The sequence below is a fragment of the Nitrospira sp. CR1.1 genome (assembly GCA_014055465.1).
Taxonomy (GTDB): domain Bacteria; phylum Nitrospirota; class Nitrospiria; order Nitrospirales; family Nitrospiraceae; genus Nitrospira_A.
In genome coordinates this window covers 454,729-510,994 of record WIAF01000001.1, presented here as the reverse complement: position 1 = coordinate 510,994, position 56,266 = coordinate 454,729, and the positions used below count along the sequence as shown (strand labels likewise).

58 protein-coding genes (1 of these 58 cut by a window edge) are annotated in these 56,266 nt (G+C 58.3%); 41 read left to right on the top strand and 17 right to left on the bottom strand.

What is annotated here, in order from left to right; translation table 11 throughout:
• The 4 genes from GDA65_02475 to GDA65_02460 form a co-directional block, all read left to right on the top strand.
• Positions 1-487, top strand: partial view of a VOC family protein gene (locus GDA65_02475; GenBank protein ID MBA5861564.1) — the 3' portion only. The gene continues 2 nt to the left of window position 1, outside the view; only the last 487 of its 489 coding nucleotides appear in the window; the start codon is cut by the window's left edge — 1 of its three bases falls inside, at position 1; its stop codon occupies positions 485-487.
• A gap of 5 nt (positions 488-492) precedes the next feature.
• The gene (locus GDA65_02470; protein MBA5861563.1) at positions 493-2,112 is read left to right on the top strand and encodes a hypothetical protein; all 1,620 of its coding nucleotides are present in this window, start codon (positions 493-495) and stop codon (positions 2,110-2,112) included.
• A 24-nt stretch (positions 2,113-2,136) separates the two neighbouring features.
• Complete coding sequence (locus GDA65_02465) at positions 2,137-3,159, top strand: SDR family NAD(P)-dependent oxidoreductase (protein MBA5861562.1); 1,023 nt, start codon at positions 2,137-2,139, stop codon at positions 3,157-3,159.
• Positions 3,160-3,354: 195 nt separating this feature from the next.
• The gene (locus tag GDA65_02460; GenBank protein MBA5861561.1) at positions 3,355-3,765 is read left to right on the top strand and encodes a hypothetical protein; all 411 of its coding nucleotides are present in this window, start codon (positions 3,355-3,357) and stop codon (positions 3,763-3,765) included.
• A 49-nt stretch (positions 3,766-3,814) separates the two neighbouring features.
• Here GDA65_02460 and GDA65_02455 read toward each other — a convergent pair whose 3' ends face one another.
• Complete coding sequence (locus tag GDA65_02455) at positions 3,815-4,330, bottom strand: HAD hydrolase-like protein (GenBank protein ID MBA5861560.1); 516 nt, start codon at positions 4,328-4,330, stop codon at positions 3,815-3,817.
• A gap of 211 nt (positions 4,331-4,541) precedes the next feature.
• Between GDA65_02455 and GDA65_02450 the strand changes: the two genes are divergently transcribed.
• Complete coding sequence (locus GDA65_02450; GenBank protein ID MBA5861559.1) at positions 4,542-6,566, top strand: sodium:proton exchanger; 2,025 nt, start codon at positions 4,542-4,544, stop codon at positions 6,564-6,566.
• A gap of 132 nt (positions 6,567-6,698) precedes the next feature.
• On the opposite strand, the gene GDA65_02445 is transcribed toward GDA65_02450, so the two are convergent.
• Positions 6,699-7,787: a Rieske 2Fe-2S domain-containing protein gene (locus GDA65_02445; protein MBA5861558.1), complete on the bottom strand. Its 1,089-nt coding sequence runs from the start codon at positions 7,785-7,787 to the stop codon at positions 6,699-6,701.
• Positions 7,788-8,011: 224 nt separating this feature from the next.
• On the opposite strand from GDA65_02445, the gene GDA65_02440 reads away from it, so the two are divergent.
• From GDA65_02440 to GDA65_02420, 5 genes are all read left to right on the top strand, one after another.
• Positions 8,012-8,542 (top strand): hypothetical protein, encoded by a 531-nt coding sequence (locus GDA65_02440; GenBank protein MBA5861557.1) that lies wholly within the window; start codon positions 8,012-8,014, stop codon positions 8,540-8,542.
• A gap of 19 nt (positions 8,543-8,561) precedes the next feature.
• Positions 8,562-8,807: a sulfurtransferase TusA family protein gene (locus GDA65_02435; GenBank protein MBA5861556.1), complete on the top strand. Its 246-nt coding sequence runs from the start codon at positions 8,562-8,564 to the stop codon at positions 8,805-8,807.
• Between the two features lie 139 nt (positions 8,808-8,946).
• Positions 8,947-10,509 (top strand): glutamate formimidoyltransferase, encoded by a 1,563-nt coding sequence (gene ftcD, locus GDA65_02430; GenBank protein ID MBA5861555.1) that lies wholly within the window; start codon positions 8,947-8,949, stop codon positions 10,507-10,509.
• Between the two features lie 23 nt (positions 10,510-10,532).
• On the top strand, positions 10,533-10,727 hold the full coding sequence (gene rpsU / locus GDA65_02425; GenBank protein ID MBA5861554.1) for a 30S ribosomal protein S21: 195 nt from the start codon (positions 10,533-10,535) through the stop codon (positions 10,725-10,727).
• 69 nt (positions 10,728-10,796) lie between these two features.
• The gene (locus tag GDA65_02420; protein ID MBA5861553.1) at positions 10,797-11,456 is read left to right on the top strand and encodes an endonuclease III; all 660 of its coding nucleotides are present in this window, start codon (positions 10,797-10,799) and stop codon (positions 11,454-11,456) included.
• A gap of 73 nt (positions 11,457-11,529) precedes the next feature.
• Here the strand turns inward: GDA65_02420 and GDA65_02415 are convergent, their stop codons facing one another.
• Together GDA65_02415 and GDA65_02410 are read right to left on the bottom strand one after the other, a co-directional pair.
• Positions 11,530-11,949 (bottom strand): hypothetical protein, encoded by a 420-nt coding sequence (locus tag GDA65_02415; GenBank protein MBA5861552.1) that lies wholly within the window; start codon positions 11,947-11,949, stop codon positions 11,530-11,532.
• Between the two features lie 5 nt (positions 11,950-11,954).
• On the bottom strand, positions 11,955-12,350 hold the full coding sequence (locus GDA65_02410; GenBank protein MBA5861551.1) for a hypothetical protein: 396 nt from the start codon (positions 12,348-12,350) through the stop codon (positions 11,955-11,957).
• Between the two features lie 92 nt (positions 12,351-12,442).
• Here GDA65_02410 and GDA65_02405 point away from each other — a divergent pair, with 92 nt between their 5' ends.
• The 4 genes from GDA65_02405 (at position 12,443) to GDA65_02390 (ending at position 16,939) form a co-directional block, all read left to right on the top strand.
• Entirely contained in the window at positions 12,443-12,874 is a 432-nt protein-coding gene (locus GDA65_02405; protein ID MBA5861550.1) for a hypothetical protein, read from the top strand.
• A gap of 62 nt (positions 12,875-12,936) precedes the next feature.
• Entirely contained in the window at positions 12,937-15,582 is a 2,646-nt protein-coding gene (gene polA / locus GDA65_02400; protein ID MBA5861549.1) for a DNA polymerase I, read from the top strand.
• A gap of 37 nt (positions 15,583-15,619) precedes the next feature.
• Complete coding sequence (locus tag GDA65_02395; GenBank protein ID MBA5861548.1) at positions 15,620-16,006, top strand: hypothetical protein; 387 nt, start codon at positions 15,620-15,622, stop codon at positions 16,004-16,006.
• 114 nt (positions 16,007-16,120) lie between these two features.
• Complete coding sequence (locus GDA65_02390) at positions 16,121-16,939, top strand: hypothetical protein (GenBank protein ID MBA5861547.1); 819 nt, start codon at positions 16,121-16,123, stop codon at positions 16,937-16,939.
• 129 nt (positions 16,940-17,068) lie between these two features.
• Here the strand turns inward: GDA65_02390 and GDA65_02385 are convergent, their stop codons facing one another.
• From GDA65_02385 to GDA65_02365, 5 genes are all read right to left on the bottom strand, one after another.
• Positions 17,069-17,605 carry a hypothetical protein gene (locus GDA65_02385; GenBank protein ID MBA5861546.1) on the bottom strand — a complete coding sequence of 179 codons (537 nt, stop codon included), beginning with the start codon at positions 17,603-17,605 and terminating at the stop codon, positions 17,069-17,071.
• Positions 17,584-17,787 carry a hypothetical protein gene (locus tag GDA65_02380; protein MBA5861545.1) on the bottom strand — a complete coding sequence of 68 codons (204 nt, stop codon included), beginning with the start codon at positions 17,785-17,787 and terminating at the stop codon, positions 17,584-17,586. The genes GDA65_02385 and GDA65_02380 overlap by 22 nt, the downstream gene beginning before the upstream one ends.
• A gap of 162 nt (positions 17,788-17,949) precedes the next feature.
• Positions 17,950-19,203 (bottom strand): hypothetical protein, encoded by a 1,254-nt coding sequence (locus tag GDA65_02375; GenBank protein ID MBA5861544.1) that lies wholly within the window; start codon positions 19,201-19,203, stop codon positions 17,950-17,952.
• A 69-nt stretch (positions 19,204-19,272) separates the two neighbouring features.
• Positions 19,273-19,800, bottom strand: a complete 528-nt coding sequence (locus GDA65_02370; protein ID MBA5861543.1) for a hypothetical protein — start codon at positions 19,798-19,800, stop codon at positions 19,273-19,275.
• Positions 19,801-19,802: 2 nt separating this feature from the next.
• A complete protein-coding gene (locus tag GDA65_02365) occupies positions 19,803-21,122 on the bottom strand; it encodes a hypothetical protein (GenBank protein MBA5861542.1) in 1,320 nt (439 codons plus the stop codon).
• Positions 21,123-21,267: 145 nt separating this feature from the next.
• Here GDA65_02365 and GDA65_02360 point away from each other — a divergent pair, with 145 nt between their 5' ends.
• From GDA65_02360 to GDA65_02330, 7 genes are all read left to right on the top strand, one after another.
• A complete protein-coding gene (locus tag GDA65_02360) occupies positions 21,268-22,320 on the top strand; it encodes a hypothetical protein (protein MBA5861541.1) in 1,053 nt (350 codons plus the stop codon).
• Positions 22,321-22,402: 82 nt separating this feature from the next.
• Entirely contained in the window at positions 22,403-22,822 is a 420-nt protein-coding gene (locus GDA65_02355) for a hypothetical protein (protein ID MBA5861540.1), read from the top strand.
• Positions 22,803-24,173 (top strand): hypothetical protein, encoded by a 1,371-nt coding sequence (locus GDA65_02350; protein MBA5861539.1) that lies wholly within the window; start codon positions 22,803-22,805, stop codon positions 24,171-24,173. Before GDA65_02355 ends, GDA65_02350 begins: the two co-directional genes overlap by 20 nt.
• Positions 24,174-24,355: 182 nt before the next feature.
• On the top strand, positions 24,356-25,438 hold the full coding sequence (locus GDA65_02345; protein MBA5861538.1) for a hypothetical protein: 1,083 nt from the start codon (positions 24,356-24,358) through the stop codon (positions 25,436-25,438).
• 95 nt (positions 25,439-25,533) lie between these two features.
• Complete coding sequence (locus GDA65_02340; GenBank protein ID MBA5861537.1) at positions 25,534-26,634, top strand: hypothetical protein; 1,101 nt, start codon at positions 25,534-25,536, stop codon at positions 26,632-26,634.
• The gene (locus GDA65_02335) at positions 26,477-27,388 is read left to right on the top strand and encodes a hypothetical protein (GenBank protein ID MBA5861536.1); all 912 of its coding nucleotides are present in this window, start codon (positions 26,477-26,479) and stop codon (positions 27,386-27,388) included. The genes GDA65_02340 and GDA65_02335 overlap by 158 nt, the downstream gene beginning before the upstream one ends.
• Before the next feature lie 20 nt (positions 27,389-27,408).
• Positions 27,409-28,119: a hypothetical protein gene (locus GDA65_02330; protein ID MBA5861535.1), complete on the top strand. Its 711-nt coding sequence runs from the start codon at positions 27,409-27,411 to the stop codon at positions 28,117-28,119.
• A gap of 21 nt (positions 28,120-28,140) precedes the next feature.
• On the opposite strand, the gene GDA65_02325 is transcribed toward GDA65_02330, so the two are convergent.
• Positions 28,141-29,460, bottom strand: coding sequence for a nucleotide sugar dehydrogenase (locus GDA65_02325; GenBank protein MBA5861534.1), 1,320 nt, complete (start codon positions 29,458-29,460; stop codon positions 28,141-28,143).
• 196 nt (positions 29,461-29,656) lie between these two features.
• Here GDA65_02325 and GDA65_02320 point away from each other — a divergent pair, with 196 nt between their 5' ends.
• The 3 genes from GDA65_02320 to GDA65_02310 all read left to right on the top strand — a co-directional run bounded on the left by GDA65_02320 (position 29,657) and on the right by GDA65_02310 (position 32,457).
• On the top strand, positions 29,657-30,067 hold the full coding sequence (locus tag GDA65_02320; GenBank protein ID MBA5861533.1) for a CBS domain-containing protein: 411 nt from the start codon (positions 29,657-29,659) through the stop codon (positions 30,065-30,067).
• 6 nt (positions 30,068-30,073) lie between these two features.
• Positions 30,074-31,705 carry a hypothetical protein gene (locus GDA65_02315; protein ID MBA5861532.1) on the top strand — a complete coding sequence of 544 codons (1,632 nt, stop codon included), beginning with the start codon at positions 30,074-30,076 and terminating at the stop codon, positions 31,703-31,705.
• A gap of 272 nt (positions 31,706-31,977) precedes the next feature.
• The gene (locus tag GDA65_02310) at positions 31,978-32,457 is read left to right on the top strand and encodes a hypothetical protein (protein ID MBA5861531.1); all 480 of its coding nucleotides are present in this window, start codon (positions 31,978-31,980) and stop codon (positions 32,455-32,457) included.
• Positions 32,458-32,555: 98 nt separating this feature from the next.
• Here the strand turns inward: GDA65_02310 and GDA65_02305 are convergent, their stop codons facing one another.
• Complete coding sequence (locus GDA65_02305; protein MBA5861530.1) at positions 32,556-32,891, bottom strand: hypothetical protein; 336 nt, start codon at positions 32,889-32,891, stop codon at positions 32,556-32,558.
• A gap of 217 nt (positions 32,892-33,108) precedes the next feature.
• A complete protein-coding gene (locus GDA65_02300; GenBank protein ID MBA5861529.1) occupies positions 33,109-33,456 on the bottom strand; it encodes a 4Fe-4S dicluster domain-containing protein in 348 nt (115 codons plus the stop codon).
• A 247-nt stretch (positions 33,457-33,703) separates the two neighbouring features.
• Here GDA65_02300 and GDA65_02295 point away from each other — a divergent pair, with 247 nt between their 5' ends.
• From GDA65_02295 to GDA65_02225, 15 genes are all read left to right on the top strand, one after another.
• The gene (locus tag GDA65_02295) at positions 33,704-34,201 is read left to right on the top strand and encodes a hypothetical protein (GenBank protein ID MBA5861528.1); all 498 of its coding nucleotides are present in this window, start codon (positions 33,704-33,706) and stop codon (positions 34,199-34,201) included.
• Positions 34,202-34,228: 27 nt separating this feature from the next.
• Entirely contained in the window at positions 34,229-34,546 is a 318-nt protein-coding gene (locus GDA65_02290) for a Rieske 2Fe-2S domain-containing protein (protein ID MBA5861527.1), read from the top strand.
• Positions 34,547-34,581: 35 nt separating this feature from the next.
• Positions 34,582-34,914, top strand: coding sequence for a hypothetical protein (locus GDA65_02285; GenBank protein MBA5861526.1), 333 nt, complete (start codon positions 34,582-34,584; stop codon positions 34,912-34,914).
• A gap of 26 nt (positions 34,915-34,940) precedes the next feature.
• Entirely contained in the window at positions 34,941-35,780 is an 840-nt protein-coding gene (gene dat / locus GDA65_02280) for a D-amino-acid transaminase (GenBank protein ID MBA5861525.1), read from the top strand.
• A gap of 89 nt (positions 35,781-35,869) precedes the next feature.
• Entirely contained in the window at positions 35,870-36,391 is a 522-nt protein-coding gene (locus GDA65_02275) for a ribosome maturation factor RimP (protein ID MBA5861524.1), read from the top strand.
• Positions 36,392-36,432: 41 nt separating this feature from the next.
• The gene (gene nusA, locus GDA65_02270) at positions 36,433-37,602 is read left to right on the top strand and encodes a transcription termination/antitermination protein NusA (protein ID MBA5861523.1); all 1,170 of its coding nucleotides are present in this window, start codon (positions 36,433-36,435) and stop codon (positions 37,600-37,602) included.
• A 63-nt stretch (positions 37,603-37,665) separates the two neighbouring features.
• A complete protein-coding gene (infB, locus tag GDA65_02265) occupies positions 37,666-40,251 on the top strand; it encodes a translation initiation factor IF-2 (GenBank protein MBA5861522.1) in 2,586 nt (861 codons plus the stop codon).
• On the top strand, positions 40,248-40,529 hold the full coding sequence (locus GDA65_02260) for a DUF503 family protein (GenBank protein MBA5861521.1): 282 nt from the start codon (positions 40,248-40,250) through the stop codon (positions 40,527-40,529). Before infB ends, GDA65_02260 begins: the two co-directional genes overlap by 4 nt.
• A gap of 9 nt (positions 40,530-40,538) precedes the next feature.
• Positions 40,539-40,937, top strand: a complete 399-nt coding sequence (gene rbfA / locus GDA65_02255; protein MBA5861520.1) for a 30S ribosome-binding factor RbfA — start codon at positions 40,539-40,541, stop codon at positions 40,935-40,937.
• A 3-nt stretch (positions 40,938-40,940) separates the two neighbouring features.
• Positions 40,941-41,972, top strand: coding sequence for a tRNA pseudouridine(55) synthase TruB (gene truB / locus GDA65_02250; protein MBA5861519.1), 1,032 nt, complete (start codon positions 40,941-40,943; stop codon positions 41,970-41,972).
• Positions 41,973-41,978: 6 nt separating this feature from the next.
• Positions 41,979-42,248 (top strand): 30S ribosomal protein S15, encoded by a 270-nt coding sequence (gene rpsO, locus GDA65_02245; GenBank protein MBA5861518.1) that lies wholly within the window; start codon positions 41,979-41,981, stop codon positions 42,246-42,248.
• Positions 42,249-42,435: 187 nt separating this feature from the next.
• Entirely contained in the window at positions 42,436-44,553 is a 2,118-nt protein-coding gene (gene pnp / locus GDA65_02240) for a polyribonucleotide nucleotidyltransferase (GenBank protein ID MBA5861517.1), read from the top strand.
• Between the two features lie 6 nt (positions 44,554-44,559).
• Positions 44,560-45,813 carry an insulinase family protein gene (locus GDA65_02235; protein ID MBA5861516.1) on the top strand — a complete coding sequence of 418 codons (1,254 nt, stop codon included), beginning with the start codon at positions 44,560-44,562 and terminating at the stop codon, positions 45,811-45,813.
• A 374-nt stretch (positions 45,814-46,187) separates the two neighbouring features.
• Positions 46,188-46,700, top strand: a complete 513-nt coding sequence (locus tag GDA65_02230) for a hypothetical protein (GenBank protein MBA5861515.1) — start codon at positions 46,188-46,190, stop codon at positions 46,698-46,700.
• A 60-nt stretch (positions 46,701-46,760) separates the two neighbouring features.
• On the top strand, positions 46,761-47,432 hold the full coding sequence (locus tag GDA65_02225; GenBank protein ID MBA5861514.1) for a hypothetical protein: 672 nt from the start codon (positions 46,761-46,763) through the stop codon (positions 47,430-47,432).
• Positions 47,433-47,539: 107 nt separating this feature from the next.
• Here the strand turns inward: GDA65_02225 and mutS are convergent, their stop codons facing one another.
• The 5 genes from mutS to GDA65_02200 form a co-directional block, all read right to left on the bottom strand.
• A complete protein-coding gene (gene mutS / locus GDA65_02220) occupies positions 47,540-50,188 on the bottom strand; it encodes a DNA mismatch repair protein MutS (GenBank protein ID MBA5861513.1) in 2,649 nt (882 codons plus the stop codon).
• Positions 50,181-50,525 (bottom strand): DUF1049 domain-containing protein, encoded by a 345-nt coding sequence (locus GDA65_02215; GenBank protein ID MBA5861512.1) that lies wholly within the window; start codon positions 50,523-50,525, stop codon positions 50,181-50,183. Before GDA65_02215 ends, mutS begins: the two co-directional genes overlap by 8 nt.
• A gap of 24 nt (positions 50,526-50,549) precedes the next feature.
• Positions 50,550-51,143 carry a tRNA (adenosine(37)-N6)-threonylcarbamoyltransferase complex ATPase subunit type 1 TsaE gene (gene tsaE, locus GDA65_02210; protein ID MBA5861511.1) on the bottom strand — a complete coding sequence of 198 codons (594 nt, stop codon included), beginning with the start codon at positions 51,141-51,143 and terminating at the stop codon, positions 50,550-50,552.
• Entirely contained in the window at positions 51,115-52,671 is a 1,557-nt protein-coding gene (locus GDA65_02205; protein ID MBA5861510.1) for an NAD(P)H-hydrate dehydratase, read from the bottom strand. The genes tsaE and GDA65_02205 overlap by 29 nt, the downstream gene beginning before the upstream one ends.
• Positions 52,672-52,740: 69 nt before the next feature.
• On the bottom strand, positions 52,741-53,454 hold the full coding sequence (locus GDA65_02200) for a pyridoxine 5'-phosphate synthase (protein MBA5861509.1): 714 nt from the start codon (positions 53,452-53,454) through the stop codon (positions 52,741-52,743).
• Between the two features lie 301 nt (positions 53,455-53,755).
• Here GDA65_02200 and GDA65_02195 point away from each other — a divergent pair, with 301 nt between their 5' ends.
• Both GDA65_02195 and GDA65_02190 read left to right on the top strand, forming a co-directional pair.
• Complete coding sequence (locus GDA65_02195; protein MBA5861508.1) at positions 53,756-54,952, top strand: alanine transaminase; 1,197 nt, start codon at positions 53,756-53,758, stop codon at positions 54,950-54,952.
• On the top strand, positions 54,949-56,262 hold the full coding sequence (locus GDA65_02190; GenBank protein ID MBA5861507.1) for a homoserine dehydrogenase: 1,314 nt from the start codon (positions 54,949-54,951) through the stop codon (positions 56,260-56,262). Before GDA65_02195 ends, GDA65_02190 begins: the two co-directional genes overlap by 4 nt.
• The last annotated feature ends 4 nt before the right edge of the window (positions 56,263-56,266 follow it).

The window sequence follows — 56,266 nt, the reverse complement described above, 5'->3', positions numbered from 1 at the left end:
GAGGATTGACGGGGTGACAGGCCCCCACCTACTATACGGCCGAGGAGACAGCGGCGTGACGACCCATCGAGGCTTGCGACATCTGGCGCTACGCGTGACGAATCTGGCCCGGTCACGCGCCTTCTACGAACATTTTTTGGCGATGCAGGTGGTCTGGGAGCCGGACCCGGACAATGTGTACTTGAGTTCGGGCTCCGACAATCTGGCCTTGCACCAGATCGGTGTCGCGGAGTTGGCTCATTACCAGCCCCTGGGAGGCCAGTTGCTCGATCACTTCGGCGTGATTCTTGAGAGTCCCGCCCAGGTGGACGACATGTTTCGCCACGTGCAGCAGGACGCGGCCCAGTACGGCGCCGCGATCGCCAAGCCGCCCAAACAACACCGTGACGGCAGCTACTCCTTCTATTTTACGGACCCCGACGGCAACGTGATTCAAGCGTTGTACGAACCGACCATCAGCCGCATGGAGTTCCGGCCTCCGGCCTGACGAACATGGGTATGTGGAATACATTGCCGCGCGATCAATATGTGGGCCTGGCCCCCTGGGTCTGGGTGCAGCTTGAAAGCAATCAGCCGCCCGGACCGTTCCCGTTTATCGGGGGTGTTGCTCCGGAAGTGGTGGCCAGCTTGCACGAGGCGCACAGCCTCTTTCTTGCCTGTGTGGAAACCGCGATCAGCGATGTGTTTTCCCGGCGCGCGGACCTCGGCGATCCCCAGACCAGAGTGCGGCTTGAGGATGCCTATGCCGAACTGGTGAATTCCCGCCACCAGCTCAGCCAGCACATTACGGCGAGGCGCCAGCCCGACGGGCAGTTCCACTGGTCGCATCCGTTCGACGCGACGAAATCCGCCACGGTGGTCAATACCGGTCTCCGCATCTTCAATGCGGTGAAACGCCAGGCCATCCCTGTTCCCTTTGAACGCCCGATGGGGCCGTTGGTCGGAAAATTGCTGGGAATGCTGGATGGGACACAGCAGGTCGGCGCGATTCAGACCATCGTCGCCACGGCCGGACGGGATGGCGAGCGGCTCCTGACTCAAGTCATGGAGATGTTCTCTCAATATGAATGCCTGTCGACTGCGCCGCACACCTCGATTCGCAATCACTGGTTGCAGAATACGGCCGATCGGGACACGATTCATCTCGGTCACGCCGCGCTCATGTACCGTCAACGCGATCAGTTCCTGCTGTTCGATCCCTGGCTGCTCCCGTGGTTTGCGGAATCAAATGTGCCGAGCCTCTGGGTGTCTTTGCTGCCGAAGCCGGCGGCGATTTTTTTGACGCATGATCATGATGACCATGTCGATCCCAGGACGCTGCTGCATGTACCGAAGGATGTGCCGATCGTCATTCCCAGCCGGCGGAATCGCAAGAAATTTTTCTACGACTACGTGCCGCTGCTGCGGGAGTTAGGCTTCACCCATATCATCGAATTGGCGCATGGGGAAACCTGGAACTTCGAGGGCGGCGCTGTGGTCTCGGTTCCGTTTTACGGAGAAGATCCCTGCGACCTGGAGATGCCGAGAAATTGCTATCTCGTGACCGATCGGGGGCAGAATGTGCTGGTCCATGCCGATAGTGGTCCGACCAACAGCGGGCGGTCGGCGATCAAAGAAGGCATCATTCAGCAACTGGTTCAGAAATATGGCCCCATGTCCCTGGTGCTGGCCTCTCAACAGCAGCTGCAAGAAATTCGCAGTTATGCCGCCCATGCGCCGCTGTCTCATCCCGGTCTCTGGCTCGACGTGGGCGAGAACGGATATCTCACCAACAGTTACCTGAGTGAGTTATGCGCCACGGCGCAAGCACGGCTGTTTGTCTCCTATGCCACTGGCGGGGCCGATTGGTATCCGGATCATCTGTCGTTTATGTTCAGTCAGCGCAATCCCGCGCGCACCGCGCTGCTCACCGCCAATTGGGAGCCGCCGGAAAAACTGAAAGATCTTCTGTCTCCGCATGATTGCGGGTATCATCGCGCTCGTGCACTGGATGTATTTCGCGCTGCCGGCCACGGGCCGGTCCAGGTCTCGTCCGCGGTCGAGGCCCTGTCGCCCATGCCGCTCTATCGGCTCGATCACGGCGAACCGGCATTTATGAAGCGAGGAAGATAGTTGGTCCAGAAGGGGAGCGTGGTTATGGGAGCTGTGAAGGGATTAGTGCTCGTCACCGGAGCTGCGGGATTCATCGGCTCTCATGTGGCCAGGCGATTACTGGATCGCGGGGATGCCGTGCTGGGGCTGGACAACCTGAACGATTACTACGACGTCCGCTTGAAGGAAGCCCGCCTGGCGAGGCTGCAGCCGCACCCACAGTTTCAATTCGTGAAGCTGGACGTGTCAGACCGGACCGGCATGGCTGCACTCTTTGAACAACACGCTATTCGACGCGTGGTGCATCTGGCGGCGCAGGCCGGCGTCCGATATTCGCTCGTGAATCCTCATGCCTATACCGCCAGCAATATCGAGGGATTTCTGAATATTCTGGAAGGCTGCCGGCATCACAAGGTCGAGCACCTGGTGTATGCCTCCACGAGTTCGGTGTACGGCGGCCATACGAAGATGCCGTTTTCGGTGCATGACAATGTCGATCACCCGGTGTCACTCTATGCCGCCACGAAAAAGGCCAATGAGTTGATGGCGCATTGTTATGCGCATCTGTATCGATTCCCGATCACCGGATTACGGTTTTTCACGGTCTACGGGCCTTGGGGTCGTCCGGACATGGCGCTCTTTCTGTTCACCAAGGCGATTCTTGAGGGCAGACCGATCGACGTCTTCAATTACGGCAAGATGCAACGCGATTTTACCTATGTCGATGATATTGCCGAGGGTGTGTTGCGCACGCTCGACCGTCCCGCGCAGGCTGATCCGCAGTGGTCGAGTGATCAGCCAGATCCAGGCAGCAGCTCGGCGCCCTATCGACTCTACAATATCGGCAACCACCAGCCGGTCGAACTGCTGCGATTCATCGAGGTGCTTGAACAGACGCTCGGCAAGAAGGCCGAAAAAAACCTCCTGCCCCTCCAGGCCGGCGACGTACCGGCCACCTATGCCGATGTGGCAGATCTCATGCGGGACACAGGCTTCAAGCCAGCCACCCCGATCGAAACCGGCATCGCGCGGTTTGTCGAGTGGTACCGGGAGTATTACAAGATCTGATTCGAGCCCGGGCAAACATCAAGAACTTCAGTCTCTCTCGTGACGCCAGCTAGTTGGTCTCCCGATCGGCCTTCAGTTCCCTCGCTCATCACGACACCACACTAGACCGCATTCGTGAAATGCCCGCGCGTCGTTTTACTTGGTCAGTCGGACGGCCACTTGTTGTGGCCTCGCGTGTGGAGTAAGGTATGAAGTATGATCTCCCTATTCTCCAAGCCAGTGCAGATCGCGTATGTGTGTCTTGCCGCCGGATGGGTGGTGAGTGCGGGTGTGGGCCAGGCCCTAGCTGATTCGCCATCCGATCATGTGCCTGCTCTGGCTGAGTTGCGAAGTCACACGCAGGGAGAAGTCGTGTATGTTCCCGCTACCAATGAACGGCGCGCGGAGCTGTTCCGTCAGTCGCCCGTGCTGAGCGGCCGGTTGCGTGTCAGCGAGCAGACGGTGATTCCCTACATCGGCGCCGGATTTGGCGGGGGTTTTGTCACCGAGCGTGATCGGGCCTTGAGCCCGCAACCGACCCTCTCGCAACAAAATCTCTTCGGCGACTCCATGGGGAAAACCATGATGCCGAACGAGTTTCAGATGGGGATTCGCATTCCCTTCTAATCCTGCCGATTCTGCTTCCCTGTCGAGTGAGGCCTTCTCTATCGTCTGGCTAAAAGAGCCGACTGAAATCCTGGCTCGAGGAATCCTCGATCGCCAGGCATTCGGCGCCCCGTAGGAGGGCCGGCTTGGCCCGGTTCGCATTGAGTTGCCGGAGAGCAGATTCGTAAATCGCGGGGTCAGGCCTACCGACTGCGCATTCATCGGCGGAGGCGATCAAGTCAAACGCAGGCTCGATGGGATGACCTGCGAGAGCCGACCGGATCTGTCCCCTCCTGCCGCCTGCGGCGATGGCCAGCCAGTACTGTTCAGCCGCCCGCTCGACGAAGCCGGTCACCCAGGGAAACAATGCTGCCGTGCGTGTCCCGGTGTGGTTTCGAAAGAGTGCGGCTTTTCGTTCGATGATCCGGGCATGGGAGGCCTGGCCGCAAGTTCCGTCCCGCCTCGTGAGCAGAGTGGCGGCCCAGCTCCGTTCATCCATGCCGAGGTACGTTCCGGCGTACTCCTCCTTTCTGATGGCGAATCCGTCCTCACGCCGTGCCTGCTGAAAACATTCCAGGTGAGACATTCACGCTGGCGAAGACGCCATTGAAGTTGAACATGATCGCGCGCAACAACTGCTCTCTTGTCCACCCGTTTGGCGGCCATGCTACCTGTAGCCGGGTTTCCTGGTGCGGGACAAGCGGAACTCCTTGTTCCCTTGAGATCCCTACGGTATGCTGCGTCACGAACGCGCGTCCAGCCACGGTGTGAACTGACATTCCAAATCTTGTTGCCCTATGAGTGATTACGCAGTTCTCGGCGATTTGTTGGTGATCTATGCGGTGTCCACCGCGGTGGTCTTCGTATTTCACCAGTTCCGGTTGCCTTCGATCGCCGGGTTTCTGGTGGCTGGCGCCCTGATCGGTCCGCATGGCTTACATCTTATTCCCGATGTGTCTCAAGTGCAGGTGCTGGCTGAAATCGGCATCGTCCTGCTGCTCTTCACCATCGGCATGGAGTTTTCGTCCGCGCACTTTGCCTCAGCCCGCCGCATCCTCACGGTGGCCGCGCCGGTTCAAACCGGTGGTGTGCTCATCCTGGCCTTGCTCGGGGCTCTGGCCGTAGGACTCTCGTATCAGCAGGGAATTTTCTGGGGCTTCCTCCTGTCGCTCAGTAGCACGGCCATTGTGCTGAAGGCCCTGTCCGAGCAGGGCGAGAGTGATTCGTTTCACGGTCGCGCCACCGTGGCGATTCTGATTTTTCAGGACCTTGCTGTTGTGCCGATGATGCTCATCACTCCGATCCTGGCCATTCCCAGCGGGAGCGCGATGGGAATGGTGGTGCTCACTCTGCTCAAGGCGGCGGTTGTTGTCGGGTTGATCGTTGCGGCGGCCTGGTATCTCGTGCCGCGATTGCTGCGTCATATCGTACGGAGCCGAAGCCGGGAGCTGTTTCTGCTGTCGATCATCGTGCTGTGCCTCGGCATTGCTTGGTTGACGTCGCTCGGCGGACTGTCGCTCGCCCTCGGCGCATTTATCGCGGGGTTGGTGATGTCCGAATCGGAGTACAGCCATCAGGCGTTGGCTGAGGTACTGCCGTTTCGGGACAGTTTCAATAGTTTGTTTTTCGTGTCGATCGGGGTCCTGATGGATCTACGGGTGGTGTTGGACCATCCGTTCATCGTGTTGGGGCTGCTGGTGGCGGTCATTGTCGGGAAATTGCTGACCGGCGCCGGAGCGATGGTGGCGGCTGGGGCTCCGCCCAGATCGTCGGTGTTGGTCGGGGTTGCGCTCGCGCAGGTCGGCGAATTCAGTTTTATTCTCGCGCAGCAGGGGCAGGATGCCGACCTCTTCACCGGGGAGCAGTATCAGTTATTTCTTGCGGTGTCGGTGTTGACGATGGTGGTGACCCCGTTTGTGATGCAATGGTCTCCTCATCTGGGCCGGCGGATCGAAGCGCTGCAACGGGTCCGTGGTTGGATGCCCACCCGCACGGTGGCGCATGTGGAGCAGTTGGAGGGGGGGCAAGTCCGAATTAAAGATCATGTGATCATCGTGGGTTACGGGCTCAATGGCCGGAATCTTGCCCGCGTGTTAAGCGAAACCGAAATTCCTCACGTGGCGCTCGATCTGGACGGTGAAACGGTGCGCCGCGAGTCGCGCCATGGCGTGCCGATCTATTACGGCGACGGCTCAAACGCGAATGTCCTCCGGCATATGAAAATCGAAGACGCGAAGGTGCTCGTGGTGGCCTTGTCCGATCCGTTCACGGCCCGCAGAACAGTGAAGGTCGCGAAGGGGCTCAACTCGAAGCTGCACATCGTGGTGCGGACGCGATACCTGCGGGAGTTGGAAGAACTCCATCAGCTGGGGGCGGATGATGTGGTGCCCGAGGAGTTCGAGACGTCGATTGAAATTTTTGCCCTGGTGCTGCGCACCTACTGTCTGCCGCAGGAATTCGTGGCGCGCAAAGCCGAACAAATCAGGCGGGAGGGCTACGCGCTGTTGCGTCGCAGCGACATGCCGGAGTTGGCGCATCACCTGCGCGGGGGAACGTTGACCGATGTTGAGGTGGAAACCTGCCGGGTTGATGAAGAGGCGCCCGCCGTGGGTAAATCGTTAACGGAATTATCGATTCGTCCGCGCACTGGCGCATCGGTGATTGCCTGGACCCGCAGTCAGGTCACTCAGTCCAACCCGTCCGAAACCGTCCGGCTGCAAGCCGGCGACGTCGTGACGTTGCTCGGATCCCGCGAGCAGATTCGGCGAGCCATGGCGCTGTTGAACGAGCCCAACCATGGCACGAGCCACCAGCTTACATAGTGTGGTCAGCGGGGGAATGGCACGCGGCGAGCACTTCAGTGACTCCGCGGCTTCGAGGGGACATGAACTCATGCGGTTCGCGGCGCCGATCCTCGCTGCGAGAACTCGCCGCCGGCCGTTCACGACGTCCTGCTAACTTCTCCATCGCAGCGTGACCGGGCCTTTGAGCGGATGGTCCAACGGACGTCCGGTTTGCACGGATGCGATGTGCGCGGCCTTCAGCTTGTAGTACCACTTGGCTGGAGTGTCGGCGTCATCGATCAGCATCAAGGCCGGTTTGTACTTCAGTCCGACCGCCTGCCGCTCCATAGCCTGTTTGTCTTGCTTCATGAAGATGTTCGCAAAATACCGGAACAGGGGTTTGGCGAAGGGCAGCCAGGGAAGAATGTTCCAGGCGGCGGAAAAATCGATCCGGCATTGCTGCTCGCCGACCGGGGTCACGGTGGCGCGCGAGGAGACAAACATCGACCCGCATTGCACGAACTCGAACCGCTGGTTGGGGAGCACGAAATCGATGGTCGTGGTCAGCGGGCCGCCATAGAGTTTGTTCAGCAACTTGTAGGGGCCGCTGTTTTTAGAGGGGGCGTGGGGCACCATGCGAAATCCGTTGGGAAGGGGCTCGAAGGTTTTGGCTTTGTCATGCATGCTGGCCTGCGTCCGCCACCAGGAGCTTTGGTGGACGAAGGGCCCGTGGGCCGGATCCATGAGGCCGACGATGCCGTCGTCGATGGTGCAATCAAGGATGGTAGAGATCTGAACCATGCGATATGGCGAAGAGGGCAATGGCAGGCGCGGGAGATCCGGTACCGTTTGATTGGGCTGTTGCGGATCCGGAAGGAAGACCCACACGTAGCCGTCCTGATCCTGACAGGGGTAGGACGTAATGCCGATCTTCTCGGGTTGAAGCGCCGATCCCTCGACCAGAGCGGGGATATGGCGGCAGCGGCCGCCCGTATCGAATTGCCAGCCATGGTAGGCACATTTGACGCGTTCACCATCAAAATGGCCGAATGACAACGGCATTCCCCGATGCGGGCAGATATCGCGCATGGCCGCGACCTGCCCCTGGCGGTCGCGGCAGATGAGAATGGGAAGCCCCAACATCACCTGCGTGTGCATCTGGCCGACCGCCAAAGAGCTGCTGGTGGCCGCCGGATACCAGAAGCCGAACAGCGGGGCGCTTTTCGTCGGTTTGAGTTCGGTGATGAGGTCTGTGCTCATGGATAGCCAGGCAAACAAGGATCGCAATGGACGAGTGGACTATAACGGTGGGTCTGCAACAGGTCAAGCAACGGCTATGGTGAGCACTGGCCGCGGTATTGAACCCTGAGCGTGGGCGAGCGCCCGGAACGACCCCGCATTTCTTGACAAGAAAAAGAAGCGGAGACTATAGTCATTTTTGGTAGTGAATTCTGCCGGTTGTGCTCCCACATGCGAGGTAAGCGATGACGACCGCACAAATCGAGCCCACAGCCGCCCTGGCGGAACTCCGCGACTCGAAGGCCGACCGCGTCACGATCGTGCTCCTCAGTGGAGACCTTGACAAAGCGATGGCCGCCTTTATCATCGCGACCGGTGCCGCCGCGATGGGGATGCGGGTGACGGTGTTTTTTACCTTCTGGGGGCTGAACACGATCCGCAAAAAAGGGGCGAGCAGTTCCGCGTCGGATTGGCTGCGTCGAATGTTCGGCTTCCTCAACAAAGGCGGAGCCGACACGTTGCCCTTGTCCCGCTTCCATTTTTGGGGGCTGGGCACGAAGATGATGCAAGTGGTGATGAAGCAGAATCGTATGCCCGGCGTGCCGGAATTGATGCAGATGGCGCTGGATCTCGACGTTCGCTTTATTGCCTGCACCACCACGATGGGCTTGATGGGAATTACGAAAGACACGTTGATCGACGGAATCGATCAATTTGCCGGTGTGACGACCTACCTGGCGGAAGCCAAGCAAGGCAGTGTTAATCTATTCATCTAAGCAGGGCTGAGGAGAGGGCATGATACAGGCTGATGTGAAGCTCGATACATTGGGGTATTTTTGCCCGATGCCGATTATTTTGACCTCGAAGAAAATCAAAGAACTCACCATGGGTCAGGTGCTGGAGGTCGTCTCGGACGACGAGGGCATCAAGAAAGATATGCCGGCCTGGTGTGAGACGACCGGTCATGAAATGGTGGGGCTGGAAGAGGAACACAGTTCTTCGAAACGGATTTACAAGGCCTTCGTCAAAAAAGCCAAGTAGTACTCAGCGACAGGCGCGCGGGTGCGAGGCCGTCATGTTTCTGCCAAGCCGGAGGGTACGGTCGCCTACCTCCGGCTTTTTTCTTGTCTCACACTTCCCCGGGAAGCAGCAGGCCTAAACGGACGGAGGAAGGAGCGCCGTGAGTCAGATTGTCGAATGTGTGCCGAATTTCAGTGAGGGCCGGAATCCCGAAGTTATCCAGGCGTTAGTCGGCCTGGTTCGATCGGTGCCCGGCGTCGCCTTCCTGGATGAATCACATGATGCGGACCATCACCGCTCGGTCGTCACCTTCGTCGGACGGCCGTATGCCGTCGCCGAGGTGGCCTTTCAAATGGCACGGCTGGCGTCTCAGTTGATCGACCTGCGAAGCCATCAAGGGGAACATCCGCGCGTCGGCGCGACGGATGTGATGCCGTTCGTCCCCATTCGAGACGTCAGCATGCAGGACTGCGTGCAATTGGCTCGCATGGTCGGCCAGCGTATCGGCAATGAATTGAAGATCCCCGTGTTTCTCTACGAACAGGCGGCGGCGAGGCCTGAGCGCATCCAGCTGGAATTGATTCGAAAAGGCGGCTTGAAGGGACTGGCGGACCGGATGGCCGCCGACGCGGCCTGGGCGCCGGATTTCGGCCCGAAGCAGCTGCATCACACCGCCGGGGCCACGGTGGTCGGCGCGCGGTGGCCGCTCATTGCCTTTAACGTAAATCTGAAGAGCCCGGATTTATCAGTTGCCAGGGCGATTGCGAAGGCCGTTCGGCAGTCGAGCGGAGGCCTCCCGTGTGTGAAAGCGATCGGTATTGAATTAAGAAGCCAGGGGCTCGTACAGGTCTCGATGAATCTGACGAACTATGAAGAAACGTCGATTCACGTGGTGTTCGCCGCTGTCGAGCGGGAAGCGGCAGCCCGTGGCGTAGAAGTGGCGGGGACAGAAATTATCGGACTGGTGCCCGAACAGTGCCTCATCGATACGGCGCAGCAGGCGCTGCGTCTCGATCGATTTGAAGGAAGGCAAGTGCTCGAAATGCGCTTGGACAGTGTCGAATCGCGCGTGGCGATCGGCCGGTTGGCCGGGTCGCAGCCGGGCAGGGAGTCGCCGGCGCTGCCGGCGAAAGCCGACGCACGTGCTGAAACGGTGCTCGCTCAGCAGGGGCTGACGGGGGGAAGCGTGGGCGCCCTTGCTGCGTCGTTCGCGGCAACGTTAGGCACCATGGTGGCCAAACTGAACCGCGCACGCGCGGTTGAAACACGCCTGTCCGAGATTGGTACGCGCCTCCGCGAGTTGATGCAGGCTGACCGGGATGCCTATGCTCGGGTGCTCCAGGCGAGAAAGCTTCCATCCAACCATCCTGATCGCGCTGTGCAACTATCATCCGGTGTATTGGGTGCGATCGAGACGCCGATGGAAATCGTGAAACTGTGTTGCGAGGTGATCCCGCTTCTCCGGGGTCTCTTGGCGCATGCGAAGCCGGAGCTTCAGCCTGATCTGAAGATGGGCATTCAGCTTGCCGACGCGGTTATCGATGGTTGTGTGGCCATGGTCGAAGAGAACATGAAAGGTCAACCAAATCAGCAGCTTATTGTAGCTATTCGGGAGCGTTTCGCCGTTGCGGAACAAATGCTTGTGGATGCGAAATCGCTATGCTACACTCCGCCCTTCGATTCGTGGCCCCAAAACATGTTGAATATCCTGAAACTTCGCTGAAAGAGAGTCGAAGGTAGCTGACGATGGAAATTAAGGTCTTCAATAACAACGTTGAAAAAGCCCTGAAGGTCGCCAAGAAGAAATTGGCGGGCGAAGGATTGTTCCGCGAACTGAAGCGCCGCCGGTACTATGAGAAGCCGAGTGTCCGCAAGAAGGCGAAAGAGCGAGAGGCTCAACGTCGTCGCCAGAAGTGGCTCGCAAAGAGACGCCCCGAATAGACGTCAGGCGTTTTTCCCTTCGCCGACCATCTAGACCATTCCAATTCAAGTCCTCTTTCCGGCAGCTCCATGCAGGCGCAAGAGATCCATGCCGTCATCCGAACGGTCAAACGGGAGATTGCCCGCTGGCCTGATCCGGTTGTCGGCGTTGTCGCCAGACAATCCGGTCGTGATCCCTTCCTGGTGCTGATCTCCTGCCTTCTCAGTCTACGAACCAAAGACAAGACAACCGCGGAGGCCAGCGCGCGGCTCTTTGCCCTCGCCTCGACGCCCGCTACCATGCAGCACTTGTCCCAATCGACTGTCGAATCAGCCATCTATCCAGTCGGATTCTATCGGACCAAGGCCAAACAGATTCAGCAGATCTGCGCCCAACTCCGTGAGCGGTACCATGGTCTGGTGCCGGACAAGATCGATGAATTGCTGACGTTGCCGGGAGTCGGGAGGAAGACGGCCAATCTTGTGGTGACGGTCGGGTATGAAAAGCCTGGGATTTGCGTCGATATTCACGTCCACCGGATCAGCAATCGATGGGGGTACGTTAAGACCAAGAGTCCCGATGAAACGGAAACGGCCCTCCGCGAGAAACTTCCGCGCAAGTATTGGATCACATTCAACGATCTGCTCGTGCCTTACGGACAGCACCTCTGTCAGCCGGTCTCGCCGTTGTGTAGCCAGTGCAAGATTGCGGCGTATTGCGATCGTGTCGGCGTGACGAAAAGCCGTTAAGCGTGGAGAGCCGATACGCCCCAAGTCACCAATCCTTCAGCGAGATACGAACAACGGAATACGAAGGACATGGTCAAATGAACAGTTTGGTTTCCGCTTGCGCGGTGAGCGAGAGGATGGAGGGGAGACCGAGCACTTCGTCCACGTTGCGTTCCACTGCGCCCGCTGCCACCCCCATATATTCCAGGCCCGCGCTGCAGGCAATGAGGCGGAAGTGCCCGACCAGACGTGCTTCCTGGAACATCTCCGAGATCTTCGGGACCTTCTTCTCCTTCAGAAGCCGGGCGACCTGTTCTGCCGAGGCCGCATATTCGGGCGGAAAGTCGATCTCGTCGATCTTTCCTTCTGCGAGTTTCTTAATCGTCCAGAACAGCAACACCACAATGACGTCCTTACCCATGGCGGCGGCGGTGAGGCCGAGGGTCGCGACCTGGTGCAGTTTGTCGTAGGTGGCGTTGTGGGCAAAGATGACGAATTTGGGTTTACCCGTCATGGCGGCTACTTGACCTTCTGTCTGGTTTTGACGCTATTCACAAAGTCGGCGATGGCCGCATCCACTTCGGCGGGGGTCATGGCGCGATCGTGCGTTTCGCTCTCATCGAGGAGATAGCGAGCCCCTTCTTTCTCCTGCCGCACGATCACGGAATTTTCCGGCGTGACCTCCACCCGCATGAACCATTCCTTCTTACCTTGTGTAATGACCACTTCTTTACCAAGCCCGATTTTGGTGATGTCGATCTGCAGTTCAGCGTCTGCGGTGGCGTCGGCAGCCTGTGCCCATTGGTCAAACACAACAACGGTGTTGAGTAATAGGACCATGCCAAGGACGGCCAGGCGGCAGGCCAGGGAAGGGAGTGTCGTCAGCGTGACGTTGCTGGATGACTTCGGCAGCATGGGGAAGAATTATAGCTGGCAGCGCATGGAACGTAAACCCGCTTGGCTTCGGACCCTTTCCGCCGCGCAAAGCCCCATGCTAGGATGCGCCGGTGATATCCGACATGTTGGCGCAGATCGAATCCTACGTGCCTGCGAGCGTGCTGATTTGGTTCGCCGTCTCGTCGGTCTTCATGTTTGTGGGCACCCTGATCGCGATTCCCATCATCTTGACGCGGTTGCCGGCGGACTATTTCGATACCCGCATCCCTCGCCCCTGGATGGAAAACCACCACCCGGTGCTCCGGCTGCTTGGGCATATCGTGAAGAATGTCGTCGGGGCGATTTTTCTCTTCGCGGGATTTCTCATGCTCTTCTTGCCGGGGCAGGGTGTGCTGACGATGTTGATCGGCCTGTCGTTGATCGAGTTTCCCGGCAAACGGCGCGTGGAAGCCAAAATCGTCGGACAGTCTACCGTCCTGAGCACGATCAACGCGATGCGAGCCAAGTTTGGCAAACCGCCGCTGATCATTGCTCCCGACTGATGCCGTCGGCGTAGACATCGGTCACGCCGGTTATTCATGATCTATGCGCCTATTCCTCCATCATGCCGACTCTCTACCTGATTGACGGGAGCGCCTACATCTATCGGGCGTTTTTTGCTCTGCCGCCCTTGAGCAATTCCAAGGGCCTGCAGACCAATGCGGTCTACGGTTTCACCACCATGTTGCTGAAGGTGCTGCGGGACCATCGCCCGGACTATGTTGCCGTCGTGTTTGATGAAAAAGGTCCGACTCACCGGCATGAAGCCTTTAAGGAATACAAGGCGCAACGGCCTCCCATGCCGCAAGGCATGAGCGCGCAGATTCCGTATATCCATCGCGTGGTGGAAGCGCTGTCTCTGCCGGTCATCAGGCAGGCCGGGTACGAGGCCGACGATCTGATCGGCACCCTGGCGAGAAAAGGCGAAGTCGAAGGCCTCGACGTGGTGATCGTCACCAGCGACAAGGACATGTTTCAACTGCTCACCCCCAAGACGCGTATTTACGATCCGGTGAAAGATAAATGGTTCGGTGAAGCGGATTCGCAGGTGCGCTTTGGCGTGGAGCCGGCGCGTGTGGTCGAAATTATGGGCCTGATGGGTGATACCAGCGACAACATTCCCGGCGTCAAAGGCATCGGCGAAAAGACCGCGGTGAAATTGATTACGCAGTTCGGCACCATCGAAGAGCTGCTGAATCGAATCGAAGAAGTTACGCCGTCGAAAACCAAGAATTTGTTGTTGGAGCAGGGCGAGCAGGCCCGGATGAGCAAGCAACTGGCGACGATTCAGTTGGACTGCCCGCTTGAATTTGTGCCGGCCCACTTTCAGGCGAAGGCGCCGCAGACGGAGACTCTGGTGAGTCTGCTACGTGAACTGGAGTTCATGACGCTGGCGAAGGCTTTTCAGGGAGAGACGCGTGAGCAAAATCGATTGGGAGTTGATGTCGAACAGATTCACGATGCTGCAGCGGCAGACGCGTTTCTGAAGAAGCAACCGGCAGCTGCGATGTTGGGCTTGGCCTGCGTTTTGATCGGTGAGCCGGGGGTGCGCGCAGATATTCGAGGCTGCGCGTTGGGTCGGTCCGATGGGAACGCGGCCTTCGTTCAGGGCGAGGCGCGCGGCTGGCCACGCCCCCTCATTGAATGCCTGCATGATGGGAGTAAGCTGAAAGCGGTTCAGGATCTCAAGCCGCTGTTGCTGGCGCTCCACCGTCAGGGTGTCGAGATGCCGGGGCCCTATTTCGATACGATGGTGGCGGACTATCTGTTGAACCCGAATCGTCGCGCCCATACCTTGGAAGCCATCGCCATGGATCTCCTGAGTTATCAACTCGGCGCCGGCTCAAGCGAGGAATCAGCCAAGGGTCCGCAGACCCTGTTTGATGTCGATGAAGGCCTGGTCCGTCGAAGCGGCGAGGCGGCGGCGGTCACGGCGAAGGTAGCGCCGATGCTACGTGAGCGCCTGAAGGAGCAAGGGAGCCTGACGCTCTTTCACGATGTGGAGATGCCGCTGGTGCCGGTTTTAGCCGAGATCGAACGGAATGGCTTTCTGCTCGATGTCGAGGGCCTCCAGGCTCTGAGCAAGGAGTTAGAGCGTGAGCTGGAGCAGATGGTGGGCAGCATTTACGGTCTGGCCGGCGGTGAATTCAATATCGGCTCGCCCAAGCAATTGGCGACCGTGCTCTTCGAAACCCTCGGCCTGAAGCCGCTGCGCAAAACGAAGACCGGCTACTCCACGGATGAAGACACCCTCACGCAACTCGCATCGCAGCATGACCTCCCGGCGCAGATCCTCAACTACCGGACGTTGACGAAGCTCAAATCGACCTATGTCGATGCCCTGCCGCAGTTGGTGAACCCCGAAACTAAACGACTCCATACCTCCCTGAATCAGACGGTGGCGGCGACGGGACGACTGTCTTCCACGGACCCGAATCTGCAGAACATTCCGGTGAAGGGTGACTACGGCTTGCGTATCCGCGAAGCCTTTATCGCCCCGCCGGGCCATCAACTGCTCTGCGCGGATTACAGTCAGGTCGAGCCGCGGATTTTAGCGCACCTCTCGCAAGACCCTCGCCTGCTGCAGGTCTTCGAGAAAGGCGAGGACATTCACATGGCCACGGCCATGGAGATATTCAACCTGCCTGCCGGAGAGGTCACGCGTGAAATGCGGCGCGCGGCGAAGAGCGTGGTGTTCGGCATTGTGTATGGCATCAGCCCGTTCGGTCTCGCGTCGAACATCGGTGTGTCGCAAGCCGATGCCAAACAATACATCGAGACCTTCTTCGAGAAATTTGCGGCGGTGCGGGCTCTGATGGACCGGAACATCAACGACGGCAAAACCAAAGGCTATACGACGACCATCCTCGGCCGCCGCCGCCCCATCCCGGAATTGCAAAGCGGCGATCCGTCGCAGCGCGGCGTCGGTGAGCGCATGGCGGTGAATAGTCCGATTCAAGGCTCGGCCGCCGATCTGATCAAAGTGGCCATGATCAAGGTTCATCAACGCCTCCAGAACGAACTGCCTCGCTGCAAGATGATCCTCCAAGTCCATGACGAGTTGATTTTCGAAGTGCAGGTACAGGAATTGGAGCAGGCGAAACAACTCGTGAAAGCCGAAATGGAAGGAACCGGTCAGACGTTGGGGTTATCGGTGCCGCTCAAGGTGGATCTCGGAGTGGGGTTGAACTGGCGATCGGCTCACCCGTAAAGAGGGAACCGACCGGGGAGTGCCAGGGCTCATCATTATGGGACGGAGACGCGCATCGCTGTCGGTCACCGAGCCTGAGTTCCAGGCCTTAGTGCGGGAGGCGCTCGACGGGCTTCCAGACGAATATGCTAAACGCATCACCAACGTCGCTGTGGTGGTGGAAGAGGAGCCCTCTCCAGAAGTGCTTGCCGACCTGGAGATGGAGGAAGACGAGGATTTGCTCGGCCTCTATCAAGGTCTCTCCCTCGACAAAGAATCATTTTTCCAAGCGGGCGGGCAACTGCCGGCCAAAATCTCCATCTACCGCGGGCCGATCCTCAGACTTTGCCGAACCAAACAAGAAGTGGTGCAGGAGGTGCGCGATACGGTCGTGCACGAAATCGGGCACCATTTCGGGTTTGATGACGACGAGATGCCGTACTGAGATGAGGGCGATCGGTTACGTTTTCCTAGAGAACCATATCTCTCCTGGCTCTATGCCAAAAATGTCATGGCGCAGAGCCGTCGTGCGATTGTTCCTCTCATTCGTGGGTGACTGATGAAGAAACTCCATGTCTCCCAATCGCTGGTCGAGATCGAATCACTGAAAGATTTGCTTGAAGGTGCGGGCATTGCTTGTGTGGTGAGGAATCAACAGAGTTCCTCACTGGCCGGATCGGTTCCGTTTGTGGAAGTGTTCCCAGAACTCTGGGTGCTCAACGATCAGGACTATGACATCGGAAAAGAGTTGCTTGCCGGTCAGGCTTCAACGGCCACACCAGGGTCTGATTGGACATGTGCAGCATGCGGCGAGTGTCATACGACGGAGTTTGTCACTTGCTGGAAGTGTGGTGTGGAGAAGGGGGTGGAAGGATCTCAGAAGGTTGCGATTCAGTCAGAGGTGTCGTCTTCAGGGGCCTCGTTCGGATTTGGTGTTTTGCTCGGGGGCTGTATCGGAGTTGCCGCCACACTGTGCATGTATTGGCTGTGGACATATTCTTCAATGACCAGTACAGCCTATGATCGGAACGCGGACGGCAAGGACGATGTTGTCTATGAGTATAAGGGGCAATTCCCATGGGCTGCCAACTTGGATAATGATTTTGATGGGTATTTCGAGACGGCGCTTTTCTACAACCAAGCTGGTGAGGTCATTCGTACGGAAATCGATCGCGGTCGGGCCGGACGGCCGGATCTGATTGAATACAATGCACTGGGAAGACTTGACTCGGTTGAATTTATTGACCGAACCACAGGCAGAGTCAAAAAGCGCATGTATTATAAGTTAGATGCTAAAGTGCGTGAGGAGATCGATGAAGATGGCGACGGCAAGTTTGAGCGGGTTATTGAGTTTGATGAGTTCGAAAATCCCAAGTGATAAGCAATCGCCGTTACTCCGTCTCCGGCAGTTCTTCTTTGTAATCCACCAGCAAGCACTGGCCTTCGCTCGGGAACCGTCCGGGATCGAATAGTTCCACCATCATGCTTCTTAAAAATCTTGCCTGACCTAACGATCAGCAAGTCCGAGCATCGTTTTCCAGCGGTCAACGTACGTCCAATCGATGCGTAAGTCCGCCTGGCGTGCGCGGATTTTCTCCAAATCGGCACGATCCTGGAGTCGTCCCGCCACCATCTTGAGGATGACGAGATCCTCGATCGCCAGCATCGGGACTTGGAGCGCGCCGAAGGGGACCGTGTGTCTGCGCTCCAGTGCGGTTCGAAGATAGGCCGAGTCTGCCAGGAGGAAATCGATCACGACTTCCTGCTCGGAGCGGATTCCCACAATTCGCCAAATCGAGATCCCCTGAAAGACCATAGGGCTCGGATGGATGATGGTGGAGTCGAAGAGGGATGAGACGAGCGCCTGTATCTGTTCGCGTGAAGGCGGATCCAGCAGAATAAGGAGGTCGATATCGGTCGTGGCTCGAGGCTCAACCAAGGCGCTGTAGGCCCAGCCCCCGGCCAGCGCATAGGCCACCTCGCGTCGGTTGAAGTCGGTGATGAGGTCGGAGAACGCTTGGACTAGGATTGGCTCTGCCGCCATGCCTGCTCTTTGGCCAGTCGAATTTCGTGCATGACCTGCGTGATTCCCTCGCCCGCGCCCGGTACGTCCCGTTGCTCGATCACGGCTTGACGCAAGGCCAGCCCCAACTCCGTCAGTTCGATCGTGCGGCGCAAATTGTCGGCAATCCGTATGTTGTCTGGGGATGGGGGTGATGGTGGCATAGACGGGGCTCCGAGCAAAAACGGACTCTGAAAGAGAGTCTACTTGACGACTTGCTGGGGAGCAAGCAGGAAGGCGCGCTCTGCCCGTGTTCTCTCTCGAAGAGGGAGTGTAGGGGACAATGATGGGAGATCAACAAGCCCGGATGGGGTCAGCGGTCAGGCTTATGAATACAGCCGACCGACGATCTGAGTAAAGTTGAAGAGCATCGCGTTTGCGCGCGTGTAGGCGGCGTGGCCGTAGTAATGGTCGCGGACGTTGGTTGAGCTCGTGCAGTCTTTGTAATCGACGAGCAGACACTGTCCCTCGCTTGGAAAGCGGGTGGCGCGGCGGGCGCATTCCACCCAGCGTTCGAAGCCGTCGTAAGGTTCTAGCAATTCCCACACCGCTTTATTGGCGGCTTTGGCGCTCTCGGCTGGCAGGGCATCGCTTCCGGCCACGGCCAGTTCCTGCACGTAGTCGCCGCCCCAAGCGATCGGCATCTCGACGGTGATCTGCGGCAGGTCCATTTTGGAGAGCCAGGTTTTCCCGTCGGTGCGCAAATTGCGATGGTTCACGATGTGGAGCAGCTTGCCGATGCCGGAGGGGTCCCATCCGTACCTTACCGGCGTGCCAAAGGTGACGATATCGAGGACTGCGCCATTGAGCAAGGTGCCATTGGTCAATAACGGGTCGAGGCGCTGAATGGCCTGCGCATCCGGTCCCTGCGGGTTCGCAGCGAGGAGCAAATCGAACAATGCTTTCCGTCCGGTGATCGGTGAGGGACAGAGAAGATTAGTGGCCAGCGCGAGCACGAGACCGGACTGCCCATGGGCTTGAATCAGAATGCGATCCCCGGGGCCCAACCGTTGTTCACTCACCAAGGCGCGCAGATGGTCCAAGAGACGGCAGGCGGCCAGGGCGCGGCCGAGATGATGGTGTTCGCTGGACCAGAGTTCGCGTACGCAGGCAATGGGTTTGGCAACGTCCTGGTTGAGAGCTTTGCGGCACCGCTCCACGATCGGTGCGGTGAAATTGCCTGCGTCGCCGATCTGACTGTCGAGCAGCGTTTTGGTTGCCTCGTCATTCGCCAGCGGCGGTTTCATTCCGCCAGGAAGCGGTGTGATGCCGTTGCTGCCTTCCCGCATGAACGAGAGGAGTGAATCCAATCCGGAGATGCCGCGCGAATACCCGCGCTTGAGGCCGCCCACTTCGTCGAGACGCCCTAAACCAAAGACGTCGGTGCCTGGGATAGCCCCATGCAGGAAGACGATAAGCCGCACTCCGGCTTGCGATAACTTCTGTCCGGCCTGGCCCATGGCTGCTTGCCAGGCGGGCGAATCCACGTCAGGCGGCGGTGTCCAGTCCGCATAGGTCAGGCGGTCGCCCGGATTCTTCCTGGAGAGTTCGTCATGCTGGAAATTGTTTTCAATCGGCATGGGAAGATTGTCTTACCCGAAACGCAGTCCGAAGTTCAATGGAGGGAATGGCGCGGAAGCCGGATGCGCTCAATGACGGGGTGCCGATTCGGCGGCGGGCGGCGGGTGGAGTGTGGTTTTCGGCATGACGGCTACGGCTGTGCAGATCTTCGCTTCGTTGTCGATGCGGCGATCGATGATCGTGACTCCTTGCAAATATTCCTGAACGATTTCCTCGCGCACGATTTCGATATCCTGTTCCGCTTCGCGACCGGTGCGTTCGCGCAGGCGGTCGGTGGCATGTTCCTTCACCTGGACCCGGATTTGCTTGGCAATGTCAGCCCGGGCGGCCAACTCGGACACTCGCTGACAGACGAGCGTTCCTTTACTCAGATCGCCTTGGCCCTGTCCAATCAGGAACTGGTCGGCGTGGTAGGAGGGTGAGGTCTCGCGCTGTGGCCGGTCCCTGTGTTCTGGCGCGTGAAGCTGTTGGAAACGTTGTTCGGCATGGGCGCGAACGTCTTCTGTGGTGGATTCCGCCGCCGTAGCGGATGTGGCCAACAGCAGAGTGCAAGCCATGCCTAGTGCCATCTGAATGTGCCCCGATGTCAGCGGCATGGCTATTTTCCCCCGTGATTGGTGTGAGTGGAACTGCTGGGCGGATCGGAGTCTGGAGACGGGACGGGTTGCGTCTGCTGAATGACCGGCGGGCGCCGCCCTCGAGGGGCCGCGTCCGGTGTGATAGGAGCCGGAGGCGATGGGATGCCGCCTCCGGCGCGGTAGGTGTGCAACGTCAGAGGACGTGGTGGACTATTTGGCGCCGGGATCTGTCGATAGGTCGGCATCATGCTGCGGTCCTGGACGGACGGTGAGGTTCCCGGTCTGGGATGGACTTGGATGATAGTCGTGCTGTTGCTGGGTTGCGGCGGTTGTCCTGATGGATTGGGCAGCAACGGATTGAGTTGGTAGACAGTTGAGAGCTGCTTGGAATCAGCGGGCGGAGCAGTGCCTGGCTGAGCCGGTTGTTGCGGCACGACAGAGTATCTCGGCAAAAATGGCACGGTATGCGGCACGGGTGGCTGTCGAGGTTGGGGTGGCGCCGGTGGTGATGTGGCTCCCACGGTCTGAAGAGCGAGTGCGAGGTGGGGATTATTCGGGTTCAAGCGGCCTGCGATGCCAAGCAGGGCTTGGACGTGAGCCATCCCCGCCGAGGGGTACGGTTGCGCGAAGGGGGCGATCAACACCCAGTCTGTCCAGGCCTGCGCCACCATCGCGTCCGCTTCGGCTCGATTGAGCAGGTCGGCGCGTTGCTGGTGCAGTGTTCGGGTTTGCTCCGATGAATTCGCGCGGGCGAGCGCCTTATTGGCGCCGTCGAGTTGCTGGTGGAGTTGATCGACATCCTCTTTGAGCGCGAGCAACTCCTGCCGTACGTCCTCATTCTGTTTCAGCGTGGTGATGGCCTGCGCCGCCTCTTCGCTATCCACCTGCGCGTTGAGGGTGACGAGGATCACCACGACATCTCCATCGAGCCGGGTGTCCACGTGCTGATCGAGCACCAGCACCAGTCCCGCCGTGTAGCTGCGAAGTTCGTCCCGGGTGACGTCCAGATCCCGGACGACGGTGACACTCTCAAGATAGGACGCGACCTGTTCCAATGCCTGTTTTTTCGCCTGCTCCGTGGCGAGGCGGATCGCGTCGATCCTGGTTTCCCGGTCGGTCATCCGATGTTCTCCGGTTGCCGTCACGAAGCGAATGTCGGCGTGACTGGGGGTGGGACAGGTCAGGGAGAACAAGAGGCTCAGTGTGACCAGGCCGAGCAGGGGCGCGAAGCCCCGGGTCCGTGGAAGCTCGCTGGCCGGGGAGCGGGAATCGCTAGAAGGACGGTTGTCGGACATGGCGGTGCCCCGCTGCAAGAAGGGGTTCGGGAGACGGGATATCACATGCCCAATCCCGATTGGCTCAGGATACCATCGAATCCTCTCAGGCGCTATGGAGGGCTGGGGTCCGTGCCTTGCCTTCCCGGAAAACAGCGTGCTAAGGTATTTTTTCTGCGCTTTATAAATCGATTGTCTGGTGAGGCATCTCATGAGTTTCATCCGCAATATTTCATCCGCCTCGGTCGGGTGTTGCCTGGCCATTGTCCTGAGCCTGACCGTCCTGGCCTCGTTCTCTCCCTCGGTAGTGTTGGCTGCACGGGACGCGGGAGATACTGTTCCGTCCTCCGCGCAGGCAGGGCCAACGGAGTATGTCATTCTGTTTGTTTTGGAAGGGTTTGGCCAGGAATCGTTAAAGAGCGGCGTGATGCCGGTTCTGTCCTCTCTGGTGAAAGATGGGGCGGTCACCTGGGCGGCCACGGCAGTTTCGCCTGCGCGACGGTTACCGACCATGGCCTCGCTGGTGACGGGGATGCCGGTGGCCAAGCATGGCATCACCTGGAATGTTTTTGAATTCAGCCGTGGATATCCGCGCGCCCCGACGGTGTTTGATTATCTCGATTTGAGCGGCGGCCGGGACAGCGCCATCTTCTACATGGACGAATCTCTGTATCAGCTCGCCAAACCGGAACCCTATACGGATTATCAAATGTGCGGGCCGCTGAGAGCCGAGTGCAACCCCGACCGGTTGGTCGGCTATGTGCGTGATTATTTCAAGAAAGCTACGAGCGGATCTGGGCATGGTCACGCCATTCCCTCGTTGCCGCATCTTCTGGTCGTGCATTTGCCTGTTCCCGGGCGTGTTGGGGAGGCGCAAGGCTGGAAGTCGGCCGCGTATAAAGATGCGTTAAAGGCTGTGGATAAGGCGATGGGGACCGTGCTCGATCTATATCGTGACCTCGGCCTGATGAAACGGACGACGGTCTTTGCCACCTCGCTCAGCGCCTTCGGGGAAACGCAGTTTTCTTCCGGTGAGATGTCTGCCGATCAAGCGAATGCCGTTCCGGTCGTGCCTTGGATCGCGTCAGGCGTCGGCATTAAGGCCGGGTACGCGATTCGTCAGCCGGTGTCAATTATCGATACGGGCGCAACCGTCATGCGCGCCCTCGGACTGGCGACCTATACCGAATGGGAGAGTCATCCGGTCGAGGAAATTTTCAAGACCGCGTTCACGGCTGCTCCTGTCACCCCACTTCTGCAATAATAGAGGACCGATGCGTATCTTGTCGCAAAGATCTTTCATTGGGCGGCAGACTTTTACCTGGATCCTCGCATTATCATGCGCCGTGCTCGCCGGAAATTCTGAACGGCTCCTGGCGGCCGGTCCGCCGCCCGCCTATACCAAGGAACATACCATCACGATCGACCCGACTCCCTTAGTGCCCCAATCGTGGTGGCAGGTGCCGGGCATTACGCCATCGCTCTGGATATTGGATCCGGAAACATCTGATGCGTACCGGACGACCGAAACGCGTGAGTTACAGCTCAAGCCGGGACAATATAAGTTCATCAGTTTTACCTTCGACTTCCCCTTCACGGTGAGTTTGGACGGGAAACTGGAATACTCCAAGTCACTCGATCAATGTGTGGCGGGCCGCGGGACTCAGACCCTGGTGGTACGGTGCAAGCGCACCTATCCTCATGGCGGTCAACGTGATGCCTATTACGGGAATAGTGAGGTGAGTGATGGCACAGGCGCTCGATGATCTGCTTGATTCCCTTGAAGATCCGGATGATGCAACCCGTGAAGAAGCGGTCAAAGCCCTGGCGCAGTTGGCGGACCCGATCACCCTGGATGCGCTGATTGGCGCTTGCGGCGACGAATATTGGTGCGTGCGCACGCGGGCCGGCTGGGGCGTCGCCAAGATCGGTGGGCCGAAGGCGATCGAAGCGCTGATCGCGTTGTTTAATGATCCCATCATGGAAGTCCGCAACGAAGCGGTCGCAGCCGTGGTGTCACTGGGCGCGGGTCAGATGGATCGGCTCCTTACGGCGATGAAGGACGAGCGGTGGCGTGTCCGGGAACATTCGGCAAAGGCCTGCGGTGATCTTCGCGATTCACGTGCCGTCGACGCATTGATATTTGCCTGTCGGGATCGCGACGGCGCTGTCAAGAGTGCGGCGGCGGAAGCCTTGGGAAAAATCGGCGACGCGAAGGCGATTCCTGCCTTGATCAAGCTGTTCCGGGATTCCTCGAAGATCGTGCGTGAGACCGCCGGCATTGCGCTGGTCGCGATTGGACAGCCATCAGTCGATCTACTCCTTGAAACGATGAAGGACAAGGACTTCGTCGTGCGCTGCCATGCGGCTCGAGCGTTGGGCGGCATGACGACGGACTATCAAATCGGCAAAAGCTGGGTGAGGGAGCCGCGCGTCGTGGATGCCTTGATCGAGGCCTTAAAAGATCCGGACCGGGCCGTGCGCGAAGATGCCACGATTGCCTTGGGAATGATCGGTGATCCCCGGGCCATCGATGGACTGCTGGAGGCCATGAAAGACGGCGCTGTGAAGCGGCATGCTATTGCCTCGCTCGGAATGATCGGTGACCCGCGCGCCCTCCCTGCCGTGTTGGCGGCCCTCAAAGGGAAAGGTGTTCGCCAGGATGGGACACCGACCCCCGGATGTATCGTCAGCGAAGATGCGTTTATCAAAGAAGCGGCCGCGACCGCACTCGGACATTTCCGCGATCCCCGTGTGATCCCCGATCTCATCATGCTGTTGAAGGATGGGGTGTTGCGCGAGAAGGCTGCCGCAGCGCTGGTGTTGATCGGTGATTCGGCCATCGAGCCGCTGATTTCTTTCCTGTACGATCCGAAGGCCTCGGAGGTCGAAGCCGAAGGCGAGCGGGTGCTGTCCTACGCGTCTGTCCGATTGACTGCGAAGGATTCTCTGCGGTTACTGGTCGTGGAAACGCTGGAGCACCTGGGATGGACACCTCCCGATGAGGAGACCTCGGTGGACTCCAGTCAGGCCGACAATCTTCGTGTCGATCGTCCGCTGGGAGATATCGGTCGCTTCGGTCCGAGCGGAGATTTCGCGAAAGGATCGGTGCGGTAATCCTCGGCGTTCTCTCACGGGGGGTCTGGCCTGTTGAGAGCTTCCGACGCGCCCGCGTCTCTTCTCCTCCGTTTCGACCAGCTGCGTGGGATGGTGCGATGTCAGGTCGTAGGGCCAACCCGCGTTGACCCCTCAAAAAATGCTGTGTTAAGGTCGATGGCCTCACCAGAGGCCGAGGCGCCATGGCCGACACTGTCAGTGAACAGATCGCAGCCCTGTCGGATGAAGATTGGGCCATTCGCGAGGAAGCGGCGACCCTGCTGGGCGCCCTGAAAGATGCGCGGGCCGTACTGCCGCTGACGAACGCGCTGCGCGATACCGATCGCGCGGTCCGCGAAGCTGCAGTCGGGGCCCTTTCATCGCTCGGATCCGTCTCGGTTCCAGCCTTGGCGGGCTGTTTGACCGATCCAGCCTTGCAGGTGCAAGAAGCGGCATCGGCCATTCTGGCTTCCCTGGCTGATGCGCGAGTCTTGGCGCCGCTCATGAAAGCCCTGGGCAGTCGCGATTGGATTGTGCGCATGCACGCGGCAAAGGGCTTGGGACGGATCGGCGACCCGGACGCGGTTCCTGCCCTGATGCCGCTGCTGCAAGACAAGGTCAAGGCCGTCCGCGAGGAGGCTTCCAGTGCGCTGGCCGCCATTGGCGTTGCGGCGATGGCAGGGTTGATTGAGGCCCTGCAGCATGATGACTGGCTGGTGCGCCTCCATGCGGTGGAGGCATTGGGGAAGCTGAAGTCGCCGGACTCCGTCGAGCCCTTGTTGCGGACCTTGTTCAATGAACGGGACTCGGCGATTCGCGAAGATGTGGTCCGGGCGCTGGGCGTGATTCGAGACGGGCGCGCGGTGGATTATCTGGTGGCGGTGATGAAGGAGCCAGGGTTACGGCTCTTGGCAGTCGAAGCCCTCGGTCATATCGGCGACCGCCGGGTGGTGCCAATTTTGCGGCGGGTTGTCGAGGGGGTACCGCTGGGTGAGCCGAGAAGTTCGGCCACACCCTGCGCCGAAGGCTGGACGGACGAGATGGCCACGATGGGGATGGCGGCCCGTGCATTAGGGATGATCGCCGATGCGGTGGCGATTCCTTCGCTCATCGTGGCCTTGCGGAATACCATTACCCGGTCGGAAGCCGCTACGGCCCTGACGAAATTCGGACCGGCGGTGATCCCGTCTCTCCTGCCCATGCTGGCGAACGAGCAGGATGAAAATATCCGGTATCACGTTCGGGAAACGCTCACGGCGGTTGGGTGGCGCGCCGGGCGAGTCTAAACATGATCCTGTGCTGATCGAGCGAGGGCGCGGTTTCGGAAACGCGCTTCAGCCTAGGCAAGTAACACAATCTCGATCTGCGCAATTCTTTTACGATGTCCAAAGAGTCGATCGACACCTTAGTCTCCGAGTTGACGCACGAGGAAGAGTGGCGGCGGATGCGAGCCACGGCGGCTTGCCTGGCCGGCGGTCCTCGGGCGGTCCACGCCTTGACGCAGGCGCTGCGGACAGGCGATGTGCCTCTTCGTGTGGAAGCGGCGGCGATGTTGGCGCGCATCAAAGATCCGGCTGCGGGCGTTGCGTTGGTCACGTTGATTCGGGATCCTGAAGAGACGGTGCGGCAGGCCGCGTTTGCCGCACTTGAGCAGATGGCCGGCAATTTGGACGACAACACTGCGGCGGGGTTGGTGCGCAATCTTCACGAGTCGCCCGATGAGGATGTGCGTCATCGCGTTCGGCAGCTCTTGGGCGTGATTCCCAATGCGATCACGCCGTTGTGTGAAATGTTGAGCCACCCGGCTGCGGAGGCGCAAACGACGGCCGCGACCATTCTCGAACATCTGCTCGACCCGCGTTCAGCCGATGGATTGATCGACGCCATGGCCTCCCCAGCGGTCCGCGAAATCGCCGTGCGGACATTGAAGAAGCTGAGCGCCATCCGGGAACGGATCGATGCGACGTTTAATGCGTTGCGTGATGTGGAGGGCGCGAGCGAACGCGAGGAAGCCCGCATGGCCACGGTGATGGATCTCCTGGGGATCGGGCGGCCTGCGGTTGAGATTCTCATCGAGTATCTTGAGGACGACGATTGGCTCATCCGTGAAGCCGCCGCGGATTTGCTTGGGAAAATCGGTGACGTGCGCGCGGTGGAACCGTTGATGAAACGGCTGCAGAAGGATAAGGATACCGGAGTGAAGGAGTATGCCGTGAAGTCGCTAGGGCTGATTGGCGATCCGCGTCCGGCACAATTGTATATTGAAGCGATCCCGATCCGGCCCTTGCGAGTGATGGCCATCGAGGCGCTGGCGAAAATCAAAGATGTCGAGGTCTTGCGTCCGTATAACGAGCTGTTCAACCGGTTGCGAAGCGATCGGGACGGCATCGTGTCGTACAGCGCCGGCCTTATTGCGGACAAACTTGCGGCACTCGAGGGTGAACAGCCGGTCGGGCAGGAGGAAGCGGACGATCATGAGTGATGCCGAGCGAATTGCACAATTGATAGCGGCGTTGCGCGACGACAATGAGGCGTTGCGGGACCATGCGATGGCGAGTCTCGGACAGATGGGGATTGAGGCCGTTCCTCAATTGATTGGCCTGATGGCGGACGAGGACGTGGTCATTCGTGAAGCGGCCGCGACGGCGGTGGTGCGCATCGGCCCCGTTGCGTTCGATCAGCTGTTGGAGGCCTTGCGAGACGATGAATGGGCGATCCGCGAACAGGCCGCGAACGCGCTCGGACGGTTCCGCGATCCCCGCGCCGTCGATCCCCTGATGGCGGCGCTCAAGGATAAGGATGGAGCCGTCAGGACCGCGGCGGTGTGGGCACTGGAGCGTATCGGCGACTCCCGGGCGACGCCTGGATTGATTGACGCGCTGGGTGACGGCACGGTGCGTGAAGATGTCGCGCGGGTGTTGAAGAAAATCGGCGACACCAGGGCGGTCGATGCATTGATCGGCGGTCTCTTGGGACCTAATTGGATGGTTCGGCGTCATGCGGCAGAGGCGCTCGGAAAGATCGGCGACCCGCGCAGCGCCGAGGCCTTGATCCAGTCCCTGCAGGATGAGGACTGGCTTGTCCGCCGGAATGCCGCTGAATCGTTGGCGCGACTCGGGGCCAAGCAGGCCATCGAGCCGCTGCTCCCTCTTTTGGAAGATGAAAATACGATGGTGCAAGAGACCGTCGAAGGTGTTCTCGCAAGTTTGGGATGGAAACAGGCGACCTCGTCATAACCCGATAAAGGAACTCTACTATGGCAGAAGAAGCACCGGTAAAACTGATTCAAATCGGACCGAAGGGCGGCCCCAAGAAAGACGGATTCAACCTGGTGACGGAGCGGGTCGTGGCCGTCAATCCGGAGGCAAAACAGTTGGAAGTCGAACTGTTGGCCTATGACGGGAAAACGGTTGTGTTGGATGTCGGGGAAGAAGCCCTCGAAGAGTTCCTCAAGATCAAGCCGGGCGACGGGGCCACGATTCGTGTGGTGGAAGAAGGCGGCAAGCGCGTGGCCAAGAGCTTCCGGATTCGCGCGAAAGATCCGAACGCCGCCAAAGCCGACGCGATGCTGATCGATTTGAAGGATTCGCACTGGCTCAACCGTAAATATGCGGCGGAAGTCCTGGGCGACTTGAAGGATCCGCGCGCGGTGGTGCCTCTGGTCGAAGCCCTCACCGATGAAGTGGGCGATGTGCGGCAGCGGGCCTATGATTCGTTGATTAAGATCGGCGGGTCGGCTGTTCCCCCGCTCGTGCCGCTGCTGGTGGCCGAGGAAGACGATGTGCGTCAGTCGGCGACAGAAATTATCCGGAAGATCGGCAAGCCGGCGGTCGAGCCTCTCGCCACGGCGCTGGCGGAGGCAGACGACCGCTTGAAAACCAAGATCATGAAGGTGCTCGACCGGATGGGTTACAAGCCGAAGGCAAAAGAAGGGGCACAGCCAGAACCGGCAAAACTGCTCAGCTAGCGGTGGCCGCCCGGCCGCCGGTTAGGCGGCCGGATTCTTGGTGGGACGACCGACTGAGACGTGGCGGAAGCCGTAGGGGACGACCCGGTCCGACTCGTAGGTGTTGCGAAGGTCCAGCAGCAACGGCTCCCGCATCGCCTTCTTGAGCCGCTCGAAATCGAGATTTCTGAACTGGTTCCATTCAGTCATGACAATGAGGCCGTCGGCCCCTTCCGCAACGTCATACGTGTCCTGGCAGGGGACCATCCCTGGTAGCAGTTTCACCGATTCTTCCATCGAGGCCGGGTCGTACGCGCGGATCTTGGCGCCTTCCTTCATCAACTCGCTCAAGATCGTCAACGAGGGCGCTTCCCGCATATCGTTCGTGTTGGGTTTGAAGGAGAGGCCCAACACGCCGAGCGTTTTCCCTTTGACCCCTCCGCACGCATCCTTGACCTTCTCGACCATTCGCAAGTGCTGTTCGTAGTTCACCTTGGCTGCAGCGCCGGCAATCTGAAACGGATACCCGACACGTTCACCGGTCTGGACCAGGGCCGCGAGGTCTTTCGGAAAGCAGGATCCACCGAACCCGGGTCCGGCATGCAGAAATTTGTTGCCGATGCGGTTGTCGAGCCCCATGCCCTTGGACACCAACTGGACGTCCGCTCCCACCTTTTCGCACACGGTTGCAATTTCGTTGATAAATGAAATTTTGACGGCGAGAAATGCGTTGGAGGCATATTTGATCATCTCAGCGGTTGGAATGTCGGTGACCACGATCGGCGTTTCGAGCAAGTAGAGGGGGCGATACAGGTCTTTCATGATCGCGACGGCCTGCTCGCTGTCCGCGCCGATGACCACGCGGTTGGGGCGCATAAAATCTTCAATGGCGGAGCCCTCCCGCAGGAATTCCGGATTGGACACGATGTCGAACCGGAATCGGCCGGTTTGGTTGGCTTTAATCACTTCGCGCAATTTTTCGCCGGTGCCGACGGGGACAGTCGATTTGGTGACGATGACCTTGTACCCGGTCATATTCTTCGCGATCCCGCGTCCCACCTCTTCCACGTACGATAAGTCGGCTGACCCGTCCGATTTCGGAGGCGTTCCGACGGCGATGAAGATGACAAGGGCTTTGTCGACGGCCTTGGCGACATCAGTCGTGAAATGGAGCCGGTCTTCCTTGATGCCTTTGGCAACGAGTTCGGTGATGCCGGGCTCAAAAAATGGCACTTCCCCCTTTTCGAGTTTGGCAATCCGTCGCGCGTCCGTGTCCATACAGGTGACGTTCACGCCGAATTCTGCGAAGCAGGCCCCGGTGACCAAGCCGACATAGCCCGTTCCAATCACGCTGATATGCATGGATGCATCTCCTCTTTAAGAAAAGCCGAGAACCGTGGGTGAGAATTCGTGTAGAGTCGGTAGTATAGCAACGCCTGCCAAAGCGAGCAATCTTCTCGCAGGTTTTTGCGGTTCGTGCCAAATGACGCAGCGCGGGATGAATTGCAGATTGTGGCGTACTTGAGTAGAATTCGGCCCTCTTTGCAGGAGAAGACGCGTGGTGGTTGCAGGCGGGCCCATCCAACGACCGTTGGCCATGATGATGCGTCCCATCACGAAGACGGTGCGACCGGATGATTCGTTATTGGTTGTCGCGCAGCAATTGCGCGATGCCCGGGTCGGGGCGCTGCTCGTTGCTGATCATGGCGACTACGTGGGGATTGTCAGCGAGGCCGATCTTGTCCGCAAAGCCATGGCCAGCGGAGCGGCGTCCGAGCAGGTGACGGTTCGCTCGGTGATGAGCGCCCCGATCATGACGATCGATATCGCCCAATCCGCGCATGAGGCGAGTGATGTGATGGCCGAACGAGGAATTCGGCATCTGGTGATTACCGAAGAAGGGCGTGTGGTCGGAATGATTTCGGTGCGCGATCTGCTCCGATATTTCAAAAATTGGGGGACCTTGTAAAATGGTGTGGTCCCACACCCGCTGCCGATGCGTCTCCTCACTGTGTCCCGCGGTCTTTTGTCGATGATGGCACAAAGACCTGCTTCCGTTCCCATTTCCCGGCTCTTTTTGCTCATTACGGCGCTCGTGACCGGCGCTATCGTGATGGCGCTTGAAATTTTAGGCAGCCGCTTGCTGGCTCCTGTGTTCGGAAATTCCCTCTTCGTGTGGGGGGCATTGATCGGGATCATTCTGGCGGCCATGAGTTCGGGCTATGCCTTCGGCGGCTGGGCCTCGGATCGGTATCGCGTTGCGGCGGTCCTGGCTTGGCTTCTCCTTGGATCCGGCGCCTGGACGTTATTGATGTCCTGGATGGGGCAGGGCGCCATTTTCAAAGTCGCCAAAATGGTCGAGGATCCGCGATGGGGCCCAAGCCTCGCGGCATGTGTGTTGCTGGCTCCTCCGGCGTTCGGCTTGAGCGGAGTGATGCCCGCATTGCTTCGGTTGGCCGTCGTGGACATGGGATACCTCGGGCGCCGTACCGGCAGCATGATTGCGTTATCCACCGTCGGCAGCTTGGCGGGGACCTGGGGAACCGCGTTTTTTCTCCTTTCTTGGTTGGGAACGCAGACCCTTGTGGCCACGCTGGGGATGATTCAACTGGCGCTGGGGTTGCTATGGTTGCGACAAGGCAGCGGGAAGGTCACGAAATTGACTGGTTTGTTCATGACCGGCGCGCTCATGCTGGGATGGCAATTGTTCGGTCAGGCCCCTCCAGTTGCGGGATTGGTGTATCAGGAGGATAGTCCCTATCAGCAAGTCCGTGTGCGCGACGATGATCTGTTTCGCTATCTGGTCCTCGACCGTACCTGGCATGCGGTGATGTGGCGGTCGGATCCCACGGCCCTGTTTCTTCCCTATAGCCAACTCATGGTAGCGGCGGTTGCGCTGGCTCCGGAGCCCAAACGAGGGCTCATTTTGGGACACGGCGGTGGGTCGTTGGCGAAGTGGCTCGCTCAAGTCTGGCCTGAGTTGGAATTGGATGTCGTCGAATTTGATCCCGTCGTCGTGCGAATGGCGGAACAGTATTTCGAATACCATCCTCCCGCCAATCACCATGTGTCCGTGAAAGATGCCCGCGTGTTTCTGCGCGATACAAAGGCGACCTATGACGTGATTTGGGTCGACGCGTTTGCCCGGCATCTCATTCCCTTCCATTTGACCACGGTCGAGTTCTTTTCAGAGTTGCGTGGCAAGCTGAATCCCAACGGTGTGTTGGCTCTCAATCTGGCCTCTTCAGGAGAAGGAGGCGATCTGCAGCGTGCGAGTGCAGTCGTGCAGACGTTGAAGAGCTCGTTTCCCTCCATTGAATCGTTCGGAGTGAAGGGGCCGTGGCGTGCCCATCAGACGACGGCGGAGAATCTTATTTTCTTTGGCGGCGGCCCGATCGATATGATGTCGTATGACGAATTCGTGAAGCGTATTCAAATGCAGGTCGAGGCTCGGCGATTACCTCCTGAAGCGATAGCCCTGCTGGCCTCGCGACGTACTGCTCCCTGGTCGCCGGGCCTGACATTGACGGATGACTACACGCCATATGATCTACTGATTGGATCCCATGTGGTCGAAATGCCACCGGAGGGCAGCGCGTTGCCGTAAACATTTGAAATACCGTGCTGAATGACGGATTGTTGCTCAGGATTCTCAGAAAATTTCCCGCCTGGAGACGCCCGCTGACGGTCCAAGAACTTTCTTGCTTCCTTTTTAATCCCTATGCTATAAGGTTTCCCTCATCAGCCTTTTATTTAGGACATTTCCGAGCAGTGTGTGCTAGCCTCCGGGGCGCGGTGTCTAGCAGAGGTTCAGAGCGCGGCGGTCATTATTCACCAACCTAATCGCATCTCTTCTTAATCTCTTTAAGGAGGTAGGTCATGGGCAAGACGATGGTAGCAGTATTCTTTGGCCTGGTCATGTTAATGGCTGGGGCATCCGGCGCATACGCGTTGCAAGCTGGCGGTGTCGAGGTCGGCGATTTGGATACCGGCTCCGTGGTCGGTCAGCCGTTTAAAGAATTAATTGTGGATGCGGAATTGTACGCTGTGGAGATCGGGAGCTTGAAGGCCTGGTATCCGCCGGTGACGGTGATCGATTTTAAAATTCGCCCGGGACGTCCGGTCGTGCTGAAGGTGACGAATAACTCTTCGAGCGAGCATGGATTTCAAATGACCGATCCGGTCAACGCGGCTTCTCCGTTTGTGATGAAGGCTGAAGTTGTGCTGAAGCCGGGCGAAACCAAGTATATCGGTGTACCGACCAGCGACATGTTCAATGCGACGCAGGGAAACACGCTGACCTATCGCTGCCATTTGCACCCGGCTCACGTCGGTGGCAAGCTTGTCATGATCAAGTAATCCGCCCCATAAAGGTAGGAATTGCAACGCCCCGTTTGCAGTGATGCAGACGGGGCGTTGTTGTATCTGGCGCGGAAGGTGGTACGAAACAGACTCGCCTAGACTTCCTGCTCTTTTTGACATTCTGCCGCAGTATCCAGCGGAATGTTTTGAATGCCTTGAAGTCGCCCTTCCACGATCAACAGCAGGAAGCGATTCTCCGTCGGCGGTGTCTGCCGTCGGTCTGTCACGATAGCATTCATATCCACGATCATTTCGTCGCCGTCTTGTTGGGTGTCGTTCACGACCCAGAAATGACTGGCTGCATCAGGGAATTGTTTTGTGACGAACCTTTCGATGATGGTGCCGATATCGCCCATGTCGGTCATGGCCTGGGAGGGTAGCGGAGCGATGACGAGGACGGCTAAGAACGCGAGGCGAGAGAAGCATTTCATGTGTACCTCCCGTCGAGAGGGTAGCCAATGGATGAATGTCGCGGGGCCGCGTGAGGGGACGAGGTGGCCTGCGCAGGCGACAGTTCTCTTAAAGTCTACAGCGGTCGACTGCCGAAAGCCAGGGATGTCTCCGTTGTTGCACCGCTGCTTCGTAGCCCAAACAGCGAAGGCTCCCGGAGGAGCCTTCGTGGCGCCGCGCACATGTGCCGAAATCTAATTAGTTGCGGACGCCGCTCCAAACTTTGGCCGGATCAATTTCTTTGTCCGGATTCAACGATTTGGCTTTCTCCAGCAATACGTCAGTCGCCTCCGGATAGGCCGGATCGGCAATGCAACAGTTGTCCACCGGGCAGACAGCCGCACATTGCGGCTCGTCAAAGTGCCCGACGCACTCGGTGCAACGATCATGAGTGATGACGTAAATATTATCACCGACTCCTTGCCCGTCTCCGACGTGGTTGCCCTTGCCTTCAGCATCGCTTCGCGTTTCGAAAATGGCTTCATTGGGACATTCTGGCAGGCATGCCCCGCAGGAAATACACTCATCGGTGATCAGAAGCGCCATGGCCTATGCCTCCTTCGCAGTTCCTTTAATGACGGATAAGATGTTGACAATTTCGTGCCGCCGCGACCATAGTTCGCGGCGAAACAGGTCCGCATTCTATGCCGGCGTTCTTCGGCAAGTCAACAGAATGAGCCTTGGGAAGAAGGCCTAGCACTCGGCAAGTCATGGGGCTTTGGGCCCAATGTACATGCGGCTCTGCGCAGGTACGACTACATAAGGATGCATCCATGTCCGACTGCATTTGGTTATGGTGACGCGCGCGAGCGGCTCTGAATCGGAACAGCGTCGCAAAAAAATTGTCACGTTTGTGCTCTTAGTGATCCTGCTGATCAGTGTGAGCCTGTTTCTCGGTGGGCCGAAGGAATCCGAGGTCATCATCGTGGAGTTCCCGAACGGGAAGACGATGGAAACGGAAGTGGCCAGCACGCCGGAAAAGCTGCTGTTCGGTCTCGCCTTTCGGGAAGGATTGCCAGCCGATACGGGGATGCTTTATATCTTTGAGGCGACGGGAGCGCATCGTGTGGCGACTCGTCAGTTCCGCTTTCCTGTAGATATGTTCTGGGTAGATGAGAGTCATCATGTGGTGCAGATTCTAGAGCAGGTGCAGCCTTGCGCCCAGGATCCTTGTCCATTCTACGGTCCTCCGCCTGAGCCGATTCGGTATTTGATCGAGGCGGAGGCGGGGTACGCGAAACGCGCGGGGATTACGACCGGGATGGAACTGAAGTTTACGCTTCGGATGTAAGAGGAAGAAGGGGAGTTGGAATCGCTTATGGAAGGGTTTCAGTGTGTGGCCAAGGTTGAGGACATTCCTCCTGGCCAGGTCAAAGTCGTCAAGGTGAATGAGCGTGCCATTGCGGTGTTCAATATCGAGGGGCATTTTCATGCCATCTATAATTCGTGCCCTCATGAAGGTGGCCCGCTCAATAAGGGCCGCGTGAAAGGGCATGTCGTCTCCTGTCCCTGGCACGACTTGGCCTTTGATGTTCGAAATGGGCAAGGGACGGACGGCGGAGGGTACTGCGTCGGAAGCTATGATGTGCGGGTGGAAGGCGGACAGATATTTGTCGGAGGGCGGCGCAAGGTGTAGCCGCGCGGAGTGATGATGTCGGAGTTCTCAGGAAGATGAGCCCATTAAGCAAAACCGTTCCCACGGGTACCGAGCAGGAACCGGGTGCCAAAGTCATCAAGGCGCGAGTTGGAATGCCGGTTCACATCCGGCTCTGGGAGGATCGCACGAGGGGCGAATTATGGGTCCCAATGTATGATGCCGCTGTCATGCCCCTGGTGGAGGACGATTTTCTTCGCACGGCCAGCAACAATGCGGTCGATCAAGGACAGCGCACGTTCGAGTTTAAGCCCTCGACCCCCGGAACTCATCGGCTGGTCTTTGAAAAGCGATTGGGGTGGAAATTCACGGCCGAAGACCGGCAGATATTTTACGTCACCGCGTCTTGAGGCAAGGAGGCGGCGAGAAAACGGCCATGCCTGACATTGCGTGTGTGAATGGTCACTTCGGTCCTGTGGCGGAAGCCGTGGTCAGTATCGAGGACCGTGGGTTTCAGTTCGGGGACGGCGTGTATGAGGTTATCCGCACCTATCGGGGGAAACCATTTGCCCTAGACGAGCATTTTGCCCGGTTTGAGCGGAGTGCGCAGGCATTGGACCTCTCGCTGGGGCGCACCAAGGACCAGTGGATGGCGTTGATTCAGGAAGGCCTCCGGCTGAGCCGGTTTCCTGAGACCAAAATTTATCTGCAGGTGACGCGCGGGCAGGCTCCGCGGGATCATCCTTTTCCTGCCTCGCCTGTGCCGACGACGGTGCTGACCTTTCGCGAGCTTCATTCTCTCGACTCCTCGATTCGCAAGGCCGGGGTTCGGGCCATCACGGTAGACGACATTCGCTGGGGACGCTGCGATATTAAAAGCGTCAATCTTTTGGCGAATGTTCTGGCACGCCAGCGGGCAAAGGAAGCCGATGTATTCGAGGCCATTTTGGTTCGAGATGGATTAGTCACCGAGGGGTCTGTCAGTAATGTCATGATCGTGCGAAACGGTGTTATTGAGACCGCACCTGAAGGACACCGCATCCTTTCCGGGGTCACGCGGGCGATTGTTCTGGATCTGGCCAGGAAGGAAGGGCTGCCGGTTGTGGAATCTTTCGTCGGCCGGGACGATCTCCTGACGGCGTCCGAAGTCTTTTTGACGGGAACGACAGTGGAAGTATTACCGGTCGTACGCATTGATGGGCATGAGATCGGCGCGGGAGTGCCAGGCCCTCTGTCACAGCGTTTGTCTCGTCGTTGGGAAGCTCTGATCAGCTAGCGTCCCTTGCTTTCACTCCTATGGCATGGTAAGGTTCACGCGCTGTAAGTGGGCCTGGGCCCACTTTTTTGTTTGAGCAACTTTTGCCTATGAGTGATGCGGGAGCGGTGTCGGCAGGGAAGCCTTCGGTGAAACGCGCTGAGGTGCTCAACCTCCGCGTGCAAGAAGTTGCGGCTCCCATTCTGCAATCCCACGGCCTTGAGTTGGTCGAGACGGTGTGTGTTGGCCAAGGTCCCCGGACCGTGATCCGGGTCTTCATCGACAAGCCTGGCGGAATTTCGCTGACAGACTGTGAGCAGGCGCATCGTTCTCTGAGCCCGGCGCTGGACGTCATTGATCCGTTTCCGCATGCCTATACGCTGGAAATATCGTCGCCCGGCCTAGATCGGCCCCTGCGGACCGTGCAAGATTATCGGCGTGTGATCGGACAGCCGGTGACGCTCAAATTGCGCGAACCGCTTCAGTCGCAATGGCGGGTGGAGGGGACTGTGGTGGCGGTGGAGGATTGCGCGGTGACATTGGCTGTCCAGCAGAAGAAAATTATGGATACGATTCGGGTGGAGTTTGATCATATTGCGCTGGCGCGTCGAAAGGTTGAGTTTTCCAAGTAGTAGACGGTGCCCGGTGGTGTGTTAACCATGAGGTGTGAGCTATGAACCGAGAGTTGATCGCCGTCATCGATGAAATCGGCCGTCAAAAGGGCATCGATAAGGCCAGGGTCATTGGCGCGATCGAGTCGGCGCTGCAAACGGCTGCGAAAAAACGATTCGGCCAGGCCGAGAATATCCAGGTCGAAATTGACAGCAAGACCGGCGAAATTTCGGTGGTGTCCAAGAAAATCATCGTTGATACGGTGGCCAATCCGAAGGCTGAGATTTCCCTGAAGGAGGCGCGCGAATACGATGAAGGCGCGGAGGTCGGTGACGAAATCGGCTCCCTCATCGAGATGGACGAGTTAGGGCGCATCGCCGCTCAAACTGCCAAGCAGGTGATTTTTCAGAAGGTCCGGGAAGCTGAATGGGAAGCCGTTCAAAAGGAATATTCGACGCGCCAGGGAGACCTGGTGAACGGCATCATCCTCGGTATGGAGCGGAGAAATTTCCTGGTCGATCTCGGCAAGACCGAGGCAATTCTTCCTATTCAGGAACAGATCCCGCGTGAAACGTACCGGCGTGGAGATCGCGTGAAGGCGTTGCTGCTGGAGGTGCGTCGCACACCGAAGGACGTGCAGGTCATCCTGTCCCGTAGCCATCCGCAGTTTGTGGCCAAGATGTTCGAGCTGGAAGTCCCGGAGGTCGGGGAGAAAATCGTTGAGATCAAGTCGATCGTGCGCGAACCGGGCGATCGCACCAAGATCGCGGTGTCTTCGCGTGATAAAGCCGTGGATCCGGTGGGGGCCTGCGTCGGAATTAAGGGGTCGCGCGTACAGGCGGTGGTGCGAGAGTTGCGCGGAGAAAAGATCGACATTATCACCTGGACGCAGGATCCTCGCGTGTTCATCGCGGAGGCATTGAATCCCGCGACCATCGAGAAAGTCGGTATCGACGAAGAGAAGAAGTCGGCATTGGTGGTCGTGGCGGATTCGCAGCTCTCGCTGGCGATTGGGAAGAACGGGCAAAATGTCCGACTGGCCGCTCGCCTGACCGGCTGGAAGATCGATATCATCAGCGCGACGGAATATGAAAAGGAAAAGGCGGAGCGCGATCGAGACATCAAAGCGGCCTTGGCGGAAGAGACCGAGGCCCAGCGCCAGCAGGATGAGGCACGAAATCGGCGGGATACAGACGATCCTCCGCCGCCTGCGGCGCAGCTGGCAGACTGACGCAGCTCGGAACTCACGAGCTGAATGGCAATTATCTAAGCGGGTGGAGCTGAGCGGTACTGTATGCGCGTGTACGAATTAGCAAAGCAGCTGGGGATGGAAAATCGGGAGCTGATTCCTGAATTGAAGCGGCTCGGGATTCCGGTGGCGTCCCACAGCAGCGCCTTGGATGACGATTCGGTCCGCATCGCGCTCGAAAAGCTTGGCTCGAAGGCGCGCGCCGGTGAGGCGCCTTCTTCCGGGCATGAGGCTAAAAAAATGGTTCGTTTGCCGAAAGAGCCTAGTGGCTCGCACGCGGTCGCGCATGAAGAGCCGCCGAAGCCCGATAAAAAACGCATTCTCATCAAGAAGAAACGCGAAGAGGGTGCAGAGGAGGTTGCTGCGTCGCTCGCCGCAGCGGAAGCCGTGTTTGCGCCGGCCGCTCCCGCAGTACCGGACGCCGGTGTTGTGACTCCGGCCCCCCTGCCCGGTTCTGAGGTAGGCGAAGCTGGTCCAATTGCGTCTGTACCGGCTGAAGAAGCCGAGCCCCAGCCGCCTGTTGTTGCGACTGCCGAGGATGTGACGGTCAAGCCATCCCAGGCTCCAGTGATGACGGCCCCTCCTGTCGATCCCCTTGCGGCAGCGAAAAAGAAAAGCCTGGTTCCGGACGTGTTGGAAAGTGAAGCCGCCGCCCGCGAGAAATTAAAAAAAGCCAAGAAGGCGCCACGGACCCGGGAAGAAGACGAAGCCAAGTTTAAGAACGACGCCACCCGGTGGGGAGATCTGCGGGCGATCCCGGTGCAGCGGCGCGAAGACCGGTCCAAACATATTCACCATGCCTCGCCAACGGAAATCACCAAGCCGAGAAAGAAAAGCGTGAAATTGACCGCAGGAGTCAGCGTCAAAGAGTTTGCGGAACTCATCGGTCAGCGGCCGGCGGACGTGGTCCGGAAGCTGATGGATATGGGGCAGATGGTGACCTTCAACCAGTCGATTAATCTCGAAGCGGCGTCGTTGATTGCCGAAGAATATGGCGCCAGGGTGGAAGTGTCGACGGAGAAGGTGGGCGAAGCGTTGCTGGAAGAGGCGGCGCAATCCTCCGGGGAAGAACATGCCGTGTCGCGGCCCCCGGTCGTCACGATCATGGGCCATGTCGATCATGGAAAAACGTCCTTGTTGGATGCCATTCGTGAAACGAAGGTGGCGGAAGGCGAAGCCGGAGGCATTACGCAACATATCGGCGCCTATATCGTCGGTGTTCACGGCAAGCAAGTGACGTTCCTCGATACCCCGGGCCACGAAGCGTTTACGGCGATGCGGGCACGGGGAGCGAAAGCGACGGATATCGTCATTTTGGTCGTCGCGGCAGACGATGGTGTCATGCCTCAGACGGTTGAGGCGATTCATCATGCCAAGGCCGCCGGAGTTCCGCTGATCGTGGCCATCAACAAAGTGGACAAACCAGGCGCCAATGTCGACCGCGTAAAAAATGCCCTGACCGAGCATGGATTGGTAGCCGAGTCGTGGGGCGGTGACACGATCATGGTCGAAGTCTCCGCGAAGCAACGGACCGGTCTGGATCAGCTCTTGGAAATGATTCTCCTGCAGGCGGAAGTTCTGGAACTGAAAGCGGACCCCACCCGCATGGCGAAGGGCTTGGTGATCGAAGCCAAGCTGGACCGTGGACGGGGACCCATCGCGACGGTTCTGGTGCAAAGCGGAACCTTGCATGTGGGGGACGCGTTTGTGGTCGGCAATTTCAGCGGTCGCGTTCGTGCGCTGATCACGGATACGGGAAAGAAAACCACGGAAGCAGGGCCCTCGGTGCCCGTTGAAGTCATCGGATTGCCGGGAGTGCCGTCTGCCGGTGATGCGTTCACCATTGTGAAGGATGAGCGGGTCGCTCGCGAGATCGCGCAGGAAAGGGCGATGAAGCAGCGGGCAGCCGATTTGGCCGGTCCGGCGAAGGTCAGCCTGGATGATTTGTTTGCCAAGATCCAAGAGGGCAATGTCAAAGAATTGCCGATCGTGATCAAGGCTGACGTGCAGGGCTCATCAGAGGCCTTGGCAGCCGCCGTTGAAAAGATGCCGGCCGGGGCGGTCAAGTTGCGAGTCATGCACACCGGGGTCGGAGGGATTACCGAAACCGATATTCTGCTGGCGGCCGCATCGAAGGCAATTGTCATTGGGTTCAATATCCGTCCTGAACCGAAAGCGGCGGCGTTGGCGGAACGAGAAGGTGTGGACGTCCGTCTCTACAGCATCATTTATGATGCGCTGAACGATATCCGGGCGGCCATGGAAGGCTTGCTCGAACCCACGCTCAAGGAACGCATCCTCGGACGCGCTGAGGTGCGGCAGATGTTCACGATCCCCAAGGCCGGCCTGGTGGCCGGTTGCTACGTGGTGGACGGCGTCATTTCCCGGGCCAGCGCCGGGGTGCGTGTGATTCGGGATAGTGTGGTGGTCTATGAAGGCAAGTTGGGTTCGCTCAGGCGTTTCAAGGATGATGTGCGGGAAGTCCAGCAGGGATATGAATGCGGCATCACGGTTGAAAACTTCAACGACCTCAAATCAGGAGACATCATCGAGGCGTTTGCCATCGACAAGGTTGCGGCAAAGCTCGAATCGGCACACCGCGGCACTTCTCCGCAAACTCATCGGGCATGATCGTCGGACTTTGTACGGTCGAGTTGTTCATCCCCGATGGACATTCATTGAAAGACAAACGCCGGGTCTTGCAAAGTGTGAAAAGTCGTTTGCGGGAGAAGTTCAACGTGTCCGTCGCTGAAGTGGGGGATCAAGAGTTGTGGCAGAAGGCAATTTTAGGCTTGGCCTGCGTGGCGAATGAATCCGCCCACGTCAATCAGGTGTTGGACCAAGCCGTGAATCTGATTCAGGGGGTGCCCACGATTCAGTTACTCCGCTCTCGGATCGAGTTGCTGTAAGGCCGCGCCATGACGAAATCGACGTATAGCCGGGCCGATCGGGTGGCAGATCAGATCCGCATGGAAGTGGCTGACATTTTGATGCGGAAGATCAAAGATCCGCGCGTGCGTTCCGTGACGGTGACCGATGTGGAGTTGACTAAAGATTTGCGCATTGCGCGCGTCTTTGTCACGACCATGGAGCAGAACAAGGACGAGCGGCTGGTATTCGATGGACTGGCGAAGGCGAGTGGTTTCGTCCGGGCGGAGCTCGGGCGGCGCCTGGCGCTACGCTACCTGCCGGAATTGATCTTTATGAAAGATGTCAGCGGCCCGCGGGCTGACCGGGTTCTGGCCCTGTTGGACGGGTTGCATCAGGATGAGACCAGGGAAGGTATGCTCCCGGAATCCTCTCGCCCCGATGTGTAACCCATGACTATGATTGCATCGACGGAATTCCATACGGCTGCGATGGTTCAGGATGGGGTGCTCAATGTCCGCAAAGAGGCCGGATGGACCTCGCACGATGTGGTTGCCCGGATTCGGGGGAAATTGCGCGGGATAAAGCTGGGCCATGCGGGCACGCTGGATCCTGCGGCAACAGGGGTGTTGCCGTTGCTCGTCGGCCGGGGCACGCGCATCGCTGAATATCTGCTTGAGTGGGATAAGACGTATCTGGTCGGCCTGAAGTTGGGTGAAACGACCGATACGCAAGATGCGACAGGGACGGTGCTCCGGCGGTCGCCTATTACGGCCTTGACTGAAAGTCGTATCCGGGAGATTGTCGCCGGGTTTGAGGGTCGTATACAGCAGGTTCCTCCCATGTACTCGGCCGTGAAGGTGGGAGGGGTTCCCCTGTATAAGGCCGCGAGAGCTGGCAAGGATGTGGCGCGTCAGGCTCGTGAAGTCACCGTCTTTCGTTTGGAAATTGTGAACATTCAGCTTCCGAATGTGATGCTCCGGGTGGTCTGCTCCAAGGGCACCTATATCAGGACCCTCTGTGCGGACATTGGAGAACAGCTAGGGGTCGGCGGTCATATGGCGACGTTGATTCGCGAGCGCGTCGGCCCGCTGGTGGTGGAGCAGGCATTGACCGTCGAGGAAGTCGAGGCACGCCTGGCTCAGGGGACGCTGGCGGGATCGATGCTCACACTGGACGAGGCGCTCGTAGAACTTCCCGTCTGCATCGTTGGCGCAGAGACGGCGCGGAAGGTCTTACACGGGATGCCGGTGCCGGCCGCAGATGTGCTGAGTTGGCAGGGTCTGCCGACGGTTTTTTCGGAAGCATCGGGTCGGGCTATCCGCATCAAGGACAGTGTCGGGCAATTAGTCGCGATCGGCACCATGCCCACCGGGCTGGATGTTCAGGCGCGGAGTGCGAGTGAGCTGTCGATTGCTGTGTCAAAGGTATTCGTCACGGACGAATCACAGGGTGGTAGTATCGCGAACTCAATAGAGGAGTAGAGACGTATGGCACTGGTAAAAGAAGTGAAAACGGAGTTGATGAAGAGCTTTCAGCAGCATGACAAGGACACCGGCTCTCCGGAAGTGCAAATCGCCATTCTGACAAACCGGATCACGTATTTGACGGAACATTTTAAAATGCACAAGAAGGACCACCATTCCCGGCGTGGATTGTTGACGTTGGTCGGCCGACGTCGCCGTTTGCTGGATTATCTCCGACACATTGAAGAGGGCCGGTATCGCGCCGTGATCGAACGTCTGGGTATTCGTAAGTAGTCGGATGATCGAATCGGCCGCCACCATTCTGCGTGGCGGTCGAACTATTGTCCCCGCAGGTGAACACTGAAACAAGTTCAAACGCACGGGTCTACGCGCGGCGAGCGCAGAGGCCTGTGAAGGTTCCGTTTGCGAATTGAGCTTATCTCTGTGGGCATCTGTGGGATTTAACCGGAGGAGACCATAGATGAAACATGTCATAGACATCGAGTTGGCGGGTCGCCGCTTGACGCTGGAAACCGGCCGTATTGCCAAGCAGGCAGACGGCGCAATTTGGGCCACGTATGGCGACACCGTGGTCCTGGCGACGGCCGTGGCCTCACAAACCGCAAAACCCGGAGTGGATTTCCTTCCGCTGACCGTGGATTACCAGGAAAAAACCTACGCGGCGGGCAAGATTCCCGGCGGGTATTTCAAGCGGGAGGGACGACCCTCCGAGCGTGAAGTGCTCACCAGCCGGTTGATCGATCGTCCACTTCGCCCGCTCTTTCCCGAGGGCTACTATTTTGAAACCCAGGTCATCACCTCCGTTCTGTCGGCAGATAAGACCGGCGTATCTGATGTGATTGCCATCACCGCCGCATCCGCCGCGCTGGCGATCTCGTCGATTCCGTTTAATGGCCCGATTGCGGGTGTCAAGATTGGCCGCGTCAACGGCCAGTTTGTCGTCAATCCTGATCTGGAATCGCTGGAAACCAGCGATCTGCATCTCGTGGTGGCGGGAACGGCTGATGCCGTCATGATGGTCGAAGCGGGGGCCAATGAATTGCCTGAAGCGACTATGCTTGAGGCGATTGAGTTGGCGCATAGCGAGATCAAGAAAATCGTGGCGAAGATCGAAGAGCTCCGCACTCTGGCCGGTAAGCCAAAACGGGAGGTGAAGCAAGAACCGATCGATGCCGGTTTGGCCGAACAGGTGCGGAGGCTGGTGGCCGGGCCGATCCGTGAAGCCATTCTGATTCCCAATAAGAGCGCACGGCAAGAGCGATTGGACCAGGTGTTGGCGGAAACGCTTGCCGCGCTCAAATCGGACGAGCCGAATCGTGATCGGCACGTCAAGATTATTTTTCACGGGTTGGAGTACACCGAAGTTCGCAACATGATTCTCGAAAAGCGGGTGCGCGCCGATGGGCGCGGTCCGTCGGACATTCGCCCGATCACCTGCGAAGTGGGGGTGTTGCCCCGCGCGCACGGGTCTGCGGTTTTTACCCGGGGAGAAACGCAAAGTTTGGCGGTCGTGACATTGGGAACGACCGACGATGAACAGCGCATCGACGCCCTGGAAGGCGAATATATGCGCACCTTCATGTTGCACTACAATTTCCCGCCGTTCAGTGTCGGCGAGGCGCGGCCGTTGCGGTCTCCGGGGCGCCGCGAAGTCGGGCACGGGGCTCTGGCGGAGCGCGCATTGAAGTCGATCATTCCCGGTAAAGATAAGTTTCCCTACACGGTCCGGATTGTGTCGGAAATTCTTGAGTCAAACGGCTCCTCCTCCATGGCCACGGTCTGCGGTGGAACTCTGGCATTGTTGGACGCGGGTGTGCCGATCAAGGAACCGGTGGCCGGTATTGCGATGGGACTGATCAAGGAAGGTAATCAGGTATTGGTCCTATCAGATATTCTTGGGTTGGAGGATCATCTGGGCGATATGGACTTCAAGGTCACGGGGACGAAGAACGGAGTCACCGCGCTTCAGATGGACATCAAGATCGGGGGCATCGATTCCGCATTGATGCGTGAAGCCCTGGCGCAAGCCAAGGCTGGCAGGCTGCACATTCTCGGATGCATGGCGCAGGCGTTGACGGCTCCGAGGACCAAATTGTCCGCATTCGCTCCGCGCATATTCCCGATGAAGATTAAGCAGGACAAGATCCGGGACGTCATCGGACCAGGCGGAAAAATGATCCGCAGCATCATCGCGGAGACGGGTGTGAAGATCAACGTGGAAGACACGGGCGATGTGACGATCGCGTCTTCGGACGAAGCATCGGCGCAGAAGGCCATCGATATGATCAAGCGCCTGACGGAAGAAGTCGAAGTCGGCAAGATTTATCTGGGGACGGTTCGAAAGATCATGGATTTCGGCGCCTTCGTCGAGGTCCTTCCGGGTACGGACGGCCTGGTCCACATTTCTCAGCTCGCCCATCATCGCGTGAAGGCCGTCACCGACGAGGTGTCCGAGGGGGACCAAATCCAGGTGAAAGTGCTGGAAATCGATAAGCAGGGGAAAATTCGTTTGAGCCGGAAAGAAGCGATGCCGGCACCTGCGGGGGCTCCCTCCACCGAACCGACGCCCGCAGGATAATCGACCGTGTATCGCAAGATCGTTCTCGACAACAAGTTGCGGGTCGTGGCCGAATTACTCCCGACGTTGAAGTCTGTCACGATCGGGATTTGGGTCAATGTCGGGTCTCGCGATGAGCAGCCGGGAGAGGAGGGGCTCTCTCACTTCCTGGAGCATATGTTTTTCAAGGGAACGCGAAGCCGGTCGGCCACGCAGATTTCCCGTGAAATCGATGCGCTGGGCGGAGAGATGAACGCCTTTACGACCCGCGAGACGACCACGTTTTATGTGAAAGTGCTCGATCAGCAATTGGAGGCCGCGCTGGAGCTCCTGTCTGACCTGTTCTACCGTTCCCGATTCGAGCCCAAGGAAGTCGAGAAGGAAAAGCAGGTGGTGCTGGAAGAGATCCGGATGGTTCAGGATGATCCCGAGGATCTCGTGCAGGAACTCCATATGAAGCATACGCTCGGGAGCCACCCGTTGGGCCGGCCCATTCTAGGGCAAGCTCCGAGAATCCAGGCGTTGGGTCGTCACGACCTCGTTTCCTATGTCGGTTCTCACTACGATCCTGAGCGCACAGTTGTCGCCGTCGCGGGGAATTTCACCTGGAAGCGCCTTGAGAAACTCCTGGCACGTTACTTCTCCGCCCCTCACAAGGGCGTCGCCGTCAAGCAGAGTCGACGGCCTCCTGAGGTCCGCGGCGGAGTACTGGTTCGGCGCAAAGCGCTTGAACAGGTCCATCTCTGTTTGGGTTTGCAAGGATTGGGTGCCGGGCATAAGGACCGGTATGCGGCTCATGCGCTGAATGGGGTACTAGGCGGAAGCGTGAGTTCGCGCCTGTTTCAGGAGGTGAGGGAGAAGCGTGGTCTCGTGTATTCGATTTATTCGTTTTTGTCCACATACTCGGATGGCGGGATGACGACGGTCTATGCAGGCACGCGCCCTAAGGAGGTGGAGCGTGTCGTAGAGGTGGTCTGTCGTGAGCTGAAGAAGCTCCGAAGCAAGGGAATTGATGCGAAAGATCTGGCGCGCGTGAAGAATCAAATGAAGGGCAGTCTCATGCTCAGCCTCGAAAGCTCGCACAGCCGCATGAGTAAATTAGCAAAGGATGAGTTGACGCAAGGCAGTCATGTCTCACTCGAACAGATGATCGGGGAGATTGATCGGGTGACCACGGATCAGGTCTATCGTGTGGCGCAAACACTGTTGGATCAGCGCTGTCTTGCTATCACGGCGCTCGGACCGATTCCGGCCAGGAGTCTTCAGTCGTTTGCGTCATAATGGATCACCCGTCCGCCAAATCTTCCGTCGGCGGCGCAATGGAACGAGAGGAAGAAGAGATTTTTTTAAGCGGTCCTGTCAGGCTAACTGATTGATCAGATAGAACTTTGTTATTGGCGATGGCAGCAGGATTTTCAGAAAACATTTCCTTGACACGTTTGGTGGATTTAAGTACCATGGCCCCGTTTTCATCCTATACGTTCGAATTTATTTCGACTGCATTACAGGGGAAGGTAAGCAGAGAGAAAGGGGGTGTGTGTCGCACTTCCTCCTGCTAGCGCGTTCTCTGGATTTTTTGTTTTCTTGAACTCTTTTTTTGGGATACTGTGATTCAACGGTTCTCTGGTCATCATTTTTCCAAGGAGGGTAGGGTTATGAATAGGGTCGGAATTCTAGCCGCACTTGCAGTCTCCTCCGTTGTCGGCTTGTTGACCGCCGGTGTTTCGATGGCGGCCGATGCTCCAGCCGGGGGCGGACCCAGCGAAGTCACGACGGGCAGTGGTAAGTTTTTCAAAGGTGAGCCGACCAACACCTTAAAAGGTCGTGTGTGGTCGCAGTGGGCCGACAATCCTGATAACGAACTTCTCTTCGGTATCCAGTACTGGAATACCGGTGATCCGGCCTCAGGTGAAGGTGGCGGCCGTTCTTCAACTCAGATGGATGTTAAGCCGCCAGATCCTTTGTTTACCTGCTGCGCGTGGGGCTACACTGGCGGTACGGACAGGAATAATCCCTATGCCGGTTGGCATCATGCTCAGACCACGGTCCGGTTGGCCGTCAAGGATAAGGGTTTGATGGATCAAATCATCAAGGCATCGCAGGAGCTCGTCGCGATGGAAGTGACGCTTGATGGTCGTACCATTACCGGATTCAAGGTTCTGAAATAGAATTTATACGCGAGGCGACATTCTTTAGACTCTTTTGTCTTCTTTAAGGAGGATGTGATTATGAAGCTTCAAAAGCAAGGGTGGACCTTTATGGCTGCCGCAGCTTTGGTGGTAAGTTTTTCCTCCACTGCGCTAGCCATCGAGGCGTTCCAGGAGCGTTTTGAGTGGGGAGATCTGAGCAAGCCCACGACGCTGCAGGGCCGGGTGATTATTTTGGATCCGTACGATGAGGCAGTGTGGCTCAACATCGCGGTGTTCGGCGGGAACGCCGAGAGCGGATTATGGTGGCAGAGAGTTCATCCTGGAAAGAACCTCAAGTTTTATCCGGCGGATAAGAATGTATGGGAGCAACTGAAGTCCATGGCCCGTCCGCATTCCGGACCGGCGGCGGCGAAGGAAGTTCCCCCTGGATCTCCAACTACGTTGGTTGAGTTTGTGGCCCAGGAAACCGAGCAGAATCATCGGGTGATCACCTCCGTGAAGAAACTCAATGACAATGCCGGGGAAATGGGCAAGCCGAAGAGCATCTCGTCCCTTCGTCTCAAGGAATGTGAAGGCAAGACGGAAGTGGATGCTCCTTGCCACGCTGCGAAGACGTTGTTGAACACATCGCCGAAGACTCCGGATGGAGCCAATTTGCCCCTGCAGTATGATGTGTTGTTGCCCGATGGCAAGCCGATTGCCAATCTGATCCCTTGGACTGCCAAGTACAATCAGGGTAGCAAGCACTAAGTTCTAGCTCGTTAATTCGCTCATGAAAGAAGGCGGCACTCCACAAGGGTGCCGCCTTTTTGTTTATTCGGCATAGAGCCAAATTTGAGGGCGTCGATGGAGAATCGTTACTCGCTCAGGAGCCGTTGTTGCCAGGCGGCCAGCCGATTGAGCGCATCAAGGGGTGTCATGGAGAAGAGGTCCATTTGTCGGACTTCCTCCAGCATGGGATGGGGTGCCGGCAGCGTGGAATCAAACTGAAGGGCTTGCTGAGTTTCATGAATGGGGTGCGGGGACGTCGTCGATTCCAGCTGGGCAAGGACAGCCCTGGCTCGCTGTATGACCGTTTCCGGCAGCCCCGCTAGTTGTGCGACATGAATTCCATAACTTCGATCAGCTCCTCCCTGGACGATCTTGCGTAAAAATAGAACTTTTCCCGCACGCTCCTTGACCGCCACGGAATAATTGGTAATCCCGGTTCGCAGCCTCTCCAGCTGGGTCATTTCATGATAGTGGGTCGCGAAGAGCGTGCGTGCTCCGAGCCGCTGAGGGTCCTGGATGAATTCTGCAATGGCCCAGGCAATGCTCAAGCCGTCGTAGGTGCTGGTTCCACGACCGATTTCATCCAGCAGAATGAGGCTGCGCACTGTCGCACAGTTGAGGATATGAGCGGATTCGGTCATCTCCACCATAAAGGTGCTTTGGCCGCCGGCGAGATTGTCGGATGCCCCGACCCGCGTAAAGATACGATCAACCAATCCGATCCTGGCCTCGGCGGCCGGTACGAAGCTTCCCATTTGCGCCATTAAGGCAATGAGTGCCACCTGCCGGAGATAGGTGCTTTTTCCCGCCATATTGGGACCTGTCAGAATGTGCAGGCGGCTGGTCTGCAAATCCAGGTGCGTGTCATTGGGGATAAATCCCCCTGAGAGATCAAGGCGTTCGACCACAGGGTGGCGGCCCTGCTTGATGTGGAGGCCGTCGCCCGTATCGATGGTCGGCCGCACATACCGGTTTAATCCAGCGGTTTCCGCGAGGGCGGTCAGGACATCCAAGACGGCCAGCCTGCGGCTGATGTCCTGCAGGCGTGCTGTTTCGGCGGCGAGGCCTGTTCTGAGCTGTTCAAAGAGCGATTGCTCAAGCGCCATGAGTTTGACATCGGCCCCGGTGACACGTTCCTCCAATTCCTTTAACTCGGCCGTCATGAATCGCTCGGCATTAACCAGTGTCTGCTTTCGAATATAGTCAGGCGGAACTTTGGCAAGATTAGCTTTCGTGAGTTCGATGTAGTATCCGAAGACCTGGTTATACCGAATTTTAAGGGACTCGGCGCCGGTCCGGGCGCGTTCCTTGGCCTCAAGTCCGGCAATCCAGCCCTTCCCTTCGCGACTGGCTTTACGAAGTTCGTCCACCTCTGGATGGTACCCGTCCTTCACGATACCCCCATCGCGAATTGAAATCGGGGCGTCGGGCAGAATCGCTCGTTCAATCAGCTCATACAGGTCTTGCGCGTTGTCCCAGGATGCCGCAAGGTCGGCGAGGAGCGGGGCTTGCAGCGAGGAAAGGTCAGCCTGAATCGCAGGCAGGGAGGATAATGAGAGTTTCAGAGCCAACATATCGCGTGGATTGGCCGCTCCGAGAGACATCCGGCTGCAGAGCCGTGAAATGTCTTGGACGGTTCGTAGTGCCGTTCGAAGACGAACGCGCGGATCAATACTCTGTTTGAGTTCATCGACTGCAGTGAGGCGCGCTTCGATCGGAGCGCAAGTAACCAGAGGGCGCAGGAGCCACTCGCGGAGCAACCGGCTTCCCATCGCAGTGACGGTGCGGTCGAGGACACCGAGTAGCGTATGAGGCGAGCGGCTACTCAATGTTTCGTCCCATCTTCCCGCAGGCTTGACGAGTTCCAGGTTGCGGATGGTGACGCTGTCCAGATGCATGGCGTCGTGAGGCTGTCTGACCCGCAGGTGTCGAATATGGTCGAGCGAGGCCGATGGCTGTGTCTCCCTGACATAGCGCAATACCGCTGCACCGGCCTGGATGCCCAATGTGAGCTGGTGGCACCCGAAGGCGTCCAGCGAATGCACTTGGAAGTGTTCTTGGAGCATGGCGCGACCGGTGTCCAACTCAAACCAGTTCGCCGGTTGCGCGCAGCAGCGAGGTCCGGTCAATTCAGCCATCCAGGATGATTCTCTCGGTGGAACTCCTTCGGCATACAGCAGCTCTTTCGGGTCAAGGCGTGCGAGTTCGTCCATGAGGGCGATGTGTGCCTGCGGCCCATGGAATTCACAGAGCCAGTACTCTCCGGTTGACACCTCAAGCGTCGCGAGCCCGAAGGAGCACTGTGTCAAGTCGTGCCCCACAGGGCGAAGACGGGACGCCACGGCTGCCAGGACGTTGGATTCCGAGGAGGGCAGGAATTCGCTATCAATGAGTGTGCCGGGGGTGTAGAGCCGGACGACTTCCCGTCGGACCAGGCCCTTGGCTAGTTTCGGGTCTTCGACTTGCTCACACAGGGCGACCGTTCGGCCCGCGCGAAGCAGCTTGGCGATATAATTTGTCGCGGCATGATAGGGAACGCCACACAGTGGAATGGGCGTGTCGCTGGATTTATCCCGGGACGTCAGCGCAATCGAGAGAAGCTTGGAGGCTTCGATCGCGTCTTCCTGAAACATTTCATAGAAATCGCCGACCCGGAAAAACAGGATGGCATCACGGTAGGCCTGCTTGATCTCGCGGTACTGCCGCATCAACGGCGTGCCGTCAGCGTCACCCATCGACGGGTTCTCCCTCAGAGGGGATGTCAGAAGAGGTGCCTACGCGGCGGGCGGCTTTGTCGAGCGCCTGGCGCAGCCGTTCCAAATCGACTTCGGCTTCCTGCAGAGCCTTGGTTTTGCGACGAAGTTCGATCCGTCCGCGGACCCAGGCCGGAAAGAGCAGAATACCGGACACCAGCAGGCCGACGCCGAAGGCGGCCAGGATCGGCTTATAGATCAGAATCGAAGCCGATCGAAGGCCGAAGAAATACCGGAGAGTGACCTCCTGTTCTTGATTCTGAAGAAAGAACGACAGCGCCAGCAGCAGTACCGTCCCTACCAATATCAAGCGGATCAATGCGAGGCCCTCCCTGGCCGAGGGTCATTGTACACGGGTTTGCGAAACCACTCTAGTGGGACGACGCACGGACATGCGAGAGCGAAGGGCGAGGAGCAGGCGTAACGCAGATGGGCCTCTGGCTGTGAGCACCGCCTGTCGCGCGGACGGGGGGTGATGGGTAAGATGAATCTCGAGCCGATCATTCGGAAGCCCTGCGCCCCAGCGTTCGGCCCATTCAATAGCGAGGACAGCGCGGCCGTCTACGTAGTCACCCAGGCCCGTATTCTCGAGTTGGGCGGCAGTGAGGCGGTATAAATCAGTATGGATCAGAGGAAGGCGGCCACGGTATTCGTGGATTAAGGTAAAGGTCGGACTACTCACAGCCATGGGTTCGGCGCCGAGTCCATCGGCGATTCCTCGAACCAGTGACGTTTTTCCAGTACCCATTTCTCCGAACAGGGCCAGAACTTCGCCTCCCTCGAGGAGGAGGCCCAGACATCGGCCTAGCCGATGAGTTTGCTGCCGGGAGCGAAGGAGTGTTTTCCAGGGTTTAGTGACAGCGGGAGACTGTGCGCGCTTCTGCCGGGAAGAGGAGGCGGTTGACGGCTTAGAGGTGGGTGGTTGGCGCGATGGCATGGGGGATATGGCGAATCAGATCGCGGGCAATCATGCCGGCCTGGCCGAGTTGCTGCGCGGCGAGATCTCCGGCGAGGCCATGAAAGTACGTGGCTGCACAGGCGGCGTCCCATGGGCTCACGCCTTGGGCAAGCAACCCGCCGACCATACCGGTCAAGACATCTCCGGTCCCGGCGGTGGCCATTCCAGGATTGCCGGTCGGACAGATCGCGGCGACTCCGTCCGGTCTGGCGATGACTGTCCGGGCGCCTTTGAGAATGACGAACACGCCGCGTTCACGTGCGAAACGCGTTGCTGTGCCGAGGCGATCTTCATTCACGGACAGAGTGGTGGCTTCTGCCTCGAGCCTGGCCATTTCTCCGGGATGAGGTGTGATAATCGGCGGATGATGGCATTCCGTCAGCAAGGAGGCTTTTCCCGCCAACGCATTGAGTGCATCGGCATCGAGTACGCACGGCTTGTCGATGCGCTTCACGAATTCTTGCACCAAATCGACGGTCTCCGGATGCGTTGTCAGGCCAGGACCGATCGCAACGGCATCCCGGGATCCTCCGAATGCGAGCAGCCGATCCAGGCCAGAACGGGCAAACGTACGTGCCTTGGTTTCCGGCATCGGCAGAGTCATGGCTTCGAGGAGTTTGGCCTCCAGGATGTCGTTCACGCTTGAAGGAACGGCGGCCGTCACGAGACCGGTTCCGATTCGAAGGGCCGCCATCGCCGCCATCGCCGCCGCCCCGGTCTTGCCGACCGATCCGGCGATGATGCCGAGATGCCCATAGGTTCCCTTGTGCGAGGACGGCCGCCGCGAAGGAAGCACTGCGTGCGCCGAGGCGTCGGTCAGGAGCAGCAGCCGGCTGCCGATGGCCTCGACAAACGAAGCCGGAATTCCAATATCGACGAGATGAACCACACCCGCGCAATCGATGCCGGCTCCGCAATACAGTCCTGCTTTCGGCAAGCCAAAGGTGACGGTGAGGTTCGCGCGCACCGCGGCGCCCAGGATGGCCCCGGTATCGGCATGAAGGCCAGATGGAAGATCTACGGCGACGGTGAGGCGTCCGGCCGCATTGATGGCGTCTATCGCCTCGCGGTGCAAGCCGGTCACGGGCGCGGAAAGTCCGGTGCCTAGAATGGCGTCGATGACGATGTCGCTTGCCGCCAGCCGTTGTCGAAGCGCATTCGCATCAGTAGGACGAGTGGTGGATGATGGACCTGCGGTTCGTTGAAAGCGCTGATACATCGCCTTTGCGTCGCGACTGAGTTCGGTGGTCGGCGCCAATAACAAAACGTGGACCTGGGCTTTTTTTCGCCGGAGCAATCGAGCAATGACAAAGCCGTCTCCGCCGTTGTTGCCCTTGCCGCAGAGGATGACGATTCTTTTTCCCGCAACCGGTCCGTACCGCGTTTCCAGGTGAAGCACGACGCCTGTTCCAGCTCGCTCCATCAGTACCAGGGAGGGCACCTGAGCTTCTGTGATCGTTCGGTGGTCAAGCGCGCGCATGTGCTCGGCGGTCACGATCGGTATCATGATGTCAATCGGGTCTCCGGCCGGTGTTCGGTGGGGTGACGCATGGCCGTTCCCCGCAGCGGAGCCAGGCTAGGCCACCAATTCCTTCATTTCGCGAACAGCTTGAACGAGCCCGACCATGACGGATCGGGCGATAATGCTGTGGCCGATGTTGAACTCGACGATCTCCGGCAGTTTGGCCAATCGTTTGACGTTTTTATAGGTCAGGCCATGACCGGCGTTCACTCCGAGGCCGAGTTTGTACGCCAGTTTTGCCGCCTGGGTAATCGCTTCAAACTCTTCATCCTCTTCCTTGGAACGTGTGGCGTTGGCGTATCGGCCGGTGTGCAACTCGACATAGGCCGCGCCGATTTTATGCGCGGCCTTGACGTGTTCTAAGCTGGGTTCAATGAACAGACTTGTCGGAATTCCGCCATCCCTCAGCAACTCGACGATCTTTTGGATTCGCTCGCGGTGGTTGGCAACATCCAATCCGCCTTCCGTGGTCAACTCTTGACGACGTTCGGGAACCAACGTGACCAGGTCGGGTTTCACGCTGAGGGCGATTTTGGCCATGGCGTCGTCAGCAGCCATTTCTAAATCTAACTTGGTTCGAACGATTTCCCGCAGCATCGTGAGGTCGCGGTCTTGAATATGACGGCGATCCTCTCGCAGATGCACCACTAAGCCGTCTGCGCCGGCCAGCTCGACCAGGATTGCGGCGGTCAGAGGATCGGGGTCGGTTCCTCCGCGCGCCTGCCGGAGTGTTGCCACATGATCGATATTGACGCCTAGTCGAGCCATGACACCTCCGCCATTCCCATGGATGATGCTGGAGAAAGATTCCGGAACTGGTCGAAATTCATAGACAATTCTGTTGTTCCTGAGGCATTATTAACAGAAGAAGGTGGGGCGGGGCAAGAAGGCTTCTGTCAAGGCGCCGTCACATTTTTTCCGCGTTCACGGCAGAGCGGCAAGCTGCAACTCCATAGAAATATAGTGAAATTGACTCATTTTGAGGGCTCTATTAAAATACGCCCCTTTCAGAGGCGTGACGACTCAACCCGTTCAGCAGAGGACCCGCCAGTAGGAGTCTGACACATCCATGTCGATCAGCGACGGTTTTTACCGCATCAAACGACTTCCTCCATACGTATTTGCCCAGGTGCAATCCCTGAAACTTGAGGCGCGTCAACGGGGTGAGGACATCATCGACTTCGGGATGGGCAATCCGGACCAGCCCACGCCGCCCCATATCGTCGACAAACTAATCGAGGCATCCAGGAAAGCCAAGAATCACCGCTATTCAGCCTCGCGCGGCATCACCAAACTGCGCCACGCGATTACCGGTTGGTACAAGCGCAACTATGACGTGGACTTGGATCCCGAGACCGAAGCGATCGTCACGATCGGTTCGAAGGAAGGTCTCGCACACCTGGCATTGGCCACGATCGGGCCTGGTGATGTCGTGCTCACGCCGACTCCGACTTATCCCATCCACATGTACAGTTTCATTATTGCGGGCGGTGAGGTGCGCGGGATTGAGCTGCGTCAGGACAGCGATTTCTTCGACGATCTGCTGCGGGTCTATCGTCAGACCTTGCCGCGTCCCCGTATTCTGGTCATCAATTTCCCGCACAACCCCACGACCGCCGTGGTCGATCTCGAGTTCTTTAAGAAAATTGTCGCATTTGCCAAAGAGCACGATGTGATTGTGATTCACGATCTGGCCTACGCCGATATCGCATTCGACGGCTATAAGGCGCCGAGTTTTCTGCAGGTGCCGGAGGCGAAGGATGTGGGCGTCGAGTTTTACACGCTGTCCAAGGCCTATAATATGCCCGGCTGGCGAGTCGGATTTTGTGTCGGGAACCGTGAAGTGGTTGGGGCGCTTGCCAAGCTCAAAAGTTATCTCGACTATGGCATTTTTCAGCCGATTCAAATCGCTAGCACCGTCGCGTTGAATGGCCCGCAGGATTGCGTGAAAGAGGTTGTGCAGCGGTATCAAAACCGCCGGAACGTCCTGGTGAATGGTCTGAATCGTATCGGTTGGTCCGTGGCATTGCCCCGGGCGACGATGTTCGTGTGGGCCCGTATTCCGGATCCGTTCCGGCACATGGGGTCGCTGGAGTTTTCGAAGTTGCTGCTCCGTGAAGCGAAGGTTGCGGTATCGCCCGGCCTTGGATTCGGAGAAGGCGGCGATGAATTCGTGCGGTTTGCGTTGGTGGAAAATGAGCACCGTACGCGGCAGGCTCTACGCGGGATCCGGAAAGTCTTGAATCTGGATGATCAGGAACCATGAACACTGAAATCGGGGTCGGGTTAATCGGATTCGGAACGGTCGGCACTGGGGTGGCACGGGTGCTGATAGAGAATGCCGACCTGATTCGTCGCCGGGTGGGTGTGCCGATCAAGCTGGTGCGCATTGCGGACTTGGATATCACGCGTGATCGGGGCATCGCGATTCCGCCAGGCCTGTTGACGACGGACATTCAGCAGGTGTTAACGGACCCGCGCGTGGATATCGTCATCGAACTGATGGGCGGGTACGACCTTGCGAAACGAGTCATTCTGGATGCGGTGCAACGAGGCAAACACGTCGTGACGGCCAATAAGGCTCTCCTGGCTGTGCATGGTGAGGAGATTTTCGCCGCGGCTTCCCGTCAAGGGATCGACCTGGGATTCGAAGCGAGTGTGGGGGGCGGCATCCCGGTGATCCGCGCATTGACCGAAGGTTTGGCGGCGAACAATATCCAATCGATCTACGGCATTATCAACGGTACCTCGAATTATATTCTGAGCCGGATGACCAGCGAAGGGCAGCGGTTCGAGGTCGTGTTGGAGGAAGCTAAGCGAGCCGGCTATGCCGAGGCTGACCCCACATTCGATGTGGCGGGTATTGATTCGGCCCATAAGCTCACCATCATGGTCAGTCTGGCCTACGGCACGCCGGTCAACTTCAAGGAAATTTATACCGAAGGCATCACCGGGCTTACACCGCTGGATATTGCCTACGCCAAGGAGTTCGGGTTTACCATCAAGCTGCTGGCAATTGCGAAATATTCCGACGGAGAAATTGAAGCACGCGTGCATCCCACCATGGTGCCGTCTGCCTCGCAAATCGCGAAAGTGGATGGTGTCTACAATGCCATTCAGTTGGTCGGTGATGCCGTAGAGGACGTGGTGCTGTATGGCCGCGGCGCCGGGTCCATGCCGACGGGCAGCGCGGTCGTGAGCGATGTGATGTCCATTGCACGCGACATGCTCAAGCATGCGACCGGACGTGTGCCGCCGGCGTCTTATCAGCCGGATCAACGCCGGCCATTACGGATGCGGCCGATGGAGGAAATCACCTCCCTGTATTACATCCGTTTTATGGTCCTGGACCGGCCTGGCGTGTTATCCCAGATTGCTGGGGTGTTGGGGCGTTACGGCATCAGCATTTCTTCCGTCTTGCAGCAGGGACGCAAGGAAGGGCAGACTGTGCCGGTGGTCATCATGACGCACATGGCTAAGGAGCGAGATGTTCAGAACGCGCTCCGTGAAATCAATCCGATGCCCTACATCTCCAAGCCGACAACCCTGATCAGGGTTGAGGGGCAGGACGAATGAGGGA

Excerpts from the sequence above, each read along its gene's own strand:
- GDA65_02225 (MBA5861514.1), top strand. The coding sequence starts at position 46,761 with ATGAAGCTTCAAAAGCAAGGGTGGACCTTTATGGCTGCCGCAGCTTTG.
- GDA65_02375 (MBA5861544.1), bottom strand. The coding sequence starts at position 19,203 with ATGCCGATTGAAAACAATTTCCAGCATGACGAACTCTCCAGGAAGAAT.
- GDA65_02450 (MBA5861559.1), top strand. The coding sequence starts at position 4,542 with ATGAGTGATTACGCAGTTCTCGGCGATTTGTTGGTGATCTATGCGGTG.
- GDA65_02370 (MBA5861543.1), bottom strand. The coding sequence starts at position 19,800 with ATGCCGCTGACATCGGGGCACATTCAGATGGCACTAGGCATGGCTTGC.
- GDA65_02205 (MBA5861510.1), bottom strand. The coding sequence starts at position 52,671 with ATGATACCGATCGTGACCGCCGAGCACATGCGCGCGCTTGACCACCGA.
- GDA65_02275 (MBA5861524.1), top strand. The coding sequence starts at position 35,870 with ATGAGTGATGCGGGAGCGGTGTCGGCAGGGAAGCCTTCGGTGAAACGC.
- pnp (MBA5861517.1), top strand. The coding sequence starts at position 42,436 with ATGAAACATGTCATAGACATCGAGTTGGCGGGTCGCCGCTTGACGCTG.
- GDA65_02460 (MBA5861561.1), top strand. The coding sequence starts at position 3,355 with ATGATCTCCCTATTCTCCAAGCCAGTGCAGATCGCGTATGTGTGTCTT.
- nusA (MBA5861523.1), top strand. The coding sequence starts at position 36,433 with ATGAACCGAGAGTTGATCGCCGTCATCGATGAAATCGGCCGTCAAAAG.
- GDA65_02435 (MBA5861556.1), top strand. The coding sequence starts at position 8,562 with ATGATACAGGCTGATGTGAAGCTCGATACATTGGGGTATTTTTGCCCG.
- GDA65_02305 (MBA5861530.1), bottom strand. The coding sequence starts at position 32,891 with ATGAAATGCTTCTCTCGCCTCGCGTTCTTAGCCGTCCTCGTCATCGCT.
- GDA65_02415 (MBA5861552.1), bottom strand. The coding sequence starts at position 11,949 with ATGACGGGTAAACCCAAATTCGTCATCTTTGCCCACAACGCCACCTAC.
- GDA65_02335 (MBA5861536.1), top strand. The coding sequence starts at position 26,477 with ATGTCGAGGTCTTGCGTCCGTATAACGAGCTGTTCAACCGGTTGCGAA.
- GDA65_02440 (MBA5861557.1), top strand. The coding sequence starts at position 8,012 with ATGACGACCGCACAAATCGAGCCCACAGCCGCCCTGGCGGAACTCCGC.
- GDA65_02385 (MBA5861546.1), bottom strand. The coding sequence starts at position 17,605 with ATGGCGGCAGAGCCAATCCTAGTCCAAGCGTTCTCCGACCTCATCACC.
- truB (MBA5861519.1), top strand. The coding sequence starts at position 40,941 with ATGACTATGATTGCATCGACGGAATTCCATACGGCTGCGATGGTTCAG.
- GDA65_02300 (MBA5861529.1), bottom strand. The coding sequence starts at position 33,456 with ATGGCGCTTCTGATCACCGATGAGTGTATTTCCTGCGGGGCATGCCTG.
- polA (MBA5861549.1), top strand. The coding sequence starts at position 12,937 with ATGCCGACTCTCTACCTGATTGACGGGAGCGCCTACATCTATCGGGCG.
- mutS (MBA5861513.1), bottom strand. The coding sequence starts at position 50,188 with ATGGGTGACGCTGACGGCACGCCGTTGATGCGGCAGTACCGCGAGATC.
- GDA65_02190 (MBA5861507.1), top strand. The coding sequence starts at position 54,949 with ATGAACACTGAAATCGGGGTCGGGTTAATCGGATTCGGAACGGTCGGC.
- GDA65_02420 (MBA5861553.1), top strand. The coding sequence starts at position 10,797 with ATGCAGGCGCAAGAGATCCATGCCGTCATCCGAACGGTCAAACGGGAG.
- GDA65_02350 (MBA5861539.1), top strand. The coding sequence starts at position 22,803 with ATGGCACAGGCGCTCGATGATCTGCTTGATTCCCTTGAAGATCCGGAT.
- GDA65_02345 (MBA5861538.1), top strand. The coding sequence starts at position 24,356 with ATGGCCGACACTGTCAGTGAACAGATCGCAGCCCTGTCGGATGAAGAT.
- GDA65_02445 (MBA5861558.1), bottom strand. The coding sequence starts at position 7,787 with ATGAGCACAGACCTCATCACCGAACTCAAACCGACGAAAAGCGCCCCG.
- dat (MBA5861525.1), top strand. The coding sequence starts at position 34,941 with ATGCCTGACATTGCGTGTGTGAATGGTCACTTCGGTCCTGTGGCGGAA.
- GDA65_02380 (MBA5861545.1), bottom strand. The coding sequence starts at position 17,787 with ATGCCACCATCACCCCCATCCCCAGACAACATACGGATTGCCGACAAT.
- GDA65_02290 (MBA5861527.1), top strand. The coding sequence starts at position 34,229 with ATGGAAGGGTTTCAGTGTGTGGCCAAGGTTGAGGACATTCCTCCTGGC.
- GDA65_02260 (MBA5861521.1), top strand. The coding sequence starts at position 40,248 with ATGATCGTCGGACTTTGTACGGTCGAGTTGTTCATCCCCGATGGACAT.
- GDA65_02340 (MBA5861537.1), top strand. The coding sequence starts at position 25,534 with ATGTCCAAAGAGTCGATCGACACCTTAGTCTCCGAGTTGACGCACGAG.
- infB (MBA5861522.1), top strand. The coding sequence starts at position 37,666 with ATGCGCGTGTACGAATTAGCAAAGCAGCTGGGGATGGAAAATCGGGAG.
- GDA65_02410 (MBA5861551.1), bottom strand. The coding sequence starts at position 12,350 with ATGCTGCCGAAGTCATCCAGCAACGTCACGCTGACGACACTCCCTTCC.
- GDA65_02200 (MBA5861509.1), bottom strand. The coding sequence starts at position 53,454 with ATGGCTCGACTAGGCGTCAATATCGATCATGTGGCAACACTCCGGCAG.
- GDA65_02295 (MBA5861528.1), top strand. The coding sequence starts at position 33,704 with ATGGTGACGCGCGCGAGCGGCTCTGAATCGGAACAGCGTCGCAAAAAA.
- GDA65_02195 (MBA5861508.1), top strand. The coding sequence starts at position 53,756 with ATGTCGATCAGCGACGGTTTTTACCGCATCAAACGACTTCCTCCATAC.
- rpsO (MBA5861518.1), top strand. The coding sequence starts at position 41,979 with ATGGCACTGGTAAAAGAAGTGAAAACGGAGTTGATGAAGAGCTTTCAG.
- GDA65_02325 (MBA5861534.1), bottom strand. The coding sequence starts at position 29,460 with ATGCATATCAGCGTGATTGGAACGGGCTATGTCGGCTTGGTCACCGGG.
- GDA65_02465 (MBA5861562.1), top strand. The coding sequence starts at position 2,137 with ATGGGAGCTGTGAAGGGATTAGTGCTCGTCACCGGAGCTGCGGGATTC.
- GDA65_02230 (MBA5861515.1), top strand. The coding sequence starts at position 46,188 with ATGAATAGGGTCGGAATTCTAGCCGCACTTGCAGTCTCCTCCGTTGTC.
- GDA65_02285 (MBA5861526.1), top strand. The coding sequence starts at position 34,582 with ATGAGCCCATTAAGCAAAACCGTTCCCACGGGTACCGAGCAGGAACCG.
- GDA65_02330 (MBA5861535.1), top strand. The coding sequence starts at position 27,409 with ATGGCAGAAGAAGCACCGGTAAAACTGATTCAAATCGGACCGAAGGGC.
- GDA65_02310 (MBA5861531.1), top strand. The coding sequence starts at position 31,978 with ATGGGCAAGACGATGGTAGCAGTATTCTTTGGCCTGGTCATGTTAATG.
- rbfA (MBA5861520.1), top strand. The coding sequence starts at position 40,539 with ATGACGAAATCGACGTATAGCCGGGCCGATCGGGTGGCAGATCAGATC.
- GDA65_02395 (MBA5861548.1), top strand. The coding sequence starts at position 15,620 with ATGGGACGGAGACGCGCATCGCTGTCGGTCACCGAGCCTGAGTTCCAG.
- GDA65_02455 (MBA5861560.1), bottom strand. The coding sequence starts at position 4,330 with ATGTCTCACCTGGAATGTTTTCAGCAGGCACGGCGTGAGGACGGATTC.
- GDA65_02470 (MBA5861563.1), top strand. The coding sequence starts at position 493 with ATGGGTATGTGGAATACATTGCCGCGCGATCAATATGTGGGCCTGGCC.
- GDA65_02390 (MBA5861547.1), top strand. The coding sequence starts at position 16,121 with ATGAAGAAACTCCATGTCTCCCAATCGCTGGTCGAGATCGAATCACTG.
- GDA65_02360 (MBA5861541.1), top strand. The coding sequence starts at position 21,268 with ATGAGTTTCATCCGCAATATTTCATCCGCCTCGGTCGGGTGTTGCCTG.
- rpsU (MBA5861554.1), top strand. The coding sequence starts at position 10,533 with ATGGAAATTAAGGTCTTCAATAACAACGTTGAAAAAGCCCTGAAGGTC.
- tsaE (MBA5861511.1), bottom strand. The coding sequence starts at position 51,143 with ATGCCATCGCGCCAACCACCCACCTCTAAGCCGTCAACCGCCTCCTCT.